41 protein-coding genes (2 of these 41 running past the window's edge) are annotated in these 57,671 nt (G+C 73.8%); 14 read left to right on the forward strand and 27 right to left on the reverse strand.

Annotated features, from left to right (window positions below):
* The 10 genes from ACIBW6_RS08705 to ACIBW6_RS08750 form a co-directional block, all read right to left on the reverse strand.
* Positions 1-102 carry the 5' end (the start) of an HAD-IIIC family phosphatase gene (locus tag ACIBW6_RS08705; protein WP_399058163.1) on the reverse strand. Its footprint begins 969 nt before the window's first position, so 102 of the gene's 1,071 nt are visible here — the first part of the coding sequence; its start codon is at positions 100-102; its stop codon lies beyond the left edge, outside the window.
* The gene (locus ACIBW6_RS08710; protein ID WP_399058165.1) at positions 102-1,088 is read right to left on the reverse strand and encodes a 3-oxoacyl-ACP synthase; all 987 of its coding nucleotides are present in this window, start codon (positions 1,086-1,088) and stop codon (positions 102-104) included. Before ACIBW6_RS08710 ends, ACIBW6_RS08705 begins: the two co-directional genes overlap by 1 nt.
* On the reverse strand, positions 1,085-2,182 hold the full coding sequence (locus ACIBW6_RS08715) for an acyl-CoA dehydrogenase family protein (RefSeq protein ID WP_399058167.1): 1,098 nt from the start codon (positions 2,180-2,182) through the stop codon (positions 1,085-1,087). The genes ACIBW6_RS08710 and ACIBW6_RS08715 overlap by 4 nt, the downstream gene beginning before the upstream one ends.
* Positions 2,175-2,438, reverse strand: coding sequence for an acyl carrier protein (locus ACIBW6_RS08720; protein WP_399058169.1), 264 nt, complete (start codon positions 2,436-2,438; stop codon positions 2,175-2,177). Before ACIBW6_RS08720 ends, ACIBW6_RS08715 begins: the two co-directional genes overlap by 8 nt.
* 2 nt (positions 2,439-2,440) lie before the next feature.
* The gene (locus ACIBW6_RS08725) at positions 2,441-3,301 is read right to left on the reverse strand and encodes a 3-hydroxyacyl-CoA dehydrogenase family protein (protein ID WP_399058171.1); all 861 of its coding nucleotides are present in this window, start codon (positions 3,299-3,301) and stop codon (positions 2,441-2,443) included.
* Entirely contained in the window at positions 3,298-6,636 is a 3,339-nt protein-coding gene (locus ACIBW6_RS08730; protein ID WP_399058173.1) for a thioester reductase domain-containing protein, read from the reverse strand. The genes ACIBW6_RS08725 and ACIBW6_RS08730 overlap by 4 nt, the downstream gene beginning before the upstream one ends.
* Positions 6,633-6,944 (reverse strand): acyl carrier protein, encoded by a 312-nt coding sequence (locus ACIBW6_RS08735; RefSeq protein WP_399058175.1) that lies wholly within the window; start codon positions 6,942-6,944, stop codon positions 6,633-6,635. The genes ACIBW6_RS08730 and ACIBW6_RS08735 overlap by 4 nt, the downstream gene beginning before the upstream one ends.
* A gap of 23 nt (positions 6,945-6,967) precedes the next feature.
* Entirely contained in the window at positions 6,968-9,856 is a 2,889-nt protein-coding gene (locus ACIBW6_RS08740; RefSeq protein ID WP_399058177.1) for a condensation domain-containing protein, read from the reverse strand.
* A complete protein-coding gene (locus ACIBW6_RS08745; protein WP_399058180.1) occupies positions 9,853-11,817 on the reverse strand; it encodes an amino acid adenylation domain-containing protein in 1,965 nt (654 codons plus the stop codon). Before ACIBW6_RS08745 ends, ACIBW6_RS08740 begins: the two co-directional genes overlap by 4 nt.
* Positions 11,818-11,941: 124 nt before the next feature.
* On the reverse strand, positions 11,942-13,819 hold the full coding sequence (locus ACIBW6_RS08750) for a DUF4157 domain-containing protein (RefSeq protein WP_399058182.1): 1,878 nt from the start codon (positions 13,817-13,819) through the stop codon (positions 11,942-11,944).
* 244 nt (positions 13,820-14,063) lie between these two features.
* Here ACIBW6_RS08750 and ACIBW6_RS08755 point away from each other — a divergent pair, with 244 nt between their 5' ends.
* The 4 genes from ACIBW6_RS08755 to ACIBW6_RS08770 all read left to right on the forward strand — a co-directional run bounded on the left by ACIBW6_RS08755 (position 14,064) and on the right by ACIBW6_RS08770 (position 17,559).
* Positions 14,064-14,675: a TetR/AcrR family transcriptional regulator gene (locus ACIBW6_RS08755; protein WP_399058184.1), complete on the forward strand. Its 612-nt coding sequence runs from the start codon at positions 14,064-14,066 to the stop codon at positions 14,673-14,675.
* 177 nt (positions 14,676-14,852) lie between these two features.
* Complete coding sequence (locus tag ACIBW6_RS08760; RefSeq protein WP_399058186.1) at positions 14,853-16,082, forward strand: cytochrome P450; 1,230 nt, start codon at positions 14,853-14,855, stop codon at positions 16,080-16,082.
* Between the two features lie 62 nt (positions 16,083-16,144).
* Positions 16,145-16,339, forward strand: coding sequence for a ferredoxin (locus ACIBW6_RS08765; protein WP_399058188.1), 195 nt, complete (start codon positions 16,145-16,147; stop codon positions 16,337-16,339).
* A gap of 14 nt (positions 16,340-16,353) precedes the next feature.
* Positions 16,354-17,559, forward strand: a complete 1,206-nt coding sequence (locus ACIBW6_RS08770; RefSeq protein ID WP_399058792.1) for an NAD(P)/FAD-dependent oxidoreductase — start codon at positions 16,354-16,356, stop codon at positions 17,557-17,559.
* Between the two features lie 190 nt (positions 17,560-17,749).
* On the opposite strand, the gene ACIBW6_RS08775 is transcribed toward ACIBW6_RS08770, so the two are convergent.
* Positions 17,750-18,928 carry a spore photoproduct lyase family protein gene (locus tag ACIBW6_RS08775; protein ID WP_399058190.1) on the reverse strand — a complete coding sequence of 393 codons (1,179 nt, stop codon included), beginning with the start codon at positions 18,926-18,928 and terminating at the stop codon, positions 17,750-17,752.
* A 324-nt stretch (positions 18,929-19,252) separates the two neighbouring features.
* On the opposite strand from ACIBW6_RS08775, the gene ACIBW6_RS08780 reads away from it, so the two are divergent.
* Positions 19,253-20,347, forward strand: a complete 1,095-nt coding sequence (locus ACIBW6_RS08780) for a hypothetical protein (RefSeq protein ID WP_399058192.1) — start codon at positions 19,253-19,255, stop codon at positions 20,345-20,347.
* A 63-nt stretch (positions 20,348-20,410) separates the two neighbouring features.
* Here ACIBW6_RS08780 and ACIBW6_RS08785 read toward each other — a convergent pair whose 3' ends face one another.
* Positions 20,411-21,292, reverse strand: coding sequence for a serine hydrolase (locus tag ACIBW6_RS08785; protein ID WP_399058194.1), 882 nt, complete (start codon positions 21,290-21,292; stop codon positions 20,411-20,413).
* The gene (locus ACIBW6_RS08790; protein ID WP_399058196.1) at positions 21,289-22,248 is read right to left on the reverse strand and encodes a LysR family transcriptional regulator; all 960 of its coding nucleotides are present in this window, start codon (positions 22,246-22,248) and stop codon (positions 21,289-21,291) included. The genes ACIBW6_RS08785 and ACIBW6_RS08790 overlap by 4 nt, the downstream gene beginning before the upstream one ends.
* A gap of 86 nt (positions 22,249-22,334) precedes the next feature.
* Here ACIBW6_RS08790 and ACIBW6_RS08795 point away from each other — a divergent pair, with 86 nt between their 5' ends.
* Entirely contained in the window at positions 22,335-23,984 is a 1,650-nt protein-coding gene (locus ACIBW6_RS08795) for a penicillin-binding transpeptidase domain-containing protein (RefSeq protein WP_399058198.1), read from the forward strand.
* 52 nt (positions 23,985-24,036) lie between these two features.
* On the opposite strand, the gene crcB (ACIBW6_RS08800) is transcribed toward ACIBW6_RS08795, so the two are convergent.
* The 3 genes from crcB (ACIBW6_RS08800) to ACIBW6_RS08810 all read right to left on the reverse strand — a co-directional run bounded on the left by crcB (ACIBW6_RS08800) (position 24,037) and on the right by ACIBW6_RS08810 (position 26,511).
* Positions 24,037-24,411, reverse strand: a complete 375-nt coding sequence (gene crcB, locus ACIBW6_RS08800; RefSeq protein ID WP_399058200.1) for a fluoride efflux transporter CrcB — start codon at positions 24,409-24,411, stop codon at positions 24,037-24,039.
* On the reverse strand, positions 24,408-24,899 hold the full coding sequence (gene crcB, locus ACIBW6_RS08805) for a fluoride efflux transporter CrcB (protein ID WP_399058202.1): 492 nt from the start codon (positions 24,897-24,899) through the stop codon (positions 24,408-24,410). The genes crcB (ACIBW6_RS08800) and crcB (ACIBW6_RS08805) overlap by 4 nt, the downstream gene beginning before the upstream one ends.
* A gap of 187 nt (positions 24,900-25,086) precedes the next feature.
* Positions 25,087-26,511 carry a hypothetical protein gene (locus tag ACIBW6_RS08810; protein WP_399058204.1) on the reverse strand — a complete coding sequence of 475 codons (1,425 nt, stop codon included), beginning with the start codon at positions 26,509-26,511 and terminating at the stop codon, positions 25,087-25,089.
* A 1,584-nt stretch (positions 26,512-28,095) separates the two neighbouring features.
* On the opposite strand from ACIBW6_RS08810, the gene ACIBW6_RS08815 reads away from it, so the two are divergent.
* Positions 28,096-31,170, forward strand: a complete 3,075-nt coding sequence (locus ACIBW6_RS08815; RefSeq protein WP_399058206.1) for a glycoside hydrolase family 3 protein — start codon at positions 28,096-28,098, stop codon at positions 31,168-31,170.
* A gap of 112 nt (positions 31,171-31,282) precedes the next feature.
* Positions 31,283-31,714, forward strand: a complete 432-nt coding sequence (locus ACIBW6_RS08820; RefSeq protein ID WP_399058208.1) for an SRPBCC family protein — start codon at positions 31,283-31,285, stop codon at positions 31,712-31,714.
* A 30-nt stretch (positions 31,715-31,744) separates the two neighbouring features.
* Here ACIBW6_RS08820 and ACIBW6_RS08825 read toward each other — a convergent pair whose 3' ends face one another.
* From ACIBW6_RS08825 to ACIBW6_RS08850, 6 genes are all read right to left on the reverse strand, one after another.
* Entirely contained in the window at positions 31,745-32,959 is a 1,215-nt protein-coding gene (locus ACIBW6_RS08825) for a glycoside hydrolase family 6 protein (RefSeq protein WP_399058210.1), read from the reverse strand.
* A gap of 736 nt (positions 32,960-33,695) precedes the next feature.
* Positions 33,696-34,844: an XdhC family protein gene (locus tag ACIBW6_RS08830; RefSeq protein WP_399058212.1), complete on the reverse strand. Its 1,149-nt coding sequence runs from the start codon at positions 34,842-34,844 to the stop codon at positions 33,696-33,698.
* Between the two features lie 43 nt (positions 34,845-34,887).
* A complete protein-coding gene (locus ACIBW6_RS08835; protein ID WP_399058214.1) occupies positions 34,888-36,345 on the reverse strand; it encodes an NCS2 family permease in 1,458 nt (485 codons plus the stop codon).
* A gap of 165 nt (positions 36,346-36,510) precedes the next feature.
* Complete coding sequence (locus ACIBW6_RS08840; RefSeq protein WP_399058216.1) at positions 36,511-38,913, reverse strand: xanthine dehydrogenase family protein molybdopterin-binding subunit; 2,403 nt, start codon at positions 38,911-38,913, stop codon at positions 36,511-36,513.
* 4 nt (positions 38,914-38,917) lie between these two features.
* On the reverse strand, positions 38,918-39,493 hold the full coding sequence (locus ACIBW6_RS08845; protein WP_399058218.1) for a (2Fe-2S)-binding protein: 576 nt from the start codon (positions 39,491-39,493) through the stop codon (positions 38,918-38,920).
* Positions 39,493-40,389, reverse strand: coding sequence for an FAD binding domain-containing protein (locus ACIBW6_RS08850; protein ID WP_399058220.1), 897 nt, complete (start codon positions 40,387-40,389; stop codon positions 39,493-39,495). Before ACIBW6_RS08850 ends, ACIBW6_RS08845 begins: the two co-directional genes overlap by 1 nt.
* Before the next feature lie 272 nt (positions 40,390-40,661).
* Between ACIBW6_RS08850 and ACIBW6_RS08855 the strand changes: the two genes are divergently transcribed.
* The gene (locus tag ACIBW6_RS08855; protein ID WP_399058222.1) at positions 40,662-42,338 is read left to right on the forward strand and encodes a PucR family transcriptional regulator; all 1,677 of its coding nucleotides are present in this window, start codon (positions 40,662-40,664) and stop codon (positions 42,336-42,338) included.
* A gap of 139 nt (positions 42,339-42,477) precedes the next feature.
* Complete coding sequence (locus ACIBW6_RS08860; protein ID WP_399058224.1) at positions 42,478-43,254, forward strand: hypothetical protein; 777 nt, start codon at positions 42,478-42,480, stop codon at positions 43,252-43,254.
* Positions 43,255-43,368: 114 nt separating this feature from the next.
* Here the strand turns inward: ACIBW6_RS08860 and ACIBW6_RS08865 are convergent, their stop codons facing one another.
* Complete coding sequence (locus ACIBW6_RS08865; RefSeq protein ID WP_399058226.1) at positions 43,369-44,127, reverse strand: GntR family transcriptional regulator; 759 nt, start codon at positions 44,125-44,127, stop codon at positions 43,369-43,371.
* A 156-nt stretch (positions 44,128-44,283) separates the two neighbouring features.
* Between ACIBW6_RS08865 and ACIBW6_RS08870 the strand changes: the two genes are divergently transcribed.
* Positions 44,284-45,138, forward strand: a complete 855-nt coding sequence (locus ACIBW6_RS08870; protein WP_399058228.1) for a (2Fe-2S)-binding protein — start codon at positions 44,284-44,286, stop codon at positions 45,136-45,138.
* Positions 45,139-45,345: 207 nt separating this feature from the next.
* Positions 45,346-46,440 carry a DUF2637 domain-containing protein gene (locus ACIBW6_RS08875; protein ID WP_399058230.1) on the forward strand — a complete coding sequence of 365 codons (1,095 nt, stop codon included), beginning with the start codon at positions 45,346-45,348 and terminating at the stop codon, positions 46,438-46,440.
* A 48-nt stretch (positions 46,441-46,488) separates the two neighbouring features.
* Here the strand turns inward: ACIBW6_RS08875 and ACIBW6_RS08880 are convergent, their stop codons facing one another.
* Positions 46,489-46,953, reverse strand: a complete 465-nt coding sequence (locus ACIBW6_RS08880; protein WP_399058231.1) for an ATP-binding protein — start codon at positions 46,951-46,953, stop codon at positions 46,489-46,491.
* 255 nt (positions 46,954-47,208) lie between these two features.
* Here ACIBW6_RS08880 and ACIBW6_RS08885 point away from each other — a divergent pair, with 255 nt between their 5' ends.
* Positions 47,209-50,274, forward strand: coding sequence for an alpha-mannosidase (locus ACIBW6_RS08885; protein ID WP_399058233.1), 3,066 nt, complete (start codon positions 47,209-47,211; stop codon positions 50,272-50,274).
* A 44-nt stretch (positions 50,275-50,318) separates the two neighbouring features.
* On the opposite strand, the gene ACIBW6_RS08890 is transcribed toward ACIBW6_RS08885, so the two are convergent.
* The 3 genes from ACIBW6_RS08890 to ACIBW6_RS08900 all read right to left on the reverse strand — a co-directional run bounded on the left by ACIBW6_RS08890 (position 50,319) and on the right by ACIBW6_RS08900 (position 57,373).
* Positions 50,319-52,064: a pyruvate dehydrogenase gene (locus tag ACIBW6_RS08890; RefSeq protein ID WP_399058235.1), complete on the reverse strand. Its 1,746-nt coding sequence runs from the start codon at positions 52,062-52,064 to the stop codon at positions 50,319-50,321.
* A gap of 66 nt (positions 52,065-52,130) precedes the next feature.
* Positions 52,131-53,483, reverse strand: a complete 1,353-nt coding sequence (locus tag ACIBW6_RS08895) for a protein phosphatase 2C domain-containing protein (RefSeq protein ID WP_399058237.1) — start codon at positions 53,481-53,483, stop codon at positions 52,131-52,133.
* 122 nt (positions 53,484-53,605) lie between these two features.
* The gene (locus ACIBW6_RS08900) at positions 53,606-57,373 is read right to left on the reverse strand and encodes a S8 family serine peptidase (RefSeq protein ID WP_399058239.1); all 3,768 of its coding nucleotides are present in this window, start codon (positions 57,371-57,373) and stop codon (positions 53,606-53,608) included.
* 209 nt (positions 57,374-57,582) lie between these two features.
* On the opposite strand from ACIBW6_RS08900, the gene ACIBW6_RS08905 reads away from it, so the two are divergent.
* Positions 57,583-57,671, forward strand: partial view of a helix-turn-helix transcriptional regulator gene (locus ACIBW6_RS08905; RefSeq protein WP_399058241.1) — the 5' end (the start) only. Its footprint extends 892 nt past the window's final position; only the first 89 of its 981 coding nucleotides appear in the window; the start codon lies at positions 57,583-57,585; its stop codon lies off the right edge, out of view.

Raw genomic sequence — 57,671 nt, forward strand, 5'->3', positions numbered from 1 at the left:
GTCCCGGACCCGCGGGTCGAGTGTGACCTGCCCGTCCTCCAGGACGGTCCCCTGCCAGAGCGTGTTGTCCAGGTCCCAGACGAGACACTTGACGGTCTTCATCAAACCTCCCACAGGGTCACTGCCCAGGCGGCGACCGGGCTGTTGTTGAGGACCAGCACCAGGTCGCCCTCGGCAAGCCCGCCGGTGGCCAGCAGCCGGTCGAGATTGAGCACCACGTCCATGGCCCCGAGGTGGCCCAGCGTGGCGAGCTGGTCCCGGCAGACCTGATGGATCGGCAGGTCGAGCAGGGTCTCGTAGAAGGTGAAGGCGCCGGCTGTGACGTTCTGCATCAGCGTCGTCCTCACGTCCGCCCGGGTGGCGCCGGCGTCGGCCAGCGTCTCGTCCACCAGTCGCGCGATCCGCTGCCTGCTGTGCATGGCCAGCTCGAAGCGGTAGCGGTCGGGCGAGGCGCACTCCTCGCGCCACTCGTACCAGGGCACCTGCTTGTAGTCGACGCGGAACAGGTCGTGGAAGGACCCGTCGGTCTCCATCCGGTGCGCACGCAGCACCGGGCGGCCACCGCGCACCAGCGTGGTGGCGTACGCCCCGTCGCCGATGACCGTCACCGGGTACCGGACCCGATCGGCTCCGGTGGGGCGGCTGGCGTGCGCGATCGTCACGCCCCGCCGGGACGGGTCGGCCAGCAGCAGGTCACGGCCGAGCGCCCACGCGGCGCTGGACCCGACGCAACCGACGCCGTCCACGGTGAAGGCGAACGCCGAGGTCAGGCTCGCCTCTTGCTGCACCCGGCAGGCGTCCGAGCCGAGCAGCACGTCCGGCGCGCGCGGCCCGACCAGCAGCAGAACGTCCGCGTCCGGTCCGCCCTCCCGCTGCACTTCCTCGTGCAGCTCGCGAGTGACCCGGGCGGCCAGCTCACCTGAGGTCAGGTCCTCGAACGCGCCGATGGTCTCGATACCGCTCGTGGTGACGAACTCAGCTGCCGCGTGGTCGAGTTCGTCGAACTCCGGCAGTTCCTTGACCGGTACCCGCTTGTCCGGCAGCGCGATGCGGGTGCGGCCCAGGCCGATGGCCCCGTCCGTGTTCACGCCCACACCGCCACCGCGTGGCGCGCCAGCAGCAGCCGGCATATCTCACTGCTCCCCTCGATGATCTCCATGAGCTTGGCGTCCCGGTACACCCGGGCCACCGGCGTCCCGTCGCGGCTGCCCGCCGAGCCGAGCAACTGCACCGCCGTGGCCGCGCCCCGGGCCGCGCTCTCGGCGGCGACCTGCTTGGCGACCACCGCGGCGGTGGGCAGTTCCGCACTGCTCTCGTCCCAGCACCGGCTGGCGTGTTCGCAGCACCGCGTCGCGGCGTGCTCAGCCGTCAGGAGGTCGGCCAGGTGCCCGGCGACGAGCTGGTGTTCGGCCAGCGGACTGCCGAACTGCTCGCGGCGCGCCGTGTGTCCTGTGGTCTCGGTCAGGCAGCAGCGCAGCATGCCCACGCATCCCCAGGCCACGGAGATCCGTCCGTAGGTCAGGACCGACGTGACGAGCCAGTCCAGCGGCAGCCCGGCGCCGCCCAGCAGGTTCCGGCGGGGCAGCCGCACCGCGTCCAGCGTCACGTCGGCGTGCCCGGCCGCCCGGCAGCCCAGTGGATCGGGGACACGCCCGACGGCGACACCGGGTGCGTCGGTGGGGACCAGCACCGCGGCCGCGCCCTTGCCGTACCGGCCGAAGACCACCAGCCGGTCGGCGTAGGCGGCCCCGGTCACCCAGACCTTGGAGCCGGTGACGAGCACGTCGTCGCCGTCCACCTCGATACGGGTCCGCATCGCCGACAGGTCGCTGCCCGCGCCGGACTCGCTGAAGGCGACCCCGGCGACCGAGCCCGACGTCAGTGCCGACAGGTGTTCCACCTTCTGGCCGGTGTCGCCGAACCGCTGGAGGGCCCAGGCGGCCATGCCCTGCGAGGTCATCAGACTGCGCAGGGAGGAGCAGCGGCTGCCGACGTGCGCGGTGAACTCGCCGTTCTCCTGGCTCGTCCAGCCGGATCCGCCGTACTCGGTGGGCACCTGGGCACACAGCAGGCCCTTGACGCCGAGTGCCCGGACCAGGTCACGGGGGAGTTCACCGCTCAGGTCCCAGGCTCCGGCCCGCTCGCCGACCAGCTCGTCCACCCAGTCGGACGCGTCAGTCACTGGTGATCCTGAGGACGAGCGCCGTCATGGTGTCCACCGTGCGGAAGGAGTCCAGCTTCAGCTCCTCGGGCGGCACGGTGACTTTGAAGGCGCCTTCGATGTGGGTCAGCAACTCCATCGCGAACAGTGAGGAGACCAGACCGGTGGCGAACAGGTCGAGATCGTGGGTGACCTCCTGCTTGGTGCGCGCCGCCAGGAACTCGGTCAGGTTCGCGCGGATCGCCTCGTCGGTCAGCGGAGTGGTCGTGGTGTTCATGATCACCTTCCTGCGGTGTCGTAGTCGAAGAATCCGCGGCCGGTCTTGCGGCCGAGGTCGCCCGCCTCGACCTTGGCCAGCAGCAGTCCGCTCGGCAGATATCCGGCGTCGCCGGTCCGTTCGTGCAGCACGCGCAGGGTGTCCACGACGTTGTCCAGACCGATGAGGTCGGCGGTCGCCAGCGGGCCGGTGGGGTGTCCGAGGCAGCCCTGGAAGGCGCCGTCCACCGCCTCCGGTGTCGCGACCCCCTCGGCGACGATGTGCGAGGCCTCGTTGATCGAACGCTGCAGGATCCGGTTGATGACGAACCCGGGGCCGTCACCGACCACCACCTGCGTGATGCCCAGCGCGTCCAGCAGCGCGCCCGCGGCGTCCATGGCGGCCTGTCCGGTGCGCGGTCCCCGGATGGTCTCGGCCGTGCTGATGAGGTACGGCGGGTTCATGAAGTGGACGCCCAGCAGCAGTTCCGGGCGCGCCACGGCGTCGGCCTGCTCATCGATCGGGATCGCCGAGGTGTTGGAGATGAGCACGGCATCCGGCGTGGTCCGGTGTGCCTCGGCGAGCACCTTCGCCTTGGTCTCGGGGATCTCGGTCACCGCCTCCACCACTGCGGTGCAGCAGGCGATGTCGGCCATCGAGGTGGTGGTCGTCAGCGTGCCGGGCTCGGCGCCGCGGGGCAGCGATCCCATCATCTGGGCCAGCCGACGCTGGGTCGGCACCGTCCGTTCGGCTGTGACGAGTGCCTCGGCCGACACGTCCACGAGCACGACCGGGATGCCCCGGCCGGTCGCGAGCGTGGCGATCCCCGTACCCATGCTGCCGGCGCCGAGCACCGCGAGTCGGTGCTGGGGCGTGGTGGTCATCGCTTCTCCGTCTTCTCGACCAGGTCGGGCACCATCTCGGCGATCTCGGGGAGCCGGCCGGCCAGGTACCGCAGCCCCGCCAGCAACTGCTCACCGGTGACGTTCGGGTCGACCTTGTTGCGCCGCAGCCAGGTCCGCCAGTTGCGCGCCTGGACACCGTCCTCGTCGAGATGGAAGGCGTCCTCCTGCTCCCAGAGGGCGGTGGTGGACATGACCTGGTTGCCGCTCTTGATCGCTTCGTCGCCGACGAGTTTCTGCCAGTCGGGCAGCGGCATCGGGCGGGTGGGCCAGCCCACCTCACCGAGCAGCTCGAACATCCTGGGCAGGCTGATCGACTTCTCGTGCACCAGGTGGAAGGCCCGCCCCGCCGAGGCGGGCGAGAGCGCCAGCTCGACCAAGCCGCGCGACAGCACGTCCACGGGCGAGACCGGAATGGCCTGGTCGTCCACCGGATGCGCGCCCACGGCCAGCCCGCTGGCGAGAACGAACCAGATGAGGTCACGGTCGTTGCAGGCCCCGCTCTCGGAGGACGCCATGATCATGCCGGGGCGGAAGACCCTGCACCGCATGCCGTCCTCGTCCGCGCGCTCCAGCAGCCGCTCCCCCACCCACTTGCTGACGCCGTAGCCGCCGAGCATCGGGTTGAGCGGCTGTTCGCGCGTCTCCAGCAGCGTGGACGAGCTCTCGTCCGGTGGTGCGGCGGCGGCGAGCGTCGAGACGTAGCTGAAGTCGCGGATCCCCTTGGACCGGGCCCAGGTCAGCAGCTCCACCAGGGGCAGGACATTGCTGTCGCGCAGCACCCGGTAGGGCTCGGTGAAGACGACCTGAGCGGCGCAGTGCACGATGTGTCCCACGCGCTTGGCCAGTTCACCGTCCCGGTAGAGACGGCAGGCCACGCCGATGTCCTTGAGGTCGGCCGGCACCACGTGCACGCGGCCGGGGTCGGGCTCCGGGAGGCCGAACTTCTCGGCGTTCGCGCGCAGCCGTGCCATACCGGCCGCCTCGTCCTGCGCCCGCACCACGCAGTAGACCCGTCCACCGGAGTGGCGCACGAGGTCGGCCAGCAGGAACGCGCCCAGGTACCCGGTCGCGCCGGTCAGCAGGACGTCGGTGCCGGGGGCTTCCTCGGCGGCCAGCTCGCCGATGGGGAGCTGGAGGTCCTGGTCGACCAGGGCTCCGTCGCCGTCGGCGGCGTCCACGCCGTCCGTCTCGGCCCCGGTCCCCGCCATCAGGCCGCGGACGATGCGGGCGACCTTGCGGACCGTCGCCTCGCTGCCGCCGGCTCGGTGCAGGTTGACCAGCACGCCGTACCGCTGCTGGACCTCCAGCGCCATCTGCACCGACAGAAGCGAGCTGCCGCCCAGGGCGCCGAACTCGTCGTCGGCGGTGATGGACTCGACCCCGAAGAGCTCCTGCCACATCTCGGTGAGCTCGTGCTCCAGCGGGTCGGCCGAGTCGGAACGGGGCGCGGTCTCCGTCGCGGCGGTGGGGGCGTCCGTGCGCAGGACGTCGATGCGGTCGAGCAGCCAGTGGCGCTTGCGCGTGAACGGGTAGGTCGGCAGTTCCACGCGCCTGCCGGTGCCGCCGGAGAAGGCCGCCCAGTCGACCTCGACGCCGTTCAGCCACGCGGTGGTCAGTGCCTTCTCCACCGCGTCGTCGTCCGTGCCGTCCAGGGTGATCTCGTACGCTCCGGCGGTGGCGGCGGTGTGGCCGGGCAGTGCGGCCACCAGTGCCTCGGGCGCGTCGGCGGGCACCACGACGGCGCGCCGCGTCTCGGCGCGCCGGGTGCGGACGGCGGGCGGCCGGGGCAGGCGCAGAGCGGCGGCGAGCTCGTCCGCGGCGGCGGTGACGACGCGGCGCTCCGCGAAGCCCGCGCGCCCGACGCGCAGCGTGTGCGCGACGTCGGCCACCGGCAGGTCGCCGGTGTCCAGCGTGTCGGCGAGACGGCGGCACTGCGCGTCCAGTTCGGCGCGGGTGCGCGCCGAGACGGTCAGCCGGACGATCGGCCGCTCGGGCGCCGGGGCGCGGGTCGGGGCCGGCGGCGCACCCAGCACCACGGAGGCGTTCGTCCCGCCCACGCCCATGGAGTTGACCAGTACGTGCCGGTCGGACCTGGTGGCCTCCCGCGCCTGTGTCGTCACGTAGAACGGGCTGTCCGCCATCACGTCGGGCGTACGCGGCTTGTCGAACATCGGGTGCGGCGGCAGAACGCCCGTCCGGGCGATGTTGACGGCCTTGATGAATCCGGCGATCCCGGCTGCGGGGCCGCTGTGCCCGATGTTGGTCATGGTGGAGCCGAGCGCGCAGTACCCGGTCTCGCGGGTGAAGGCCCGGAACGCGCGGCGCAGCGCGATCAGCTCGATCTCGTCGCCCACGGCCGTTCCGGTGCCGTGCCCCTCGGCGTAGACGAACGATTCGGCCGCAACGTCGGCCACCCGCAGCGCGGAGCCGATGACGTCCGACACCCCGACCGGGCTCGGCGCGACGTACCCGAGCCGGTCGCCGCCGTCGTTGCCGACCGCACTGCCGCGGACGACCGCCAGGACGGGGTCGCCGTCGGCCAGTGCGTCCGACAGTCTCCGCAGCGCCACGACGCCGATGCCGGAGCTGTAGATCGTGCCGGTGGAGGAGGCGTCGTAGGAGCGGCAGAATCCGTCCTCGGACAACACCCCGCCGGGCGCGTGCAGATATCCGAGGAACGGCTCTATGACGGTCGCCCCGCCGGCGAGGGCGATGTCGACCTCGCCGGAGAGCAGGCTGAGCGTCGCGTAGTGCAACGCGTACAGCGATGCCGAGCACCCGGTCTGGATGCTGACGGAGGGGCCTCGCAGGCCGAGCTTGTAGGCGACGCGGGAGGTCAGGAAGTCCGGCTGACTGCCCACGGTCAGGTCGAGGTCGTCGATCGCCGCGCGCAGCCCCCGCCGTCGCGCCTTGTCGTTGAAGACGGCGGCCGAGTAGTGCCCCGCGTAGCTGGCCGCGAAGACCCCGGTCCGGGGTCCGCGGTCGTGCGGCGGGTGGCCGGCGGCCTCCAGCGCCTCCCAGGCGGCTTCCATGAAGATCCGCTGCTGCGGATCGATGGTCTCGGCCTCCTTGGGCGTGTAGCCGAAGAAGTCGGCGGCCCAGTCGGTCACGCCGGGCAGGGTGGTGCCCATCCGCACGAAACCGGGGGCGTCCAGGACGCGGTCGGGCAGGGCGGCGTTCGCGAGCTGCTCCTCGGTCAGCTCGCGCATGGCGACCGAGCCCTGCTCGATGTTGCGCCAGAACTGCTGGGGCGTGTCGGCGTCGGGGTACCGCAACCCGACGCCGATCACGGCGATGTCGGTGGGTCGGGTCATCGGCCGGCACCCCGCAGCCCGAGCAGGTCGCCCCGGCCGGGCCCCTGGGCAGCGACGTCGGCGGCGACGGGTTCGGCCTCACCGGCCAGCAGCCCGGCCTGTGCGCGGACCGTGGAGTGCTGGAAGAGGTCCGAGACGCGCAGCTCGCGGTCGGTCTGCTCGGACAGTTCCTCCCACAGCATGATCAGCAGCAGTGAGGTGCCCCCGGCCTCCAGGAAGTTCGTGTCGAGCGGGACGCCCGCCGGGTCGTCGGTGCCGAGGACCAAGGCCCACGCGTCCCGCACACGATCGAGGAGTTGTTCGTCCACTGGTGTCTCCTTGCTGGGTGCCGTCAGGGCTGGGAATCGGGGTGCTCGGAAAGGTCCGCCGCCGCGGCGACCATGGCGTCCAGCAGGCCCCGCGCCGTGTGCTCGTCGAAGAGCGCCGGCGCATAGGCCAGTTCCAGCTCCAGGTCGTCGCCGCTCTCGATGGCGGTCAGTTCGAGCTCGTACTTGATGAAGAGCGGGTCGGGGGCCAGCTGGCGCACGAAGGGCGCGGGCAGGTCCGGCTCCTTCGCGGACGTCACGTAGAGCGGGGTGAGCGGCGGGCGGCCGAGGTCCCGGGTCGGGTGGAGCGTTTCGACCACCGCGTCATAGGGGGCTGTCGCGTCCCGGTAGGCCGCCTGGGCGTCGTCGCGGACCCGGGCCAGCAGCTCGCGCCAGGTGGGCTCGCCGGTCAGGTCCACCCGCACGACCAGGGTGTTGACGAACATGCCCACGGCGTCGGCCGCGCCGGTCGACTCGCGCCCCGACCAGGGGAAGGCGAGCAGGAAGTCGCGTCCGCCTCCGCGTGCGAGCGCCGCGCCCATGAGCGTGGCGGCGATCACGAACGTGCTGCAGCCCAGCTCGTCCACGGCGACCTGGCGCAGCCGCCGCAGGTGGTCGTCCCCGATCCGGGCGCTGACGGTGGCCGCCCGGGTGGACTGGAGTTCGCCCCGGGGACGGTCGTGGGGCAGCGGAGGGTCCAGGGGAGCGCCCCGCAGGCGCTCCACGACGGCCTGGACACGGTGGGCGTCGACCGGCTCGGCGACCGCCGCCGGGTGAACGGGCTCGGCGAGATCTCCGTCCTGCCGGTAGACGGTCGCGATCTGGTCGAGGAGGATCCCGGCCGACCAGCCGTCCACGACGATGTGGTGCGGAACCAGGGCCAGCAGCGTCCGGTCGTCCAGACACAGGATGTCGGCGCGTACCGGCGCCTCCTCGGCCAGGTCGAACGGGGTGGTGCAGGTCCGGGCGAGGTGCTCCGGCGGATCGTTCGGCGACCGGGTGATCGTCGTGACGGCGGGCGCCCCGTCCGTCCGGTACTGGACCCGGCGTTCCTTTCGGTCGAGGGTGAACCGCGACCGCAGCGCCGGATGCCGTGCGAGCACCGTGTCCACGGCGCGCCGCAGCGCCTCGTGGTCGGTTCCGTCGGCCAACTCGACGACGGTGGGCGAGAGGTAGGCCGGACGCAGCCACGGCATCCGGTCCAGCAGCCAGAAGCGCTGCTGCGCGGAGGTCGCGGGACGCGGCCCGTCATCGACCACGGCCGCCGGGGCGTCGCGCCTGACCTCCGCTGCCGTCAGCGCCTGCGCGAGTCCCGCGACCGTGGGGTCGGCGAGGAAGACACGGGGGGACAGTTCGACGCCGTACCGCCGCTCGGCCTCCGCGAGCATGCTGACCGCCAGCAGCGAGTGCCCGCCGAGGACGAAGAAGTTGGCGTCGGCGGTCAGCTCGTGCGAGCCACCGCCCCCGAAGTGGCGGCCCCCGCCGCTCAGCACGGCGGCGAACAGCTCCGCCGCCCGCCGCTGTTCCTCCGTGAGCGGAGCGTTCTCCCGCTTACGGGGAGCCGGAGCCGGGGCAGCCCCCTGAACCGCGGGAGGCTCGCCCAGGAATTCGGTCAGCGGGCGGTCCGGGTCGCCGACGGCAGCCGTGAGCAACTCGACCAGGGTGCGCCCGAAGCGGTCGCAGGCATCGTCCGAGTAGCGATCGGTGTCGTACTCGATGGTGACGGTCAGGTCGTCCCCGACCTCGTTGATGATCACCATCAGGTCGAACTTGGCGGTCCCGGTGGGCAGTTCGGCAGGAGGATCCCACCGGTGGTGCCCGGTGGGCGGGGCCTGGTGCACGAAGCCGACGTTGATCAGGGCCGACCGGCCGGTGCCGCGTGCCGCGTTCACCGCGGTGGTGAGCTGGTCGAAGGGGAGTTTCTGGTGACTGAGCGAACGGAACGCCTCGGCCCGTGCGTTCCGGCACAGCTCGGCGAACGACCGCTCGGGATCCACCGCGCAGCGCAGCGGGACGGTGTTGGCGAAGAACCCGACGAGCCGTTCCAGCATGGGGTGGCTCCGGTTGGCGGTCACCGCGCCCACCAGGAAGTCCCGCCGCCCCGACCAGCGGTACAGCGTGGCTTGGACGGCGGCGAACCACAACACGAACGGCGTCGCCCGCAGGGACAGGGACAGCTGTCCCACCCGGGCCGACACCTCGGGGGGGACGGGGAAGTCTCGCTGCCGCCCCCGGCGTCCGCCCTCGTCGACGGCCGGGCGCCCGCTGCATCCGTCGAGGAGGAGTTCACCGGACGACTCCAGCAGCTGGCCGGAGCGCTCCTGGAGCGCGCGCTGGATGTCGGGCGTCCGGGCCATGGCGCGGTCCCAGACGGCGAAGTCCGCGTACTGGACGGGTAGTCCGTCCACCGAGGGCCGCTCCCCCCGCAGTGCGGCGTCGTAGGCGACGGCGAGGTCGTCGAGGAGCGGCCCCAGCGACCAGCCGTCCACCGCGATGTGGTGCACCACCAGCAGAAGGGCGTCACCGTCGGGCGACCCACGCCACACGACACAGCGCAGCACCGTGCCCTTGGCCAGGTCGAAGGGCTCGCGTCCGCGCCGCACGGCCTCGGCCCGGACCCTGGCCGTGGACTCCGCTTCGATGACCTCGATCGGCGGTGCCTGCGGATCGCAGACGATCTGCAGCAGCCGGCCGTCGCGCAGCTCGTAGGCCGTGCGCAGGGCTTCGTGTCGTTCGACCACGAACTCCAGCGCCGATTCCAGCGCCACCACGTCGATGCGCTCCCGCCACGTCAGGAACACGGGCACGTTGTAGGTGGCGGTGCCCTGGGACGTCTCCTCGATCAGCCACAGCCGTTCCTGACCGGCCGATGCCACAACGACTCGCTCCCCGCGCCGCAGCAGTTCGGTACTCATGCGGCCACTGCCCCCAATTGCCGCACGTGCTCAGCCAGTTCGGCGAGGGAGTCGAGCAGCAACACCGTGCCCGGCTCCACCGGCACGCCGTACCTCTGGTCGATCCGGGAGACGAGCTGCATGGCCCGCACCGAGTCGCCTCCCAGCTCCAGGAAGTTGTCGCCCGCCGCGACCTCCCCGGCGCCGAGCACCTCGCGCCAGAGCCGGGCCAGCTCGACCAGCAGCGTGTCGTCGCCGCCCGGCTCACCCGGCCGCGCGAGCACCGGGTCATCACCGGCGCCGGCATCGACGTCCAGCAACCGCAACAGCGCGGTGCGGTCGACCTTGCCGGTCGAACCCAGCGGCAGCCGCTCCACCACGACCCACCGGCCGGGAAGCATGTAGGACGGCAGCCGGTCGGCCAGCGCACCGCCGAGGGCTTCGCGGAGGTCGTCCGGCTCGCTCGGCCCCGCCGTGGACGGCAGCGCGAAGCCGACCAGCATCGCCGACGTCCCGGTGCCCACCTTTTCCACGAAAGCGGCGCTCACGAGCCCCGTGGCCGCTGCCGCGCGCTCGATCTCAGGCAACTCGACCCGGAAGCCGCGCAGCTTCACCTGTCGGTCGGCGCGCCCCAGATACTCGATCGTGCCGTCCGGCAGCACGCGGCAGAGGTCGCCGGACCGATAGTGGGTCTCGCCGGTGGCGCCGTCGACGACGAACCGTTCGGCTGTCAGCTCCGGGCGGCCGAGGTAACCGAGGGCGACGCCGGGACCGCCGATGCACAGCTCGCCGACCTCGCCGTGCGCCGCCTCGGACAGGTCGTCGGCGACCACTTTCAGCGTCGTCTGCTGGATCGGGCGTCCGATGGGCACCCGGTCGCGGCCCGCCAGACTGTCGGGCGTGCAATCGAAGGAGGAGGCGAACGTCGTGGCCTCGGTCGGGCCGTAGGCATTGACCAGACGTCCGGGTGCCGCGGCGGCCAGGACATCACGCACGATGCCCAACTCCAGCTGCTCGCCCGCCGTGATGAGGGTGCGCAGTCCACCGAACGTCTCCGGCCGTTCCCGCCCGACGGTGTGGAACAGCGAGGTGGTGAGGAACATCGTGTCGATGCCCTCCGACCGCACCATCCGCGCCCACGCCTCCAGAGACAGGTCGGTCACCACCGAGGGCAGTACGACGAGGGTGGCGCCGGCGGTGAGGGTGTTCCAGATCTCGAACGTGGTGACGTCGAACGCGGGGTTGCACGTGTTGGCGACCCGGTCGCCGGGCCCGATGGTGCAGAAGACCGGATCCCGCACCAGCCGGAGCACACCCCGGTGCGGCACGATCACACCCTTGGGCCGGCCGGTCGATCCGGAGGTGTAGGAGATGTAGGCGGGCGCCTCCGCGTCGGAGGCGACCGGATCCGCGACGACGGCGCCCGGCGCGGCCGTCGTGGGCACCGGGACACGGCGGGTGCCGTCCGGCAGGCTCGCCCACGGCTCGCGGCGCGAGCCGGGGCCGTAGGTGACGACCAGCTCGGCGCCCACCTCGTCGAGGATCCCCCGGAGCCGGGCCTCGGGGGCCATCGCGTCGAGCGGTACGTAAGCCGCGCCCGCGAGCAGGACCCCGAGGAACGCCGGAACGAGTTCGAGCGACCTGTCCACGGCGACCGGAACAGCGTCCCCCGGACCGATCCCGGCGGCGACGAGATCGCCGGCCAACCCCTGCGAGAGGTCCCAGAGCTCCCGGTACGACAGTGATTCGCCGGTGGCCGGAACGCGCACCGCGCACCGCGCCGGACAGCGTTCCACCCATTCGGCAACAAGATCCTGGACCCGCCCGACCGCTCTCACGCCCTGCTCACTCCCCGCCACATCGAGACAGGTGCGTGGACACCTGTCGGACATCACCCGCGAGTCGGCCCGATGGAAACATCGAGCAACACCCAAGAACGATGCATGCGTCACAGAGGCAGGGGCTAGCCCCGAAGGTTGCATGTTTGTGCACGGCCGCACACGGACAGACACCGAGCGCCACTCAAAGTAATCAAGTGATCGCTAAATGCGACCGGAAAAGTCCGGCAACCCGCCATGGCCGTCACGGGACCCCGGTGCGGCCCGCTCAGCGGCGCGAACCCCCCGGCCCGTGGATCTCCTGGTCCCGCGTGTACCCCTGCTGCGCCCAGTTCGCGATCTTGCGCAGCTCCGCCTTCAGCTCGTCCCAGGTCTTGAAGTAGTTGCCGATCGCGCGGATCTCCATCGGGACCACCGTCGAGCCCTCCACCGCGTGCGGCGTGATCTCGCGCATGCCGCCGAAGACCTGTTGCTGCGAGATGACCGGGTTGCCGGTGAGTCCCGAGTACGCGTAGGTCATCAGGGAGACCTTGTCGAGGCCCGGCATCTGGCGGGTGGCCCGGTCGCGGAACTCCAGTGTCTCGCCCTCGGTCTCCGTCGTCTCCTGGAAGGCGGAGAGGCGGTCGACGATGGTCTTCTTGTTCCGCTTCAGGTACCCCTGGATGTCGCTGTCGAGCAGCGCGTACGCCTCGGCGAGCGGCGAGCGGGACAGGAAGATCGTCAGGTTCTTGATCTGGCCGCTGTCCTCGTCCGTGGCGAGGTAGTCGGCCACCGCGGCGACCTGCGTGAAGAAGAGCTGGAGGTAGCCGTCGAGCGAGTCGGTGTCGACGCGGCTGCGCTTCTTGCCGGTGGCGGACGCGTCGAACAGCTCCAGTTCCCTCTGGGCGAACGGCTTCGCCTGGTTCAGCCGGAACATGGCGCGCGGCAGCGCGTTCTGGCCGACGCTGCCGGGGTCGTCCCGGTAGCTGTCGAAGACCGGGGGGATGCCGGCCAGCGGCACGCCGATGGTGTACTGCACGTACAGCCCGTCGCCGCGGCCCGCCTGCCCGGCCTGCTCCGTGTAGCCCTCGCTGCTGAGGGTCACGCCGTCGGCGGCCGGTTGCAGCGTCAGCCGCATGGTGGCGTCGGCCAGCGGTGTCCCCTCGGCGGCGGCGTAGAAGTCATCGCGGACCCGGCGCATCTCGTCGACGATCCGGTCGAGCGCGTCCGGGCCGTCCGTCGCCCGCGTCCCGACGACCTGGACGGCCCCCGAGACGAACTCGACGTTGGAGTACGAGCCGCCGGCGTCGAGGGTCCTGCTGTCCGAGACGACCGTGAAGTCCTCGGTGCGGCTGGTGCCGAGGTCGGTGTCGCCGGGCAGTTTGCCGCCCGCCGCGTCGTTGACCCGCTTGGCCATCTCGGTCTCGAACCCCTCCATGCGCTGGACCGGGCCGGTCAGGCGCTGCACGGGTGCGGAGGTGTCCCGCGGCGCGGAGGGGCCCGTGCCCCGGACCGCGCTGGGGGCGCCGGAGCGCATCCGGGCGGCGTTCGACGCCGCCTCGCGTTCCTCGCTGTCGTGCGGGTGGGTCATGCTGAACCCGCCGCCGGTCGGGTGGCCCACGGAGCGGCGCTGCTGGTTGCGGACCGCGTGCGTGAGTTCGTGGTCCAGCGTGAGGGGGTCCTTGCCGTGCTCGCCGAGCACGATGTCCTGGTCGACGGTGAACGCGCGCGCCTGCACCGCGGCGGCCGCCTGCTCCGCCGCGGTCCCGGTGTGCACCCGTACGCCGGAGAGGTCGGCCTGGAACTGCTCCTCCTTGCGCGTCAGCGTAGCCCGGTCCAGCGGCCGCCCGCCGGTGCCGATGCCGGCCTCCACGTCGGAGCGGGTGACAGCGCCCTCGGGCTCGGCGGCGGAGCGCATGACGGCACCCTGAGGGCCGGGGCCGGAGCGGGCCGGGGCGTCCTCGTGCCCGCACCCCGCCTCGTGCCGGTGCTCCTCCCGCGCCCGTTCGCGGCGCATGATGCTCAGCACCGTCCGGTTGCCGACGCTCCCCTGAAGACCCGTCAGACCGGTGGCCGGGGCGGCCGGGCGCGCCGCTTTGGCCTCGGCGTCCTTCGCGCCCTTCGCGTCCTTCGCGTCCGAGCGGGACCTCTTGTCGTGCGCGTGCATCCGACCTCCCACTCACCGAGAACGACACTGCGAACGTAAGGCCGCGCGGACCGCCCGCGACACCCGCGCCCCGCCGCGCTGGCCACTGCGACCGGGGCTGTGTCCCGCCCGACCTGCGGCCTTGCCTGTCCGGGCAGCGGGCCCCGCACCCAACTCTGCCCGTGGGGGAACCGACCGGGGCCCGGGCCCCCTCTTCCGGCCACACTTGGCGCGGACGCGACGACGTGGCGGGAAGGGGCCGGAGATGGGTGAGACGTTCAGACGGCGGGCGCAGAGTCAGTGGGGCGAGGGCGAGGCGCTGAAGGAGGAGATCCTGCGGGCGGGCGCGCGGTTGCTGGCGCAGAGCGGCCGGGAGGGCGAGCTGTCGCTGCGGGCCGTGGCCCGGGAGGTCGGGATCGCCGCGCCCAGTATCTACCTGCACTTCAAGAGCCGCGCGGAGCTGGTGGAGACGCTGACGCGGCGCGCCTACGGGCGGCTCGCCGCCGCGCTGGCCGAGGCGCGGGCCGAGGGCGGGGAGCCGCGGGCGGCCCTGCACGCGATGGCACAGCGCTACTGCCGGTTCGCGCTCGACAACCCCCGGGTCTACCGGCTCATGTTCGGCATCGAGCGCGTCGAGGTGCCCCGTGAGGAGGTACCGGCGCATCCGCTGTGGCAGGTGCGCGCGGTCTGGGAGGAGGCCGTCCGCGCGTGGCACGCCGGGACCGGCGCCCGGCCGGAGCGGGCGCATCGCGTCGACCTGCTCTGGTTCTCCCTGCACGGGATGGTGGCGATGGCGGTGGCGCTGCCGTTCGCGGTCGACCGGGCGGCGCTGCGGGAGAGGGCCGAGGACCTGGTCGACCTGGTCCTGGCTGGATAGCGCCGGTGACAAGTGCCGCCCGGGCGTGCATCGTTGCCCAGGGCACCTAACGCTGTGAGGCGTCCGGAGCATCTGACGCCGTGTGGCGTCCGGAGCACCTGACGCCGTGCGGTGCCCAGGGCACCTCACGCTGCGCGAGAGGTGCCGCCGCACTCCCTTCCCCCACGGAGGCACACCATGGCCGACACATCCACGGTTCCGGCGGACGCACTCACGTACCACCCCAGTCCCCGGGCGGCGGGCTGCCCGTTCGATCCGCCGCCGGCCCTGCGGGAGCTGACCGGCCGGCCGCTCACCCGGGTGCGGATCTGGGACGGCAGCACGCCGTGGTTCGTCGCCCGCCACGACCAGCTGCGGGCCCTGCTGAGCGACCCGCGGGTCAGCGCCGACCAGGAACGCCCCGGCTTCCCGCACCGCTCGGCCGGTCAGCAGGCCGGCAGCCTGGGGCGGCGCACGTTCCTCACCATGGACGACCCGGACCACGCCCGGCTGCGCCGGATGGTGACCGGCCCGTTCGCGGTGAAGAAGATCGAGGCGCTGCGGCCGCGGGTGCAGCAGATCGTCGACGGCCTGATCGACGAGATGCTCGCCGGACCCACCCCGGCCGACCTGGTGCAGGCGTTCGCCCTGCCGGTCCCCAGCCTGGTCATCTGCGAACTGCTCGGTGTGCCGTACGCGGACCATGACCTCTTCCAGCGCAACACCAGGGTCATCGTGCGGCGCGACGCGACGCCCGAGGAGGTGGCGCGGGCGTCGGCCGCCCTCACCGACTACCTCGACGCGCTGCTCGCCGAGAAGGAACGGCACCCCGCCGACGACCTGCTGTCCATGCTCGCGACCAAGCAGGTGGCGACGGGCGCGATGACCCGGCGCGAGGCCGCCCAGATGGGCGTGCTACTGCTGGGCGCGGGCCACGAGACGACCGCGAACATGATCGCGCTCGGCACCCTGGCCCTGCTCTCCCACCCCGACCAGCTCGCCCGCCTGCGCGCGAGCGAGGACCCGAAGCAGGTCGCCGGGGCCGTCGAGGAACTGCTGCGCTACCTGAACATCACGCACTCGGGGCGGCGGCGCGTGGCGCTCGCGGACATCGAGATCGACGGCGAGGTCATCCGCGCCGGCGACGGCATCATCCTCGGCGGCGAGGTCGCCAACCGCGACCCCGCGGCCTTCCCCGGCAACCCCGACGAACTCGACCTGGATCGCGACGCGCGACGACACGTCGCCTTCGGCTTCGGCGTCCACCAGTGCCTGGGTCAGCCGCTCGCCCGCATGGAGCTCCAGGTCGTCTACAGCACCCTCTACCGGCGCGTCCCCGCCCTCGCCCTCGCCACCGGGATCGACCAACTGGAGTTCAAGCACGACGGTTTCGTCTACGGCGTCTACGCGCTCCCCGTCACCTGGTGACACCCCCCGTCACCCGCGGCCCCCTCCCCCACGCCCCGTCACGACCGGAAACGAGGAGCACCATGCACGTAGAGGTCGACCAGCCCAAGTGCGTCGCGTCGGGCCAGTGCGTCCTGCTGGCACCCAAGGTCTTCGACCAGGACGACGACGGCATCGTCGAGCTGCTGACCGCCGCTCCCGACGCCGAACACCACGAGAACGTACGGGAGTCGGCGGCGGTCTGCCCCGCCGCGGCGATCCGCCTGGCGGACCGGTGAGCGAGCGCTCCCCCCTGCGGCGGATCGTCGTCGTGGGGGCCTCGGCGGCGGGCCTCTCGGCCGCCGAGACGCTGCGCAGGGAGGGGTTCGACGGCACGCTCACCCTCATCGGCGAGGAGCCGCATCCGCCGTACGACCGGCCGCCGTTGTCGAAACAGGTGCTGGCCGGCGCGTGGCCGCCGGAGCGCACGGCTCTGCGCGGCGGCGCGGACCTCGCCGCGCTCGGCCTGGACCTGCGGCTCGGTACGGCCGCGACCGGCCTCGACACGGCCGCACGGACCGTCGCCCTCGCCGACGGCGGCAGCGCCGAGTACGACGGTCTGGTCATCGCCACCGGTGTGCGGCCGAGGCGGCTGCCCGCGTGCGGCACGGACGGCGTGCACGTGCTGCGCGGCCTGGACGACGCGCTCGCCCTGCGCGACCGGTTCGCGGCCGGCCGGCGTCTGGTGGTCGTCGGCGCCGGGTTCCTGGGCTGCGAGGTCGCGTCCTCGGCCCGCGCCCTGGGCCTGGCGGTGACCCTGGTCGAACCCGCCCCGATCCCGCTGGCGCACGCCGTGGGCGAGCTGGTCGGCGCCCATCTCGCGCGGCTCCATCGCGACCGGGGCGTGGATCTGCGCCTCGGCACGAAGGTCACCGGGATCGAGGCGGGGGCCGCCGGGACGCGGGGCGTGCACCTGTCCGACGGCACGGTCGTGGCCGCCGACGACGTGCTGGTGGCCATCGGTGCGCAGCCCAACACGGAGTGGCTCGCCGGCAGCGGCCTGGACACCGCGGACGGGGTGGTGTGCGACCAGTTCAGTGCCGCGGCTTCCGGGGTGTACGCGGCCGGTGACGTGGCCCGCTGGTACCACCCGCTCTTCCGTACCTCCCTGCGCGTCGAGCACCGCACGAACGCCGCCGAGCAGGGCATGGCCGCCGCCCGCAACCTGCTCCGCCCGGAGCGGCCCACGCCGTTCGCGCCGGTCCCGTACTTCTGGTCCGACCAGTACGGGGTCAAGGTGCAGGCGTACGGGCACCTGCGCGGCCACGACGAGGCGCGCGTGGTCGCGGGTGACCCGGCGGACGGCGGCTTCCTCGTCGCCTACCGCACCGCGGGCCTGCTCACCGGCGTGCTGGCGGTCGCCATGCCGCCCCGCGAACTGCGCCGCTGGCGTGCCGCCGTGGCCGCGGGTACGCCGTGGCGGGCGCTCTCCGAGGAGGCGCCGACGGTCGGTGGGTGACCGCGCTGCGCGACAACGCGAGGCTCCGGCCGGCGAGCTGGTGCTGGTGCTGGTGCGGGGCAAGTACGTGGTGGCTGTGGCCGGTTGACCGTGCTGGGGGGATGGTCTGCCGAGGGAGGCCGTGTGCGGGAGCGGGACGGTGATGCGCGGGGCGGTCGGTCGTGGGCGGGCCCGGAGTGCGCGGGGCGGTTCAGAACGCGTACCGGATGTGCAGCCAGGGAGCGTGCCGGAGGAGGAGTTGGCGGAGCCGGGCCAGGGACCGCTGTTTGACGTCGATGGCGTAGCGGACGTTGAGGGCGCCGTTCTGGGAGCGTTTGGTCTCCTGGGCCGCGGGCTGCCACAGCACGTCCTCGGCGCGGGGGTGCCAGCCGAGGTTGACCTCGTGGAGCGGTTCGTTGTGGGTCAGCATGATGATCTCGGCCGCCGCCTGCTCCTTCACGCGCGCGGGCAGGACGTCGTCGAGGTGGATGAGGAGGTCGGCCCAGTCCCGCTGCCAGCCCGGGCGCAGGACGACGGGCGAGAGGTTGAAGTGGACCTCGTACCCGGCGTCGAGGAAGTCGGCGGCCGCGGCGATCCGGTCGGGGACGGGGCTGGTGCGGATGTCCAGCAGCCGGGCGTCCTCGGGCGGCATCACGGAGAAGCGCACCCGGGTCCGGCCCTGCGGGTCGAGGGCGAGCAGGTCCGGGTTGACGAACTTGGTCGCGAAGGACGCCTTGGCCGTCGGCAGGGTGCGGAACGCGGCGATGAGATCCGCGGTGTTGTCGCAGACCAGGGCGTCGACGGAGCAGTCGCCGTTCTCGCCGATGTCGTAGACCCATGCCAGCGGGTCGCACTGGTTCGGCTCCGGCTTGGGGCCCTGGGCGCGTACGTGGCGCCGGACGTGCGCCACGATCGCCTCGATGTTCGTGAAGAGGGTGATGGGGTTGGCGAAGCCCTTGCGGCGGGGGACGTAGCAGTAGGCGCAGGCCATGGCACACCCGTTGGAGGGGCCGGGGGCGATCCAGTCGGCGGACCTGCCGTTGGGGCGGGTCTCCAGGGTGTGCTTGATCCCCAGGACCAGCGTCTCGGTCTTGATGCGGACCCAGCGGCCGATGTTGCCGTCGTTGCCGTGCAGTTCGGGGATGCGCCAGTGGCTGTCGACCTCCGTCACGCGGACGCCGGGCAGCCGCGCCATGATCTGCCGGCCGCGCGGGGTCTCCAGGGCGGCCGGCTCCGCGTACACCTCGCGCACATCGAGCATGCGCCGCGCCTGCGGGCTGTCCCGGAACGTCCCGTGCGGCCGCTCCGCCGTCGCGCCGAGCTCCTGCCAGCCGAACAGGGCCTGCTGCCCGGAGTCCGCAGGGGCGGGCTCGGGCGTCGGCTCGTCCACGTCGTGTGCCTTTCTGTGCGCGGGGCGGGGCGGCGCACCGCGGGGCCGGTCCGTGTCTACCGCCTGATCAAAGCGCACGGCGGCGCCCGCCGCGACCGACCGGCCGCGTGGCCCGGCCGCGATTGCGACGCCGTCGCGGGCGCGCCCCGGATCGTGAGCCACCGCCCGGCCCCGGCCCTGCCACGTCACGTCATCGGTCGGGCCCGGCCGGTCAGGCCCTGCCGCGGGGAACGTCTGTGCGATCATGCTGCGGCGGTGCCCGGCCTGGGGAGGGGCGGGTGCCCGGACGGCATCATCCGCGACGGGGACGGCAGGGAGAGCAGCGTGACTTCGGGTGGGGAGCAGGACGGTTCGGCCGTGTCGGACGAGGAGTGGGAGCGGTTCCTGCGGGAGTCCGAGGAGGGCGTGCCGGACGCCCCCAGGGAGCCGTCGGCGCGGGCCCGGATCGTGACGCGCCGGCTCCGCGAGGAGGCCGGGCCGCCGCAGGGGTGGCGGACGCCGCCGCCCGCCCCGCCGCGCAGGCGGCTGCGGTACGTGGCCGGGCTGCTGGCCGCCGCGGCGCTGGTCTTCGTCGCGCTCGACCCGGGCCGGGTGACCGGCTGGTTCGGCGGCGGCGACCGCGCGGACTCCGCGCCCCTCGCCGCGGAGACGGTCCGGCCCTCCTCCGCGCCGCCCGCCGAAGCGGCCGGCCGCGCCACGCCGGACGAGCCGTTCCGGGGCTCGCCCGCCGCACACTGGGCCGACGGGGAGGCCGGGATCGGCGTGCCCACGGCGCGGGCCACCGGCTGGATGGGGCGGACCGAGGTCGCACGGGCGCTGGAGCGGACCCGGGACTTCCTCGTGGCGTCCAGCCTCGACCCGCGGGTGCTGCGCGGCGCGCGGCCCGACCGGGCCATCGCGTTCCTGAACCCGCTCCAGCCCGGGGAGCGGGAGTTCGTGGACGCCGCGCTCAGTGAGCCGAGCGCGAAGAAGAACCCGCTGGTGCTGTTCAGCCGGTTCGACACCGGCCGGGTGCGGCTGGTCGGGGACGTCGTGAAGACGCGGGGCCGGCTGACGTACCGGGAGGGCGAGCGGGGCGCGCTGGAGGTGACCAGCGACGTGACGTACGTGTACCCCGTGGTGCGCGCGGTGCCCGGCAGCGACGAGGTGGTCCGTGTCATCGTGCGCCGCGAGGTGGTGGTGGACTGGGACGACCCCGCGAAGGTCAGGACGCGGGAGGGCACGTTCTCCGTCGTGCGCAACAGCCTGGACACGACGAACGCCGGGTGCCGGGCCTACACCGGCTATCTCACGCCCGACTTCGACGGCGCCGCACGCCAGGACGGCCCGACCGCCGACCCGTACGACCGCAGCCGCCCGGTCCGCGACACCGCCGGTGCGGGCGAGGACGCGCGGTGCGGGACCGCCACGCGGTCGTGACTCTCCGGGCGCACCGCGCCCGAGTCCCGGCCACCCCGAGTCCCGGCGCACCCTTGTCCCGCCTCACCCGGCCCGCAACGCGTCGACCGCGATCCGGGCCGTCGTGCCGATGACCGCGTCGGCGGCGGGCAGGGTGGCGGCCGTCTGGGCGGTGCGGGTGAAGACAGCCACGGCGTACCGGCCGCCGTCCGGGTACTCGACGACCCCGGCCTCCGCGCGCAGCGTCGGCAGCGATCCGGTCTTGCCCGCGACGTGCACGTCGTCGAACGGGAAGCCGGACGCCAGCCGGTGCGGCCACACCTGAAGCCCCATCAGGCGCCGTATCGCGGCCCCGTGTTCGGGCGTGCAGGCGTCGTCGCGCCAGACCGCGGCGAGCAGCCGGGCGAGGTCGCGCGGTGTGCTGCGGTTGGAGCGGGCCGGGTCCAGGGCGCGCAGCCGGGCGATGACGTGCGGGTCGGCGAGCGCCCGGGCGCCCGCCGGGCCCGCGTCCTCCTTGATGGCGGCCATCGAGGCGCCGAAGGTGTGCACGGCGTACGTCGCGTCGAGGCCGAGGCGGGCCGTCGTGCCGTTGACGGCGTCCAGGCCGACCCGGGCCAGGAGCAGGTCGGCCGCGGCGTTGTCGCTGACCGTCATCATCAGGAAGGCAAGGTCGCGCAGGGAGAGCCGGGCCGCGTCGAGCATCGCGGCGAGCCCGGTGGGCCCCGGGGTGCGGCCGGCCGGCGGGATCTCGACCTGCTCGGTGAGGTCGAGCCGGCCGGCCGCCGCCTGCGCGTGCAGGGCGACCAGCAGCGGCAGCTTGTGCACGCTCGCCGTGCACACCAGGTGGTCGGCGTCGACGCCGATCCCCGCGCCCGAGTCGACGTCGAGGGCGGCCAGCCGCCCGGTGACCCCGGCGTCGGCGAAGGCCGCGCGGATGCGGTCGGGGGTGTCGGTACGGTTCGTCACAGCCAGTACTCCGCTGCCGGGCGCAGGTGCATGGGGCGCGTGGGGGTGTCGGGGAGGGCGCCCGCCGTGGTGCGCAGGGCGTGCGTGGCCGCGTCGGCGAAGGCCCGGACGGCGGCGTCGCCGTGTCCGCGCGGCCATGCGACGGAGTGCCGCCAGGCCAGCGGGGCTCCGGCCAGCGGCCGCCAGACGAGGTCGGCGTCGTCCGCGCCGGGGCCCGCGTCGCGCGGGCCGAGGGCGACGGCGCCGGCCGAGAGGACGAGTCCGCGGACGAAGCTCGCCCCCTGCCCGTGCCGGACGGCGGCCGGGGTGTAGCCGCCGCGGGCGCAGCCGGTCAGCAGGTCGTCGTAGAGCGCGGGGGCGCCGGAGCGCGGGAAGAGGATGAGGTCGTGGCCGGTGAGCGCGGCGAGCGGCACCTCGGGGTGCGCGGCCGCCGGGGCGGTGCGCGGCAGCAGCACGCCGAGTTCGCGCCGCAGGACGGGGCCGAGTTCGAGGCCGGTCACGTCGCAGGGGTGGTGGATGAGCCCGACGTCGAGTTCGTGGGCGGCGAAGCGGGCGAGCTGCTCGCTGGTGGACAGCTCGTGCAGCTCCAACTCAAGTCCTGGGTTCAGCTCCTGAAAGATCGTCAGGACCGCGGCGACGGTCGCCCCGGCGATGTCCGGGGGGAGCGCGGCCCGCAGCAGCCCGCTCTCGCCGTCCCGGATGCGGCGCGCGGCGGCCCGCAGCACCTCGGCGCGGGCGAGCAGCTCGCGCGCCTCGGGGAGCAGCAGCATTCCGGCCTTGGTGATGGTCACCTGGCGGCTGGTGCGGTCGAACAGGCGCACCTGCAGTTCGCGCTCCAGCCGCTGGACGCGCTGCGACAGAGGGGGCTGGGCCATGCCGAGACGGGCGGCGGCACGGCCGAAGTGTGACTCTTCTGCAACAGCCACGAAGCACTCCAGGTGCCGGATCAGGTCCACGATCAGCAATCATATGCGAATTTGATCGATCCTCCATCGATACGGGACTTGGACAGGAGCGGGGCCGGGTTGCTCTGCTCACCCGCATGACGCACCTTTCCTCCACGCATGGTCCGGGGCTCGGCCCGGCCCCCTCGTACCGCCGGCGGCCGCCGCGCCGTACCGGCCGCAAGGCCGCCGTCGCCGTGACCGTGGTGCTCGCGGCCCTGGCGGGTGGCGCGTACGCCGCCGGGATCGGCCCGTTCGGGCAGGACGACGAGCCCCTGGACCCGGCGGCGGCCGCGCAGGCCCGCGCGTTCCTCGCGGACTGGGCGGGCGACCGCTTCGACGGGGCCGCCGCGCGCACCACGAGCCCGGTCACGGCGCGGCAGGTGCTGCGCAGCTTCACCTCGGGGCTCGACATCAGCAGGCCGCGGCTGACGGCGGCGCGGGCGGCGCGGACCGGGGACGGCGCGGTCCGGGTCCCGTTCACCGCCAAGATGCCGGTGTCGGGTCTCGGCACCTGGACCTACACCTCCCAACTCCCCTTGCGCAAGCAGGAGAACGGGGGCTGGAAGGTCGACTGGAAACTGTCGCTCGTCCACCCTCATCTGAGCGAGAGCGCCAAGTTCCGGCTCGAACGGGAGGACACGTCGGCCCCGAAGGTCACCGACCGCGCCGGCACCTCACTGACCGGCGACGCCTACCCGTCCTTGCAGGCGGTACTGGCGCAGTTCGCCGGGGGCGGCGGCGGGCCGCGCGGCGCGATCCGTCTCGTCGACCGGGTGACCGGCGACGTCGAGGGGACGGAGGCCCGCTTCGGCGGCAAGGGGGCGGGGAGCGACAAGCCCGTCACGACCACGCTCGACGCCTCCTGGCAGGCCGCGGCCGAGAAGGCGATGGCCCGGGCCGACGGCAAGAACGCCTCGCTGGTCGCCCTGCGCGTCGACAACGGCGAGGTGCTCGCCATGGCCAACTCCCCCGCCACCGGCTTCAACCGCGCCGTCTCCGGCACCTACGCGCCCGGCTCCACCTGGAAGATCGTCACGAGCAGTGCGCTGCTGCTCAAGGGCGCGGTCACCCAGGACACCGTCGTGGACTGCCCCAAACACCTCGTCGTGGGCAAGGAGTTCCACAACGTGGAGACGTCCGAGTTCCCCGGCGCGACCTTCCGCAAGGACTTCACCGAGTCCTGCAACACGGCCTTCATCAGCCTGCGCGGCAAGCTCGGCGGCTCCGAACTCGGGGACGTGGCACGCACGTACTTCGGGGTCGGCCAGGAGTGGCACGTGGGAGTGCCGTCGTACGACGGGTCGGTGCCGGTGCCGAAGGACGAGACGGAGAAGGCGGCGTCGATGATCGGCCAGGGCCGGGTCCAGGCCAACCCGCTGATCATGGCGTCGGTCACGGCCACGGCCGCGTCCGGCACCTTCCACCAGCCGGTGATCGTGCGCGGCGCCGAGAACACGACGCAAACCAGGCCGCTGCCCGGCTCCGTCGTCACGCAGCTGCGCTCGATGATGCGGGCCACCGTCACCGAGGGGACCGCGCGCGTGCTGGCCGACCTGCCCGGCGAGATAGGGGCGAAGACCGGTACGGCGGAGGTCTCCGAGGGCGAGCCGAACAACGGCTGGCTCGTCGCCCGGCGCGGCAACGTCGCCGTCGCCTGCGTCGTGGAACAGGGCGTCACCGGCGGCGGGTCGGCAGGGCCGGTCCTGCACAGCCTGCTCTCCGCCGTGCCGGGCGACCCGTCGTAGCCGTGCGGGAGCTGCCCGGAGGCCGTACGGGCACGGTGGGGGCGTGTCCGGATCAGGCCCAGAACGCCTGGGCGAGCGCCGCCCCGGTGAACGCCGCGCCGAGGCCCGCGGCGACGCTGCCCACGACGTTGACCGCCGCGAGGAAGCGGGCTCCGGTCCCGGCCAGCCGCAGGGTCTCGTACGAGAACGTGGAGTACGTCGTCAGGGCGCCGCACAGGCCGGTGCCGAGCAGCAGCTGGAGCCGGCCGGAGGCGGCCCCCGCGGCAGCCGCGCCGGTGACCAGGCCGAGGACGAGGGAGCCCGCGACGTTCACCAGGAACGTGCCCCAGGGAAAGACCGTGCCGTGCCGGGACTGCACCAGGCGGTCGGTGGCGTAGCGCAGGGGGGCGCCGACCATGGCGCCCACGATGACCAGCAGCCAGTTCACGCGGGCCTCCGCGGGACGACGCGGTGCGCGAGCCAGGTCCCGGCCCACACGGCCGCGAGCGCGGCGCCCGCGGTCAGGGCGAGGTAGCCGAGCGCGGTGCGGGCCTCTCCGAGGTCGGCCAGGCGCCGGACGTCCACCGCGTAGGTGGAGAACGTGGTGAAGCCGCCGAGGACGCCCGTGCCGAAGAACGGGCGCGCCAGGCGGCGGGCCGCCCAGTACTCGCCGAGCACGACCATGAAGACGCCCATGACGGCGCAGCCGACCACGTTGACCAGCAGGGTCGTCCAGGGGAAGGCGCCGGTCGCCGTCGGCCACAGGAGCGCCGCGCCGTACCGGGCCGAGGCGCCGAGGGCGCCGCCGAGCGCGACGGCGGCGAGCACGGGTGCCTGGCCCTGCCAGAGCGCGGGGCGGGGCTCGGGGGCGGGCTCTCCGGTCGCGCCGGGGGCGGGCTCGGGTTCGTCTCGCCTGCGTGCGCGGGCCTCTTCCACGGGTGCCTCTCCTGTCCGCCGGGCGTCCGCGCCACCGGCGGCGCGGACGCACATCGTCGCAAGGAGGGACCGTCAGCGGCGTGCAGGCGGCGGCCGGGTGCGGCGGGGCGCGCCGCCGCGGACCGGCCACCGGCCGGGCGCGGCCAGTCTACGTGTACCGCGCACGCGTCCCGGGCCCGGGCGCGGCTCAGAGATCCGCGCCGAACCCGCCGCCCACCACCACGTAACTGCACTGCGTGTACGTGTACCCGGGCTGGATGCTGCCGCCCGCCGCGCGGCTGCGGGCGCTGGCCCGGGTGCCGCCCGGCTTGTGCAGGAAGTGGTACGTCCCCGCGGGCAGCCGGAGCGTCTTCTTCGGGTAGCTGCGGCCGCTCGCCTTGCAGGCCTTGCTGCTGCCCACGGCCTCGCTGGCGTACGTCGAGCAGGAGGCGCAGCCCCCGATGGTGACGCGTCCGGTGATGGGCCCGGTGTAGAGGATCTCGACCGGGTCGGGGCCGTCGTTGCTGATCACCATCTGCATCCGGGCGCCGCCGGGGGCCCGCCGTGGCGGCAACTGGACGCCTGCCGCGGGGCGTTGCTCGGCGATCTCGGCGGCGATGGCGACCTGCCGGGCGCGGCTGCCGCGCTTGTCGCCCTTGTACGTGCGCGCGAAGCCCGCCAGCGTGGCGCCGGCCTGCGCGAACTCGTGGTCCGCGAACTGGTCGAGCCCGCAGGCGTAGACGCCGTCGCGCACGGTCCGGTCGATGGTGCCGCGCAGTTGGGCGGGGGCGGGTTCGGGCAGGTCCCTGGCGGTGTCGCCGATGTGACGCACGGCGTCGGTGGCGCGGCACGGGTCGGCGCCGGACAGGTCGTCCGCGCGCGCGGCGACGGCGGCGCGCACGGCCGGGGTCACCTCCGCCGCCTGCTCGGACTTGGGGAACGTGCGCAGGAGTTGACCGAGTTCGCCGCCGTGGCCGTCGCTCTCGGCGGTGCCGAGGCGGCCGGTGCCGCACTTCAGGAGGGAGACCGCGAGGGGGGTGTCGGGCCACGTCGCGAGGGTCCCGAGGACGTCCTCGCCGATCGACTTCGGCACGTCGCGGAGGTAGGCGAGCGGGGCGACGGCGCCGCAGTGGTCGGCCTCGGTGTACGGCGCGGCGACCGCTTTGTAGAACCGGTCCAGGCTGCCGTGGACGCGGTGCGCGGCGCGGGAACCCGGGTGGTCCTCGGTGAGGGACCGGTAGCGAGTCAGGGCCGTGCGGTACTCCGGGCGGGCCTGGGCGAAGTCCTGGTCGGCGGCCCGGGCGACGAGGGCGTCGGCCGCGGCGAGCCGGTCGAGCAGCATCTCCTCGACGGCGTCGTCACGCAGTCCGCCGTACGCGATCGCTCCCCCGGCGGGCACGGCCAGCAGCGCGACCGCGAGGGCGACGACCAGGACGGGCCGGGTCCGTACGAGGGTGGCGCGGGCCCGCAGCCCCCGCCGCGCCGCGTCCGCCGCCGCGACCAGCAGCAGCACCAGATATCCGACCAGGACCCGCCCCGGCACCCCGTCCGGCTTGGCGGGCAGGGCTACGACGAGCAGCGCGCCGGTCGCGACGACGCACAACGCGGCGAGCACCCACCGCCGCAGGAACACGTACCCCAGCCCGAGCCCACACAGATTGAGCAGCCCAGCAGCCAGAGCCCGCCCGGCATCGGCCGGCGCCCGCGCCCCATCCGGCGCCCGCGCCGGCCTGGGCGGAACACCGGACACCCCGCCGGGCCCCGGCGGGGCGGCGCCGAGCGCGCCGCTGGGGATGGGTCGCGGGGCGGCGCCGAGTGCGCCGCTGGGGATGGGTCGCGGGGCGGCGCCGAGTGCGCCGCTGGGGATGGGTCGCGGGGCGGCGCCAGACGCGCCGCCGGGCCCCGGCGGGGGAACGGCGCCCGGCGCCCCGGCCTGTGCCGACGGCGGGACGGCGCCTGGCGCGCTGCCGGGCGCCGATGCGGGAGCGGCACCCGGCGGGCTGCCCGGCATCGGTAGCGGAACAGCAGCCGACTCCCCTGCGGGCCCCGGCGGGGCAACGGCTCCCGGCGCCCCGGCCTGTGTCGGCGGCGGGGCGGCGTCCGGCGCCGATGCGGGAGCCGCACCCGGCGGGCTGCCAGGCATCGGTGGCCGGGCAGCGCCCGGCGCGCCACCGGACATCGCCGGGGCAACGGCGCCCGGCGCCCCGGCTTGTGTCGGCGACGGGGCAGCGCCCGGCGTCGATGCGGGAGCCGCACCCGGCAGGCTGCCCGGCATCGGTGGCGGAACAGCAGCCGACTCCCCTGCGGGCCCCGGCGGGGGAACGGCGCCCGGCGCCACGGCCTGTGCCGACGGCGGGACGGCGCCTGGCGCGCTGCCCGGCGTCGATGCGGGAGCCGCTCCCGGCGGGCCGCCCGGCATCGGTGCGGGAGCCGCACCCGGCGGGCCGCCCGGCATCGGTGCCGACACCCCTGCGGGCCCCGGCGGGGGAACGGCGCCCGGCGCCAAGGCCTGTGTCGGCGGCGGGGCGGCGCCTGGCGCGCTGCCCGGCGTCGATGCGGGAGCCGCTCCCGGCGGGCCGCCCGGCGCCGATGCAGAAGCCGCACCCGGCGGGCCGCCCGGCATCGGTGCCGACACCCCTGCGGGCCCCGGCGGGGGAACGGCGCCCGGCGCCCACGCGGGCATCGGTGGCGGGGCACCCCCTGACGCCCCACCCGGCACCGGCGACCCCTCGCCCGGAGCCCCGGCACGCATCGGCGCAGTGGCGCCACCCGACACCCCACCCGGCTCCGGAGACGGACCCGTGCCCGCCCCCGGCGGCGCGGCCTGGTCCATACCCCCGGCAGGCCCCGTCGGCGCGGCGTCAGCTGATGCCCCGCCCGACACCGGCGGCACCGCGTCCTCCGGACCCCCGCCCGAGCCCGGTCCCGGCCCCGCCCCCGGCGGCACCGGCCCCCCGGCCCCCTCCGCTTGCCCCCCGCGCCCCGCGCGCTCCTCGTCCCCCGGCCGTCCCATCGCGGTCCCCCAACCGTCCGATGTCATCACCCGGTGCACACGATCCGGGGCCGGGACGGGGCTGTCAATCGGGCGCAGGGCGGCAACTGCCTTTACGTTCCGAACACTTGACGGCCTCCTCGCGCCCCCTTTGACTCAAGCCGTGAATTAAGCACCGCCGCGCCGCACCACCATCGCCCCGCAACGGGAACATCGGGAGGAAAGTTGCGCCACACCGCTCACACCCCCGCCCCGGGCCGGAGAAGACGGGCCGCCCTGCTCGCCGTCACCGCCCTCGCCGCCGGACTGCTCCCCCTCACCACCGCCGCGACCGCCTCCGCGGACGACCCAGCCCCCGTCCCCGTCGACCGTTTCGAGGGCGAGGTGCCGTTCGCCTCGCAGCCCGCCGAGGGCCTCTTCACCTGGGGCGGCGACACGGACGACCCGCCGCGGCTGGAGCTGAAGGAGCGCGCGGACGCGCCCGAGGGCGCCCGCGTCCTCGAAGGCTCGTACGACATCAGCGGCTACGGCGGCTTCACGCACGACTACGCCGCCGACCAGCCGGCCCACGACTGGTCGGCGTCGAAGGGCATCCGTTTCTGGTGGTACGGGCAGAACACGGCGCCGCTGCCGCCCGGTTCGGGCAAGAAGATCAGCTTCGAGATCAAGGACGGCGGGGCGCACGGCGAGGCGTCCGAGCTGTGGACCACGTCGTTCACCGACGACTGGGAGGGCTGGCACCAGGTCGAGATCCCGTTCACGCAGTTCGAGTACCGCACCGACTACCAGCCCGTCGGCGGCATCGACCACGTCCTCGGACTCGACAAGATGTGGGGGTACGCCCTCACCCTGCCGACCGGCGCGCCGGGTAAATTCGCCCTGGACGACGTGGAGTTGTACGGCAAGGCCGACCAGGCGCTGCGCGCGCAGGTGTCGACGGACGCCGGGGTGTACCCGGTGAAGGAGGGCGGCACGGCCGAGGTCAGGCTCTCGGTGACGACGACCGGGAACGTGCCGGTCGAGGACGACGTCACCGTCACCTACGCGACCGGCACCGGCACCGCCGAACCCGGCACGGACTACACCCCGGTCAGCGGCACGGTCACCTTCCCCGCGGGCACCGCGTCCGGCGCCTCGAAGACGGTCAAGATCCGCACGGCGAAGGACCGGACCCGGGCCGAGAGCGCCGAGACCGTCCCGCTCACGCTGACGGTCACCGGCGCCAAGCCCCCCGCCGAGAACCCGCAGGCCGTCATCGACGCCCACGGCCTGCCGTACCTCGACGCCAAACTCCCGGTGAAGAAGCGCGTCGCGGACCTCGTCTCCCGGATGTCGCTCGACGAGAAGATCGGCCAGATGACGCAGGCCGAGCGCAACGCCCTCAAGTCCCCCGCGGACATCGCCGGTCACGCCCTGGGCTCCCTGCTCTCCGGCGGCGGCTCGGTCCCCACCCCGAACACGCCCGAGGCCTGGGCGAAGATGATCGACGGCTACCAACTGCGCGCCCAGGCGACCCGGTTCCAGATCCCGCTGATCTACGGTGTGGACGCGGTGCACGGCCACAACAACGTCGTCGGCGCCACGATCATGCCGCACAACATCGGCATCGGCGCCACCCGCGACCCGCAACTCGCCGAGAAGACAGGCGCGGTGACCGCCTCCGAGGTGCGCGCTACCGGCGTGCCGTGGGACTTCGCGCCGTGCCTGTGCGTGACCCGTGACGAACGCTGGGGCCGCTCCTACGAGTCGTTCGGCGAGGACCCGGCGCTGGTGAAGTCCATGGAGACGATGGTCCAGGGCTTCCAGGGCCGTGCCGACGGCAGCGACCTCGACCGGGACGACAAGGTGCTGGCCACCGCCAAGCACTTCGTCGGTGACGGCGGCACCGCCTACGGCTCCTCCACCACGGGCTCGTACACCATCGACCAGGGCGTCACGAAGGTGACGCGGCAGGAACTGGAGGCGGTGCACCTCGCCCCGTTCGGCGAGGCCGTCAAGCGCGGCGTCGGCTCGGTCATGCCCTCGTACTCCTCGCTCGACATCATCGGCGACGACGAGGGCCCGGTGAAGATGCACGCGAACGCGGCGATGATCAACGGGGAGTTGAAGGTAAAGCTCGGCTTCGACGGCTTCGTCATCAGCGACTACGCGGGCATCGACCAGATCCCCGGCGACTACGCCTCCGACGTCCGTACGTCCATCAACGCGGGCCTCGACATGATCATGGTGCCGACGGCCTACGCGGACTTCGAGTCGGCGCTGCGCGGCGAGGTCACGGCGGGCCGGGTGAGCAGGGCCCGCGTGGACGACGCCGTCTCCCGCATCCTCACCCAGAAGTTCAGGCTGGGCCTCTTCGAGAAGCCGTACGCGGACACCTCGCACCTCGCGGAGATCGGCGGCACCGCACACCGCGCCGTGGCCCGGCAGGCCGCCGCCGAGTCGCAGGTGCTGCTGAAGAACGCCGGGGGCGTGCTGCCCCTGAAGAAGTCCCAGAAGGTGTACGTCGCCGGGTCGAACGCCGACGACCTGGGCAACCAGACCGGCGGCTGGACCATCTCCTGGCAGGGGCAGTCGGGGCGGAACACCGACGGCACGACGATCCTCCAGGCGATGCGCAAGGCCTCCCCGGGCGCCGCGATCGACTACTCCAAGGACGCCTCGGCGCCGACGGCCGGGTACGACGTAGGGGTGGTCGTCGTCGGCGAGACCCCGTACGCGGAAGGCGTCGGCGACGTCGGTAACGGCAACGACCTGGCGCTGACCGCCGCCGACCAGGCAGCGGTGGACCGGGTCTGCGGCGCCATGAAGTGCGTCGTGCTCGTGGTCTCCGGCCGTCCCCAGCTGATCGGGGACCGGCTCGGGCAGATCGACGGGCTCGTCGCCTCCTGGCTGCCCGGCACCGAGGGCGACGGCGTCGCCGACGTCCTCTACGGCAAGAAGGCGTTCACCGGCCGGCTGCCGGTCACCTGGCCGAAGTCGGAGGCCCAACTCCCGATCAACGTGGGCGACGTGGCCTACGACCCGCAGTTCCCGTACGGGTACGGCCTCACGACGTCCGTCAAGGCGCCGACCGGTGGGGAGCCGGCCCTGCGCTCGCTCGGCGCCGCGGCCCGGCACGTGCACGACGCGAGCGCCGGGCGCGCCCTCGTCGACCAGGCGCGGCTGATCGTCCAGCGCAAGGCGGGCGACAAGGTGGCGGCGGGCTGGGCGAAGCCGTTCGCCGAGGCGGAACACCTCTCCCTGACGGGCGACTACGCCGGAGCGCTGGCCAAGCTCCTGACCGCCTACCTGAAGGCCTGACCGCCTAGGTGGCCACGACCGCAGGGGAGAGGGTCCCGGCTCCGGCCGGGCCCTCTCCCCTGCGGCGGCGCGGCGCACCCCGGGCCGCCCGTCGACGGCCTACGCTCGCGGCGTGGCCCACGTCCGTATCGTCCGAGAGTCCCCGCTGCCCGCCGCCGAGGCCTGGCGGCGCCTGACCGACTGGGAGCGGCACGGCGACGTCGTGCCGCTCACCCATGTCACCGTCACCACGCCGCCGCCGACGGCCGCGGGCACGGTGTTCGTGGCGCGCACCCGGATCGGCTGCCGGCTCGGCTTCGACGATCCGATGGAGGTCGTCGCGTGGCAGCCGCCGCGCCACTGCCGGCTGGTCAAGCGGGGCCGGTTCGTGACCGGCTGGGCCGAGTTCGACGTACGGGCGCTCGGCCCCGGGCGGACCCGGGTGGAGTGGCGCGAGGAGATCCGGGTGCGCGGGGTGCCGGCCTCCCTGGACCCGGTGCTCGCGGCGGCCGGGCGGCTGATGTTCAGCCGCGCGATGAAAGGCTTGTTGCGGGACGGGAGTTGAGGAGACCGGCGGCGGCTCGGCGGCCGCGGGTCACAGCAGCGGCGGGGTGGCGTAGCGCGCCAGTTCCAGCGCCTGCTGCGGGAACCACGCTCCCGCCTTCGGGTCGACGGTGCCGCGCTCGGGGTCCTCGGGGCCCGCGGTCCCGCGCAGGCACAGCCCGTCGGACTCCCCCGGCGTCTTGATCCACAGGCGCGCGTCCTGCAGCGGGTCGCCGGTGCGCAGCGTGGGGCGGGCGCCGAGGCCGCGCCCGGGCGGGTTGCACCAGTCCTGCGGGTCGGTGTACTTGCCCGCGGGCGGGGCCCAGGGGCCGCGTCCGTTGCGGCTGGAGTCGGTCACGAAGTGGGCCATCCGGGAAGCCGGCACCTTCACGTGCGCGTCGATCCAGGCCTGGGCCTCGGCGCGCGGCGCGGTCCGCTGCGGGCAGTCGGCGGCGGCCCCGCCCCCTTGCACGTAGGCGATGCAGGACGCAATCAGCTTGCCGTACCAGGAGTTGGCGTCGTCGGTCTGGTAGTTCGAGGCGTTGGTGTAGAAGCCGGAGGCGCGGGTGACTCCGCCCTTGATGAGTCGCGGCACGATGGAGTCGACGGTGTGCCAGGCGGGGTGGCCGGTGTCGAGGTAGACCCGGGTGCCGCGCAGCGGCTCCAGGGTGTCGACGGCGTAGTTCACCTCGGCGTACCGGGCGGCGGTCCTGGTGCCCTCCGCGTCGTCCTGTCCGCAGTCCGCGGGCAGCAGGGCGAGCGCGTCGGGCTCCAGGACGACCATCGCGTCCCGGGCGCCGATGCCGCGGGCGACGGCGTCGATCCAGGCCTGGTACTCGGCGGTGTTCGCGGCGCCGCCCGCCGAGTAGTTGGCGCAGTCGCGGCCGGGGATGTTGTAGAGGGCGAGGACGGGCACGGCGTGGGCCCGGGCGGCGTCCTGCACGACGTCCCGGGCGAGCGTCTCGACCTGGGCGGGGCTCTGGTCGCCGAACCAGACGGCCTGCGGGGTGGCGATCATGGCGCCGACGCGGGCGGCGTCCCGGTACTGCCCGTCCCGGACGAGGCCGAGGATCTGGCGCAGGGCGTCGGGGTTGGGCTCGGGCGTGTAGAGCCGGGCGGCCGCCGCACCCCGCCCGCCGGGCCCGTCCGCCGCGGCGGCGCCGGGGGCGCCCACCGCCAGCGCGGAGACGCCCAGGGCCAGGGCGGCCAGGGCGGTCGCCGCGCGGCGCGGGCGGCGGGCACGGGAATGTCTGAGGGGACCTCGCACGGGTTCACTCCTGGGGTCGCAAGACGGGTTGGGAGCGCTCCCAAGCGAGGGTCGGGGTTCGGGGTGCGGGGCGTCAAGGGTTTGGCGGATCCTTTGGGCCTTGTGGCTGCCGCCTGGTGGGGTGGGTCGCGTCGGCGGGGCGCTGTGGCGTGTGCGGCCGCGACGGGGTCGTGGCTGGTCTCGCGGTTCTCCGCGTCGGCGATTGGCGGCCCCGGCTCAGGTGGGGGCCGGTCGCGCAGTGCCCCGCGCCCCTGAAAGGCGCACTGCGTGCGCCCCCACTTCCGGCCGCAGCCCGGAGGGGCTTCTCGCGCCGTTCCCCGCGCCCCTAAAAGGCGCACTCCGTGCGCCCCCGCTTTCGGCCGCGGCCCGGTGGGGCTCCTCGCGCCGTTCCCCGCGCCCCTAAAAGGCGCACTACGTGCGCCCCCGCTTTCGGCCGCGGCCCGGAGGGGCTTCTCGCGCCGTTCCCCGCGCCCCTGGAGGCTTGCGGCTTCGCCGCTGCCTCAGGGGCCGATGAGATGGCGCACGCAGTGCGCATCTCAGGGGCGCGGGGAACTGCGCGAGAAGCCCCACCGGCCGGACAGCCGAAGAACTGCCGATAAGGGGCGCGGGGAACTGCGCGAGCAACCACGACGGCGAGTCAGCCGAAGAGCGGCCTTCGAGGAGCGCGGGGAGCTACCCGACCTGCCACGACGGCGCCGCACCTGACCCGGCGGGCGAACCGCCCAGGACAGAACAGCTAGGCCACAGACCCGATCCTCCGCGCGGCAGCGCTCTCGTGGTGGATCGGCGTATGCGCCCCCGTCAGCGACACCCCGCTCCCGCCCCGCCGGTGCGCCACGATCTCGGAGGCGATGGAGACCGCCACCTCCTCCGGCGTGCGCGCCCCCAGGTCGAGGCCGATCGGGGAGCGCAGGCGGGCCAGTTCCAGTTCGGTGACGCCGACCTCGCGCAGGCGCTCGTTGCGGTCGAGGTGGGTGCGGCGGGAGCCCATCGCGCCGACGTACGCGACCGGCAGGCGCAGCGCGAGCCGGAGCAGCGGGACGTCGAACTTGGCGTCGTGGGTGAGGACGCACAGCACCGTGCGGGCGTCCACCTCGGTCCGCTCCAGGTACCGGTGCGGCCATTCGACGACGATCTCGTCCGCGTCCGGGAAGCGGGCCGCCGTCGCGAAGACGGGGCGCGCGTCGCAGACCGTGACGCGGTAGCCGAGGAAGCGGCCCATCCGCACCAGCGCCGACGCGAAGTCGATCGCGCCGAAGACGATCATCCGGGGCGGCGGGACGGAGGACTCGACGAGCAGCGTGAGCGGTGCTCCGCACCGTGACCCCTGCTCACCGATGTCGAGGGTGCCGGTGCGGCCCGCGTCGAGGAAGGCGCGGGCCTCGCCGGCGACCGTGCGGTCCAGCTCCGGGTGGGCGCCGAAGCCGCCCTGCGCCGAGCCGTCGGCGCGGACCAGCAGGGCCCGCCCCATCAGCGCGGCGGGGCCGGCGACGACCCGGGCGAGCGCCGCCGCCTCCCCCGTGGCCGCGGCGCCGAGCGCGGCCGCCAGGACGCCGCGCAGGGCCTCGTCCGCGGCGCGGACCGGCGTGACGAGGATGTCGATGACGCCGCCGCAGGTGAGCCCCACGGCGAAGGCGTCGTCGTCGCTGTACCCGAAGCGCTCCAGGACGGGTTCGCCGCTCTCGAGCGCCTCGCGGCACAGTTCGTAGACCGCTCCTTCCACGCAGCCGCCGGAGACCGACCCGATCGCGGTGCCCTCGCTGTCGACGGCGAGCGCCGCGCCCGGCTGGCGGGGCGCGCTGCCGCCGACGGCCACCACGGTGGCCACGGCGAAGTCGCGTCCCTGCCCGACCCACCGGTCGAGCTCTTCGGCGATGTCCAGCATGCGTCGGTCTCCTTAGCGGTTACGGGGACGAGAGGGGGCCGCGTCAGTGGACGCCGAGCCAGCTCTCGATCGGGTTGAGGGCGAAGTACACCAGGAAGATCACGGTCAGGCCCCACATGAAGGCCCCGATCTCCCGCGCCTTGCCCTGGGCGATCTTGATGGCGACCCAGGAGATCACGCCCGCGGCGACACCGGTGGTGATGGTGTACGTGAAGGGCATCAGGACCACGGTCAGGAAGACCGGGATCGCGGTGGCGCGGTCGGCCCAGTCGACGTGCCGGGCGTTCATCATCATCATGGCGCCGATGACGACGAGCGCGGCGGACGCGACCTCCTGCGGGACGATCGCGGTGACCGGGGTGAAGAAGAGGCAGGCCGCGAAGAACAGGCCGGTCACGGCGGAGGCGAGGCCGGTGCGGGCGCCTTCGCCGACGCCGGTCGCCGACTCGACGAAGACGGTCTGGCCGGAGCCGCCGGCGACGCCGCCGATCGCGCCGCCCGCGCCGTCGATGAACAGCGCCTTGGACAGGCCCGGCATGCGGCCCTTGTCGTCGGCGAGGTTGGCCTCGGTGCCGACGCCGATGATGGTGGCCATCGCGTCGAAGAAGCCGGCGAGCACGAGCGTGAAGACGATCATGCCGACGGTCATCGCGCCGACCTCGCCCCAGCCGCCGAACTCGACGTGGCCGAAGAGCGAGAAGTCCGGGGTGGAGACGGCGCTGCCGTGCAGTTCGGGGGCGCCGTTGGCCCACTGCTTGGGGTCGATCACGTCGAGCGCGTTGAGGATCATCGCGACGACGGTGCCGGTGATGATGCCGATCAGGATCGCGCCGGGGGTGTTGCGCGCCTGGAGCATGAAGATCAGCAGCAGGGTGCCCGCGAAGAGCAGCACCGGCCAGCCGGCGAGTTCGCCCGCCGGGCCGAGCGAGAGCGGGGTGGCCTTGCCCATGTGCACGAAGCCCGACTTGTAGAGGCCGATCAGCGCGATGAACAGGCCGATGCCCATGGTGATGCCGTGCTTGAGGGCGAGCGGGATCGCGTTCATGATCATCTCGCGCAGCCCGGTGACGACGAGCAGCATGATCACGACGCCGTACATCACGCACATGCCCATGGCCTGCGGCCAGGTCATCTGGGGCGCGACCTGCGAGGAGATCACCCCGGAGACGGAGAGTCCGGCAGCAAGGGCGAGCGGGACCTTGCCGACGAAGCCCATCAGGAGCGTGGTGAACGCGGCGGCGAAGGCGGTCGCGGTGATCAGGGCCTTCTGGCCCAGCGTGTCACCGGCGGCGTCCTTGCCGGACAGGATCAGGGGGTTGAGCAGGAGGATGTACGCCATGGCCATGAAGGTCGTGACGCCACCGCGCACTTCGCGCGCGACGGTGGATCCCCGGACGGATATGTGGAAGTACCGGTCGAGCCAGGATCTGCCGGCGGGCTGGCGCGAACCCGCGCCCGCGTCGTCGGCGGCGGTCCTGGGCTCCACGGACTGCTGGGTCATGGTGCCTCGTTTCCCAAGGTTCAAAGGGGCACCCGCGAACTGCCGTTGCGTGTGCGGGATTTGGGATGGCTGCACGACCCGGGGGACGGCCCGAGACGGACGGCGGTGAAGAGCCGGGGGGACGGCGCCTGGACGGCGTCCCCCCGGGTGGTGCGCAAGCGACGGCTACGCGGAGGCGGCCGTGCCCGTGAGGTGCTCGGGCCGCACGGGCGTACGGTCGAGCGCCAGGCCCGTCGCGTTCCGGATCGCCGCGAGGACGGCCGGGGTCGACGACAGGGTGGGGGCCTCGCCGATGCCGCGCAGCCCGTACGGGGCGTGCTCGTCGGCAAGTTCGAGCACGTCGACCGGGATGGTCGGCGTGTCGAGGATGGTGGGGAGGAGGTAGTCGGTGAAGGAGGGGTTCCTGACCTTCGCCGTCTTCGGGTCGACGACGATCTCCTCCATCACGGCGATCCCCATGCCCTGGATGGTGCCGCCCTGGATCTGGCCGATCACCGAGAGCGGGTTGAGCGCCTTGCCGACGTCCTGGGCGCAGGCCAGTTCGATGACCTTGACCAGGCCGAGTTCGGTGTCAACCTCGACGACGGCGCGGTGCGCGGCGAACGAGTACTGCACGTGTCCGTCGCCCTGGCCGGTGACCAGGTCGAAGGGGACGGTGGGCCGGTGGCGCCACTCCTCCTCCAGCTCCACGGTCTCGTCCTCCAGGACGTCGACCAGGTCGGCGAGGACCTCGCCGCCGTCGGTCACGACCTTGCCGCCTTCGAGCAGCAGCTCGGCCGTGGCCCACGCCGGGTGGTAGGTGCCCATCTTGCGGCGCCCGATCTCCAGGACCTTCTCGCGCACCAGCTCGCAGGCGTTCTTCACGGCGCCGCCGGTCACGTACGTCTGGCGCGACGCGGAGGTCGAGCCGGCCGAGCCCACCTGGGTGTCGGCGGGGGCGATGGTGACCTGGGTGACGCCCAGCTCGGTACGGGCGATCTGGGCGTGGACGGTGATGCCGCCCTGGCCGACCTCCGCCATCGCGGTGTGCACGGTGGCGACGGCCTCGCCGTTGATGACCTCCATGCGCACCTTGGCGGTGGAGTAGTCGTCGAAGCCCTCGGAGAAGCCGACGTTCTTGATGCCGACCGCGTAGCCGACGCCGCGCACGACACCCTCGCCGTGCGTGGTGTTGGAGAGGCCGCCGGGCAGCTGGCGTACGTCGGAGCCCTCGCTGGACTCCCACTGGCGCTCGGGCGGCAGCGGCATCGCCTTGATGCGGCGCAGCAGCTCGGCGACCGGGGCCGGCGAGTCGACCCGCTGCCCGGTCGGCATGAGCGTGCCCTGCTCCATGGCGTTGAGCTGGCGGAATTCGACCCGGTCCATGCCGAGCTTGTCGGCAAGCTTGTCCATCTGCGCCTCGTAGGCGAAGCACGCCTGGACCGCGCCGAAGCCGCGCATGGCGCCGCAGGGCGGGTTGTTCGAGTAGAGCGCGATGGCCTCGATGTCGACGTCGTCGATGACGTACGGGCCGACCGAGAGGGACGAGGCGTTGCCGACGACGGCCGGGGAGGCGGAGGCGTAGGCACCGCCGTCGAGCACGATCCGGCACTTCATGTGCGTGATCTTGCCGTCCTTGGTCGCCCCGTGCTCGTAGTGGAGCTTGGCGGGGTGGCGGTGGACGTGGCCGAAGAACGACTCGAACCGGTTGTAGACGATCTTGACGGGCTTGTCGGTGCGCAGGGCGAGCAGGCAGGCGTGGATCTGCATCGACAGATCCTCGCGGCCGCCGAACGCGCCGCCGACGCCGGAGAGCGTCATCCGCACCTTGTCCTCGGGCAGGCCGAGGACGGGGGCGATCTGCTTGAGGTCCGAGTGCAGCCACTGGGTGGCGACGTACAGGTCGACGCCGCCGTCCTCGGCCGGGACCGCGAGGCCCGACTCGGGGCCGAGGAACGCCTGGTCCTGCATGCCGAAGTAGTAGTCGCCCTCGACGATGACGTCGGCGCGCTTGGCGGCCTCGTCGGCGTCGCCGCGCACGATCGGCTGGCGGTGCACGATGTTGGGGTGCGGGACGTGGCCGATGTGGTGGTCGTCGCGGCCCTCGTGGACGAGGATCGCGTCCGGCGCGGTGGCGGAGGCCTCGTCGGTGATGACCGGCAGCTCCCGGTACTCGACCTTGATCTTGGCGGCGGCGCGGCGCGCGGTCTCCGGGTGGTCCGCGGCGACGAGCGCGACCGGCTCGCCGTGGTGGCGGACCTTGCCGTGGGCGAGGACCGGGGTGTCCTGGATCTCCAGGCCGTAGTTCTTCACGTCGGTCGGCAGGTCCTCGTAGGTGAGGACCGCGTAGACGCCCGGGGTGGCGAGCGCCTCGCCGGTGTCGATGGAGACGATCTCGGCGTGGGCGACCGGGGAGCGCAGGATCTGGCCCCACAGCATGTCCTCGTGCCACATGTCGGAGGAGTACGCGAACTCGCCGGTGACCTTGAGGGTGCCGTCCGGGCGGAGGGTGGACTCGCCGATGCCGCCCTTGGTCGGGGCGCCCTGCGTCACGTTGAAGGGGATGCCTGTGGTGCGGGTGTCAGCCATGGACTCAGACCTCCTCGGACTGGCGCGCGGCGGCGAGCCGGACCGCGTCCATGATCTTCTCGTAGCCCGTGCAGCGGCACAGGTTGCCGGAGAGCGCCTCGCGGATGTCCGCGTCGGACGGGTTCGGGGTGCGCTCCAGCATCTCGTCGGCGGCGACCAGCAGCCCGGGCGTGCAGAAGCCGCACTGGACCGCGCCGGCGTCGATGAACGCCTGCTGGATCGGGGCGAGTTCACTGCCCTCGCCGGTCTGCGAGTCGGTGCCCTCGGCGGCCTGCCAGCCCTGGGCGTCCTGGAGGGTCGTGCCGTGCTCGTGGCCGCCGCAGGCGCGGTTCTTCGCGAAGTCGGCGAGGCCCTCGACGGTGACGACCTCGCGGCCCTCGACCTGACCGGCGGCCACCAGGCACGAACAGACCGGCACGCCGTCGAGCCGGACGGTGCAGGAGCCGCACTCGCCCTGCTCGCAGGCGTTCTTGGAGCCGGGCAGGCCCATCCGCTCGCGCAGGACGTAGAGCAGGGACTCGCCCTCCCAGACGTCGTCGGCTTCCTGCGGACGGCCGTTGACCGTGAAATTGACGCGCATTACGCGACTCCCTCCGTACGGGTGGTGTCGCGGTACGACTCCCAGGCCCAGGTGAGCGTGCGGCGGGCCATGATGCCGACCGCGTGGCGGCGGTAGGAGGCGGTGCCGCGGACATCGTCGATCGGGTTGCAGGCGGCGGAGCACAGGTCCGCGAACTGCTTGGCGACCGACGGGGTGATGATCTTGCCGTTGTCCCAGAAGCCGCCCTCGTCGAGCGCCGCGTTCAGGAACTGCTCGGCCTCCTTGGCGCGGATCGGGGTCGGCGCGGCCGAGCCGATGCCGGTGCGCACGGTGCGGGTCTCGGGGTGGACGGCGAGGCCGAAGGCGCACACGGCGATCACCATGGCGTTGCGGGTGCCGACCTTCGAGTACTGCTGCGGCCCGTCGGCCTTCTTGATGTGCACGGCGCGGATCAGCTCGTCCGGCGCGAGCGCGTTGCGCTTCACGCCGGTGTAGAACTCGTCGATCGGGATGCGCCGGGTGCCGCGTACCGACTCGGCCTCGACCTCGCAGTCGGCGGCGAGCAGCGCCGGGTGGGCGTCGCCGGCCGGGGAGGCGGTGCCGAGGTTGCCGCCGACGCCGCCGCGGTTGCGGATCTGCGGGGAGGCGACGGTGTGCGAGGCGAGCGCCAGGCCCGGCAGCTCGGTGCGGAGGTGCTCCATGATCGCGCTGTACGGGACGGAGGCGCCGAGCCGGACAGTGCCCTCGGGGCCCTCGCCCGCCTCCCACTCGCTCAGCTCGCCGATGCGGTTGAGGTCGAGGAGGTACTCGGGCCGGCGGTGGTCGAAGTTGATCTCGACCATGACATCGGTGCCACCCGCAATCGGCACAGCTGTGGGGTGCTCGGCCTTGGCGGCGAGCGCCTCCTCCCAGCTGGCGGGGCGAAGGAAGTCCATGAGCGGCTCTCTTCTTCGTCGTTCGTGGTTCGTTCGATCGGATCGAGCCACGGATGTGCGGATCGCGGGGGCTCGTTCATGTGCTGTTAACGCGGAGTGGGCTCAGTACACCGCCCGGTGCTCCACCAGGGTCAGTCACGGAAACCATGAAGGAGTTGGCTGACCAACACGGGTGTCTTGTAGATTCGTATGAACGGAGAACATCAGTAACCTCTTCGTTTTCCTGCTGACACCCAGGAAACAGTTCGAGACAGATCGGCGGCGACGACGACATGCGGCTGCGCGCATTGCTGGACACGGACGCGCTGGGCCTCAGGCTCCTCGGCGGCGAGGACGAGCTGGACCGCACCGTCCGTGGCGTGATGACCACGGACCTGCGGGACCCCAGCCGGTACCTGTCCGGGGGCGAGCTGGTCCTCACGGGCCTCGCCTGGCGCCGGGACGCCGCCGACTCCGAGCCGTTCGTGCGCATCCTGTCCGGGGCGGGCGTGGCGGGCCTCGCGGCCGGCGAGGCCGAGCTGGGGGCGATCCCCGAGGACCTGGTGGAGGCCTGCGCCCGGCACCGGCTGCCGCTCTTCGCGGTGAACGAGTCGGTGGCCTTCGCGACGATCACCGAGCACGTGGTGCGCCAGGTCTCGGGCGAGCGGGCCGGCGACCTGGCGGCGGTCGTCGACCGGCACCGGCGCCTGATGACGTCCGGCCCGGCCGGCGGCGGCCCCGACGTCGTGCTCGACCTGCTCGGCAGCGACCTCGACCTGCGGGCCTGGGTGCTCTCCCCGGCCGGCCGCGCCATCGCGGGCTCCACCGCGAGCGGCCCCGACCTGCCCGCCGCGGTCTGCGCGCGGCTCGCCGCCGAGCACCTGGCGGCGGCCCGGGCCGGGCGCCGGGCGCCGCACCGGGTGACGATCGACGCCACGACGTACTCGGTGTTCCCGATCGGCTCGGGCGGCCGCAACGCGGTGCTCGCCTCCCGGGACGTGCGCGAGAGCGTCCTGTCGGACTGGCTGCTGGCCGTCGAGGCGGACGCGAGCGACTGGCCCGAGGAGCGGCTCGACCTGCTCCAGGGCGTGACCCAGCTGATCTCGGTGGAGCGGGACCGCCGCGACGCGGCCCGCACGGTGCGCCGCCGGCTCGCCCAGGAGGTCCTGGAGCTGGTCCAGACGGGCGCCGCGCCCGCCGAGATCGCCGCCCGGCTGCGCGTGACGGCCCCGGTGCTGCTGCCGGGCCTGGGCGCGGCCCCGCACTGGCAGGTCGTGGTGGCCCGCGTCGAGTGGGAGGGCGGCGAGATCGAGGGCGGCCCGGTGGCGCAGTCGCTCCTGGAGGAGATCCTGGTCGACCCGCTCTCCTCGGGCGCCGAGCCGTCCGACCGGATCGCCGTGGCGCACACCGGTGACGAGGCCGTCGCGCTGGTCCCGCTGCCCGCGGTCGCCGCCGAGCACGACGGGTCGGAGCAGGGCCTCATCGCGGACTCGCTGCTCGCCGCCGTACGGGACCCGCTGGCCGCGGGGCTCGCCGACGACGGGCGCCTGACGATCGGCGTGAGCGCCGCCGTGCACTCGGCGGAGGGGCTGCGCGGCGCCCTGGAGGAGGCCCGGCACGCCCGCCGCGTCGCCGCCGCCCGCACCGGCCGGGTCTGCGCCGCCGGCCACCAGGAGCTGGCCTCGCACGTGCTGCTGCTGCCGTTCGTCCCGGACGACGTGCGCCGCGCGTTCACCGCACGGCTCCTGGACCCGCTGCGCGAGTACGACCGCAAGCACCGCGCGGAGCTGATCCCGACCCTGGAGGCGTTCCTCGACTGCGACGGCTCCTGGACCCGCTGCGCGGCCCGGCTCCACCTGCACGTCAACACCCTGCGCTACCGCGTCGGGCGGATCGAGCAGCTGACCAACCGTGACCTCGCGCGCCTGGAGGACAAGTTGGACTTCTTCCTGGCCCTGCGCATGAGCTGACGCTCCGGCGGCGGCGGTCCCGGGCCGCCGCCCCCCGCCCTTTGTGAAATTTTTCACCCATCCCCTTGGCCGGGTGCCGCGATCCGTGCTGAGATGCCCCACGACAACTCGGCTCGATGGCGTGCTCGGGGAGGGCAACGTGGCGCATACCGCCATGTCTGGTACGGGAACGAACGCAGGGGACGATCCACTCCAGACCGCGGTATGGCGGCTGCGCTCGCGCGGCTGCTGGGCCGACGCGGCCGCACTGCTCGACCCGCATGCGCCGACCAGTCCCGCGGCCGCGCTCCAGCGCGCGGCGCTGCTCGGCGAGCGATGCCTCTACACGGAGCAGGGCTGGGCCGAGGCGGAGGACGCGCTGCGCGCCGCGGAGGCCGTCGCCCACACCGACGGCGAGCGCGGCGCGGCGGCCTGCGAGCGCGGTCAGCTCGCTTATGCCTCTACGTTGTTGAGGGTGCGGGACCGGGTCGACGAGGCCCGTTCCGCGTTCGGCCGGGCGGCGGCGCTCATCGCGCCCGGGGCGGCGGCCCGGGCCCTGCTCGACTTCCGCCGCGGTCTGATGGCGGAAAACCTCGCCGATTCGCCGCAGGCGGCGCGGGCCGCGTACCGCAGGGCGCATGCCGGGGCGACGGCGCACGGCGATCCGCTGCTGCTCTCCTTCACCTGGCGGCAGCTGGCCGGACTCGCGCTGCGCGACGGGGAGTTGACGGAGGCGCGGCACGGGTTCGCGGAGTCGCTGCGGCTGCGGGAGGAGCTGGGGTTCCTGGTGGGGACGGCTCCGGCGCTGGTGTCCCTGGCGGAGGCGGAGGCCGAGCCGGAGGTGTCCGCGCGGTTGCTCTCCGAGGCGGGGCGGTTGTTCCGGTTGCTCGGGGGTGTGCCGACGTGGCTGGCGGGGGCGTTGCCTGCGGCCGCTTGAGGGGGCCCGGCGCGCTTGCCGTGGGGCTGCTCGATCTGGCGCCCTGCGACCGTGCGCGGCTCACGGGGCTCCGCCCCGGACCCCGCTCCTCAAACGCCGGAGGGGCTGGACGTGTCAGCCGAAATGCTGGTGGATCGCCGCGTTCACCGCTGTGACGTCCTGCGCCTCCAGCGCGTCCAGCAGCGCCACGTGCTGCGCCGCGTCCGCGCGCAGGTCGCAGCCCGACCAGACGATCCGGCGCCGCAGGTCGTCGGCGACGCGCACCAGTTGGTCGTTGCCCGCCAGGGAGAGCAGGGCCCGGTGGAAGGCACGGTCGGCCTCCGCGTACCGCGGGAGGTCGCCGCGGGCCGCGGCGGCGACGGTCTCCTGGGCGGCGGGCCGCAGCGCCGCCCAGCGGTTCGCGGGCAGGGTGCGGGCGAGGCGCAGCACGATCGGGGTCTCGACGAGGCCGCGCACCTCGGCCAGCTCGGCCCGCTCCCGGGCGGTCCGCAGGGCGACCCGGAAGCCCCGGTTCGGCACCACCTCGACGGCGCCCTCGCGGGCCAGCTGCTGCATCGCCTCGCGCACGGGCGTCGCCGAGACGCCGAACCGCTCGCCGAGGGCGGGCGCCGAGTAGACCTCGCCGGGCACGAGGTCGCCGGAGACCAGCGCGGCGCGCAGCGCGTCGAGGACCTGCCCGCGCACCGAACTGCGCTCGACCTTCCCGCGCCCCGCGAGTCGCGGCGCGGGCGGCTCGCTGTGGGTGTGCTCACCGCGCCCCCGCCCGGCCGGCTGCGCCGGGGGCCACGCGGAGGCGGACCGCTGCTCGGGGACCCCGAAGGCCGCCGAACCACCTGCCGGACGCGGTCCGGCCTGCTCTCCGGCCTGCTTCACCCGGTCATCCCCTTCACTGCCGTTCCCGGCCGATTACCTGCCGTTTGTACCGGACTCAACCGAGAACGATAGGCGCCCGGGGTGACAGTTCAAACCCCGCGCCCGTCGGGTAAGGTAAGGCTTACCTGCAAACGCTCGTGATTCGGTGGTCACTGCATGCCCCTCGTCACCACGGCGCCCGCCGCGGCCCAGAGCGCGGTCTCGGCCGCCTACGCGCGCCTCACCGAGGTGTTCCCGAGTCTGCACATCGACGAGTTCGGTCCGGACCGGGCGCTGCCCGAGGAGGCCGGGTGGGTCGGGGCCCGGCAGCTCGCCGAGGGCGGGCCCGCGCTCGACGCCTTCCTGGCCTGGGACAACGCGCAGGTCCTCAAGGACTACGGCCGGCAGGCCCGGCCCGACGTCGTCGCCAGCTTCGGTCTGCACCGCTACGCGTGGCCGGCCTGCCTGCTCATCACGGTCCCCTGGTTCCTGCACCGCCGGGTGCCCCGCTTCCCCGCCGCGCACGTCTCGCTCCAGCGGGCACTGGGCCGGATGGCGGTACGCGTCACCGATTTCGCGTGTCTGCCCGGCGACCCGGCGGCGGCCCTGCCCGGCGCGCACGTCGTGCCGGACGAGGAGGCGCTGCGGGCCGAGCTGCGCGCGGCCGTCGCCGAGCACCTGGAGCCGGTCCTGCGCGGCTTCGGACCCCGGATGCGGCGGGGCCCGCGCGCCCTGTGGGGCATGGCCACGGACGAGATCGTCGAGGGCCTCTGGTACATCGGCCACCTGCTCGGCGAGGAGCGGCGCGCGATGGCCGAGCTGGAGGAGCTGCTGCCCGGCACCACGAAGCCGTACGTCGGCAAGGCCGCCTTCCGCGAGCTGACGGGCCCCGACGGGGAGCCGCTGCCGACCCGGGACCGCGCGAGCTGCTGCCTCTTCTACACGCTGCGCCCGGAGGACACCTGCGTGACCTGCCCGCGCACCTGCGACGCGGACCGCATCGCCCGCCTCTCGGCCACCGCCACGGCCTGAACACCCCCGCACCCGGCCGAACCACCCGTCCGGGTGACGTAAATCGAACCCGATTTCCCTTTGCCTGGCGGGAGTTCGAGCGTACGACCGCTTTGCGCGCCCCCTCGCACTCCGATGGCGTGCTCTTGTCCCGAAACCCCCCTGCGGGCCCGGGCGGCTGGTCCACTATGGCGCCCGACGCCCTATCGCTAGGCAAGGGACCCCCTGATGAGACTGACCGACATATCGCTGGACTGGCTGCTTCCGGGCGCCGTGCTGCTCCTGGGCATGCTGGCGGCGGTGGCGGTGCTCGCGCGCGGCAAGCGCACCGGGGACGCCGGGAAGAAGGGCGCGTCGTCGTCCGACGAGTCGTGGGAGCGCAGCGAGGAGCGCCGCAGGCGCAAGGAGGCCGTCTACGGCTCCGCCTCGTACGTGCTGCTGTTCTGCTGCGCCGCGGTCGCCGCCGCCCTCTCCTTCCACGGCCTGGTCGGCTTCGGCCGGCAGAACCTGAACCTCTCCGGGGGCTGGGAGTACCTCGTCCCGTTCGGCCTCGACGGCGCCGCGATGTTCTGCTCGGTGCTCGCCGTGCGCGAGGCCAGCCACGGCGACGCCGCACTCGGCTCGCGCATACTCGTGTGGACCTTCGCGGGCGCCGCCGCCTGGTTCAACTGGGTGCACGCGCCGCGCGGGCTCGACCACGCGGGCGCCCCGCACTTCTTCGCGGGGATGTCGCTGTCGGCGGCGGTCCTCTTCGACCGCGCCCTGAAGCAGACGCGCCGAGCGGCGCTGCGCGAACAGGGCCTGGTGCCGCGGCCGTTGCCGCAGATCCGGATGGTGCGGTGGCTGCGCGCGCCGCGGGAGACGTTCAGCGCCTGGTCGCTGATGCTCCTGGAAGGCGTACGGACGCTGGACGAGGCCGTCGACGAGGTGCGTGAGGACAAGCGGCTCAAGACGCAGGACCGGATGCGGCGGCGCGAGCACGGGAAGCTGGAGCGGGCGCAGTTGCGAGCGCTCAGCCGCGGGCACCGCTCGTTCTCCGGGCGCGGCGGACGCCAGGTGGAGGTGCCGGCCGTGACGGGCTCGGCGGGCTCCGCGCAAGGCGGCGCGGAGCCTGCCATATCGCCCGGGACGACGCCTACGGAACTCTCGCAGGACCAGCTTCCGCTGCGCGCCCGGCCCTCGCTCCAGGCCGTCCGGAGTGGGACTGACGCGCCGTCGCCGCCCGCCCCCGTCGATCTGACGGCGGAGGACGACACCCAGGCGCTGCCCCGGCTCGACACGCTGGAGCGCAAGCTCAAGGACCTGGAACAGCAGTTCGGCTGAGGCCCGGCCGGGCGGACGAGCTGGACAGCGGCGCCGCGTGACACCGCGTCACGCGGCGCCGCTGTCCAGTTCGAACCACACCACCTTCCCGCTCCGGCCGGCGCCGGCCACCGCGACGCCCCAGGCGTCCGCGAGGGACTGCACCAGGAGCAGGCCCCTGCCGTTCGTACCGTCGTCGGCGATCGGTACGCGCAGGGTCGGTTGCCGCTCCGCGCCGTCCCGGACCTCGACCCGCAGGCCGTGGGGGCCGAGCGTCGCCGTGAGTTCGGCGTCGCGGTCCGTGTGGACCAGGGCGTTGGTGACGAGCTCGCTCATCAGCAGCTCGGCCGTCTCCGACTTCCCCGGGCCGCCCCAGTGGCGCAGCAGTTCCCGCAGGGCCCGCCGGGTCTCCGGTACGGCCCGCAGGTCCGCCCGGCCCAGCAGCCGGGTGAACTGCCCGGTCGCCGCCGTGCCCGCCGCCGTCTCGCTCCGTCTGTCGTCCGCGCCGTCTCCGTCGTCCGCACGCTGTCTCATGGGGAGCCCGGCCTCCGCCGGTCCGCCCCCTGGTACCTGCCGTCCCATGACCCCCGCCCACACGCCGATCCCGATGCCTCTCTCGCTCTGGACTCGTGCTGCCCGGCCTGTCCGTCGAACGCGTACACGGGGATGCATGCCCAGTGGGCATGTCGGCACTCTTGTTTATTCGTCCGCCACCCACGGGTGTCCAGCTCCCGCGCGGGGAAGGAAGCGTGGGATTCCCGCAGGACGAGGAGCGAACAAGGAGCCGCCGTGCACGACGACCGACACCTCGTGGAGAGCCGACTCGACCGGGCGATGCGCCAGTTCGTCCGGCCCGCGCAGTACGCGGAGCGGACGCCGCTCTCGCTGAGCGTCTGGCACGCGCCGGGCGAGCCGGTGCCCGTGGCCGAGGCGCTGGCAGGGACGTACGAACCCTTCGAGACCGGCACCGCGTGGGGAAAGCCCTGGTCGACCAGTTGGTTCCGGCTCACGGGGCAGGTGCCGCAGGAGTGGGCGGGGCGGCACGTGGAGGTGGTGGTCGACCCCGGGTTCTCCGGTGACGGGCCCGGTTTCCAGGCGGAGGGGCTGCTGTACGACGCGGCCGGCATCCCGCTGAAGGGCATCCATCCCCGCAACCGGCACCTGACCGTCGCGGCGCCCGCCGCCGGAGGGGAACCGGTTCAGCTGCTGCTGGAGGCGGCGGCCAACCCGGCGGTGCTGCGTGACTTCGAACCCACCACGCTCGGTGACGTGCTGACCGCAGGGGATCGCCCCATCTACCGATTCCGCTCTGCCGACCTGGCCGTACTCGACGAGGACGTCTGGCACCTGGTGCTCGACGTCGAGGTGCTCGCGGAGCTGATGGCGGAGCTGGACCCGGAGCGGGCCGCGCGCCACGACATCCTGCGGGCGCTGGAGCGGATGCTGGACGCGCTGGACCTGCACGACGTGGCGGGCACGGCCGCCGCGGCCCGCGCCGAACTCGCCGACGTCCTCGCCCGCCCGGCCCACACCAGCGCGCACCGGATCTCGGCGGCCGGGCACGCGCACATCGACTCGGCGTGGCTGTGGCCGCTGCGCGAGACGGTCCGCAAGGCGTCGCGCACCTTCGCCAACGTCACGGCGCTCGCCCGGGACTACCCGGAGCTGGTCTTCGCGTGCTCGCAGGCCCAGCAGTACGCGTGGGTGAAGGAGCACCAGCCGCACATCTGGGACCGCATCAAGAAGGCGGTCGCGGACGGCAACTGGGCGCCGGTCGGCTCGATGTGGGTGGAGTCGGACGCGAACATGCCGGGCGGTGAGGCGCTGGCGCGGCAACTGGTGCACGGCAAACGGTTCTTCCGGGACGAGCTGGGCGTGGAGACGGAGGAGATCTGGCTGCCCGACTCCTTCGGATACACCGCCGCCTTCCCGCAGCTGGCGAAGCTGGCGGGCGCCCGCTGGTTCCTGACGCAGAAGCTCAGCTGGAACCAGACCAACAAGATGCCGCACCACACCTTCTGGTGGGAGGGGATCGACGGCACCCGCGTCTTCACGCACTTCCCGCCGGTGGACACCTACAACGCGCAGTTCCACGCCCGCGAACTGGCCCACGCCGAGCGGAACTTCGCCGAGAAGGGCGGCGCCTCGCGCTCCCTCGTCCCCTTCGGCTGGGGCGACGGCGGCGGCGGTCCGACGCGGGAGATGCTGGAGAAGGCGCGCCGGCTGCGCTCCCTGGAGGGCTCGCCGCGCGTGGAGATCGAGAAGCCGTCGGCGTTCTTCCGGGCCGCGTACGAGGAGTACGGCGCGAAGGCGCCCGTCTGGTCCGGCGAGCTCTACCTGGAGATGCACCGCGCGACGTACACCACGCAGGCCAAGACGAAGCAGGGCAACCGGCGCTCCGAACACGCTCTGCGCGAGGCCGAGTTGTGGTGCACGACAGCCGCCCTGCACGACCCGTCGTACGCCTACCCCCACGACGCCCTCGACCGCCTGTGGAAGACGGTCCTGCTCCACCAGTTCCACGACATCCTGCCCGGCTCGTCGATCGCCTGGGTGCACCGGGAGGCCCGCGACACGTACGCCCGCGTGCTCGCCGAGCTGGACGGGATCACCGCCGACGCGGTGCGCCGCCTCGGCTCCGGCGAGCCGACGGTGCTGAACTCCTCGCCGTACCCGCGCAGCGAGGTCGTCGCTCACGACGGCGAGTTCGTCCACGTGAGCGTCGACGCCCTCGGGACCCGCGGTCTCGCCGACGCCGCCGCCGGCCGGCTGCCGGGCCCCGGCGCGCACGCCGCGGCCACCCGCGAGGCGGACGCCATCGTGCTCGCCAACGAGCATCTGACCGTCACCGTCGACGGGGACGGGCTGCTCAGCTCCGTACGGGACCTGGGCGACGGCGGCCGGGAGGTGCTGGCCCCGGGGACCCGCGGCAACCTGCTGCAACTCCACCCCGACCACCCCACCCAGTACGACGCCTGGGACCTGGACGCGCACTACCGTCACACCCGCACCGACCTCACGGACGCCGAGTCGGTGGAGCTGGTCGAGGACGGGCCGCTGCGGGTCGCCGTCCGCGTCACCCGCGCCTTCGGCGCCTCCCGCGTGACACAGGAGTACCGGCTCGCCGCGGGCAGCCGCCGCCTCGACGTCGTCACCGACATCGACTGGCAGGAGTCCGAGAAGGTGCTGAAGGCGGCGTTCCCGCTGGACGTGCACGCCGAGCGGTCGGCGGCCGAGATCCAGTTCGGGCACGTGCACCGGCCGACGCACGCCAACACCGGCTGGGACGCGGCCCGTTACGAGATCTGCGCACACCGCTGGCTGCGGGTGGCCGAGGAGTCGTACGGCGTCGCCCTGCTCAACGACTCGACGTACGGCCACGACGTGACGCGCACCCCGCACGAGGCGGGGCTCGGCACCACGGTCCGCCTCACGCTGCTGCGCGCCCCGCACAGCCCGGACCCGGAGACGGACCTCGGCACGCACCGCTTCACGTACGCACTGCTGCCGGGGGCCACGACGGGCGACGCGGTGGCCGGGGGGCTCGCGCTGAACCTGCCGCTGCGGGTCGCGGCGGCGGGCACCGTGCCGCCGCTGGTCACGGTGGACGATCCCGCGGTGACGGTCGAGTCGGTGAAGCTCGCGGAGGACCGCAGCGGGGACGTGGTGGTGCGGCTCTACGAGTCGCGGGGCGGGCGCGCGACGGCGACGCTCACCGCGTCGTTCCCGGTCGCGGGCGCCGACGAGACGGATCTGCTGGAGCGGCCGCTGCGGCCCGCGGACACCTCGGCCGCGGGGCTCGCCCTGTCCCTGCGCCCGTTCCAGATCCTGACGCTGCGGCTGCGCCCGGTGTGATCCGCGGGGCCGCCGCCCGGCCGGGCCGGGCGGCGGCCCGCCCGTCAGGGGCGCGGCACGTTGCGCAGGTTGGAGCGGGCCATCTGGACCATGCGGCCCACGCCGCCGTCGAGCACGATCTTCGACGCGGAGAGCGCGAAGCCGGTCACCATGTCGGCGCTGATCTTCGGCGGGATGGACAGGGCGTTCGGGTCGGTGACGATGTCGATGAGGGCGGGCCCCTTGTGCCGGAAGGCGTCCTTGAGGGCGCCGGCGAGCTGCTTGGGCTTCTCGACGCGGACCCCGTAGGCGCCCGCGGCCCGGGCGACGGCGGCGAAGTCGGGGTTCTTGTTCGTGGTCCCGTACGAGGGCAGCCCGCCGACCAGCATCTCCAGCTCGACCATGCCGAGGGCGGAGTTGTTGAACAGTACGACCTTCACCGGCAGGTCGTACTGGACCAGGGTGAGGAAGTCGCCCATCAGCATCGAGAAGCCGCCGTCGCCCGACATGGAGACGACCTGGCGGCCGCGGTCGACGAACTGGGCGCCGATCGCCATCGGCAGCGCGTTCGCCATGGAGCCGTGGGAGAAGGAACCGATGACGCGGCGCCGCCCGTTGGGTGAGATGTAGCGCGCCGCCCACACGTTGCACATGCCGGTGTCGACGGTGAAGACGGCGTCCTCGGCGGCGAGGTCGTCGAGGACGGAGGCGACGTACTCGGGGTGGATCGGGACGTGCTTGTCGACCTTGCGCGTGTACGCCTTGACGACGCCTTCGAGGGCGTCGGCGTGCTTCTTCAGCATCTTGTCGAGGAAGCGCCGGTTCGTCTTCGCCTTCACCCGCGGGGTCAGGCAGCGCAGCGTCTCGCGGACGTCGCCCCACACCGCGAGGTCCAGCTTCGAGCGGCGGCCCAGGTGTTCGGGGCGGACGTCGACCTGGACGATCTTCACGTCCTTCTGCGGCAGGAACGCGTTGTACGGGAAGTCGGTGCCGAGCAGGATCAGCAGGTCGCACTCGTGGGTGGCCTCGTACGCGGCGCCGTAGCCGAGCAGGCCGCTCATGCCGACGTCGAAGGGGTTGTCGTACTGGATCCACTCCTTGCCGCGCAGCGCGTGCCCGACCGGTGACTTGATCCGCTCGGCCAGCTCCATCACCTCGGCGTGCGCCTCGGCGGTGCCGCTGCCGCAGAACAGGGTGACCTTGCCGGCCTTGTCGATCAGCTCGACCAGCTTGTCGATCTCGGCCTCGCCGGGGCGGATGCCGGGCCGCGACGTGACGAGGGCGGTCTCGACGGCCTGGTCTGGGGCCTGCTGGTCGGCGATGTCGCCGGGGAGCGTGACGACGCTGACGCCGGAGCGGCCCACCGCGTTCTGGATGGCGGTCTGCAGGACACGCGGCATCTGCTGGGGCGTGGAGATCATCTCGCAGTAGTGCGAGCACTCCTGGAAGAGCCGGTCGGGGTGGGTCTCCTGGAAGAAGCCGAGCCCGATCTCGCTGGAGGGGATGTGGGAGGCGAGGGCGAGGACCGGGGCCATCGAACGGTGGGCGTCGTAGAGGCCGTTGATCAGGTGCAGGTTGCCGGGGCCGCAGGAGCCGGCGCAGGCGGTCAACTGCCCGGTGATCTGCGCCTCGGCGCCCGCGGCGAAGGCGGCGGTCTCCTCGTGGCGGACGTGCACCCAGTCGATGGAGCTGTTGCGGCGGATCGCGTCGACGACGGGGTTCAGGCTGTCGCCGACGACGCCGTACATACGCTGCACGCCCGCGCGGACGAGGATGTCGACGAACTGCTCGGCGACGTTCTGCTTGGCCATGGTCACGCGCCCCTTCACCACCGGTCGCTGCTGCTTACCGGTTCCATGAATTCACACGGGGCGCCGTTACGCCTCCCAAACGGCGGCGGCCGTCCGGTCGTCCGCGTACCCCTTGACCCGGGCCTGGGCGTCCGCGAGGAACGCGGCGAGCCCCGGCGGCTCGGGCTCGGCCCAGCGGCGCGCGAGGTGGCGGCCGAGGCCGGGCTCGCCGCGCAGCGGTTCCGCCAGGCCCGCCGTGCAGAGCAGGAGCGTGTCACCCGGTCGGGCGACGGAGGCCCGGAAGCGGAACGGGTCGCGGGGCGGTTCGGCGGCCGGTTCGTACGGGCTGGGCGGCGTGGTGATGCCGAGGTCCATCGTGAGCCGGTCGCCGTCCGGCGTCTCGGCCGCGGGCAGCGAGCCGTACCCCACGACCGGGGCGCCGCCCTGGTCGCCGACGCCGGGTTCGAGGTCCTGCCAGGCGCCGTCGCGCAGCCGGAACAGGCCGCCGTCGCCGACCCCGAAGAAGACCCGGGTCCGGCACGCGGGGTCGGCGGGCACCAACAGGCAGCGCAGTCCGGCGGCGTACTCCGCCGGGTCCAGGCCCTGCTCGGCCGCGTTCGCCCGGAGCCTGCCGAGGCTGCGGTCGGTGAGCCGGTGCAGCCCCGACTTGAGGTCGCCGCGGCGGCCCGCGCGGATGTCCTCGGCCAGCCGGGCGTGGCTGAGCCCCACGGCGCGGCCGATCCAGTCACAGGCCTCGGCGGCGGCGCGGTGGGCGCCCGGCGTCGCGCGGGCGCCGGTGGCCATCGCGACGAGGACGAGCGCGCCGGGGCCGCTGCCGAACCGGGCGGTCAGCAGGCTGTCACGGCGCGGCTCGCCCCGGTACCGCGCGGAGTCGCCCCGCATGGACGCGGCGCGCAGGGTGCAGCTGCCGTACCGCGCCCCGTCCAGGACGGTGTCGGCGACGAGATCCTCCAGCTCGTCCGGATCGGCGACGGGCAACGCGGTGGGCTCCGCCTCATAGGTGGGCGGACCTTCACCGACATAAACGACAGAGACCGGCGGGGGCGCGTCCGCGCGGGGGGCGGGTCCGGGGGGCCCGGGGGCGGTGGTCCGGGGCTGGACCATCCCGGGCGGCTCCGGGGGTGCCGTGTCCGGCTGGGTCGCCCCGGGTGGCTCCTGGGCCGCCGTGCCGGGGCCGGTCGGGGGTTCCGTAGGGCGGGACGCGTCGGTCGGGGGGCGGGGCGGGGTGGCCGGGGATCGGGGTGGTGGGATCGTGTCCGGTGGAGCCGCCACCGCTCCGGCCGAGGCGAAACGGTCGTCCAGGGTGTCCGCGGTCGCGGCCGGCCCGGTGTCGCCGGCGGCCGCGTCTTCGTACAGCTGACCCCACCAGTCGTCCTCTTGGGCCGGGCGACGGGTGGGCTTCTCCCCCTGCTGGCTCATGCCCTCATTGTCCACAGCACGGGCCCCACGAAAACGGGGCATCGGGAAAATCAGCCGCGCAAAGATCCGCCGGGCGGCCCCACCCCCCACGGGAAGGACGCCCGGCGGACCGGTTCAGGTGATCAGTCGAACTGGCGCACGTCGTAGGCCCGTGTGACGGTCTGGGTCACCGCGTTGCCCCGGGAGTCGGTCAGCCGGACCTTCAGCGTGACCTGCCGGCCCCCGGCACCGGCATGGCCCACGGTCGCGCTCCACGCGCCGCCGTGCCGCGCGGTCCGCGCCTCGGTCCAGGTCTCGCCGCCGTCGTACGAGTAGGACAGCGCGACCTTCGTCAGCGCCCCGGGCCGGTACCCCGCGTGCCCCGTCGCGGCGATGCCGATCCGCCGGCCGTCCGCGGCGGCGAGGGTCTTGAGCCCGTCCTCCGGCAGCGTCAGCCGCGGGAAGAGCAGCGGCAGACCCTGCGAGTACACGTCCTCGTCGCGGTGCGAGCGGAACGACCAGGTGGTCTGCGTCCCGGTCGAACGGTTCCAGACCTTCGAGCCGATCTTCGCGGTGCGCAGGGTCAGTTCGTACGCCGCGTCCTGCGCGGGCACCTCGAAGACGCCGTACGGCCAGCCCGTGTCACCGACGACCTCGCCGTCCCTGGTGAGCGTCAGCCCGCCGACGTCGCCGAACCCGCCCTGGACGCCCAGGTGCCGGCCGTCCCCCCAGAACCCGGGGGCCACGCCGATGACGTCGCCCTGGCGCTCCGCCGCGAGGGCAGGCGCGCCGGAGTCGTCGAGCGGGGCCGTCGGGGCGAGGACGCCGCCGTACCACTCCTCGGTGCGCCGCTCTCCCTTCCGGTACGTCCGCACCGGGTCGATCATGAACTCGCCCCAGGGGAAGGCGCTGGAGACCCGGTGGCCCCAGCCGGTGGTGCCCGCCGAGTAGTACTCGGTGCGCCGCGACGGCGCGGCGACGCTCTCGATGTCCGCGAAGGAGGCGGCGAGCCCGGAGGGCCGGGTGGCCGCGGGCAGGTCGACGTAGTCGGCGGCGGTGCCCATCGCCCGGTACGTCGCCCGGTCGGCGGCGAGGTCGCGGTCGCGGACGCGGTAGGTGCGGGCCGCGCCGACGGGACCGGTCTCGGGGAAGGCGAGGTTGTACATGAACGGGCTGTTCGCGGTCGCCTTCCACCGCAGGGTGGTGGCCCCGGCCGCGATCCGCGCGGCGAGCGCCTTCCCCTCGGCCGTCGCCACGCCGATCATCGGCAGCGGGCCCCCGGCGAGTCCGGCGGACGGGTACCAGCGCCCGGCGGCGGCACGGTAGATGACGACGCCCTCGGCCCCGGCCGCCTTCGCCGCGGTGGCGACGGCGCCCGCGCCGGCGCCCTCGGGGAGTTCGACGAGGGCGAGCCTGCCCTCGACCCCGGCGGCGGCCAGCTCCTGCGCCGTGCCGGACCCCGCGTCGACGATCCGCGCGCTGCCGGTGCCGTCGAGGTTGGCGGAGCCGGTGGAGCCGGTCCACGGGTGCAGCGACGGTCCGCCCGCGACGGCGAACTCGGTGAACTGCGGTGCGGCGGCCCGCCAGAAGCTGTCGAACTCGAACGTGCCGTCGCTCGCCCGGCCGGTCACTCCGGCGTAGTAGGAGCGGATCGTGCGGCTGCCCGCGGCGGTCCCCGCGTGCAGCCACGTCCCGTCCCAGCTGCGGGCGAACCCGAGGGTCGCACCGCGTACTTCGGACCGCTTGTCGGTCGTGACGCTCAGCTTGTGGGCGGTACGTGCGTCGAGCACGACCGTGGTGTCCTCGCGCAGGTCGAGCTGGGGCCGGGCCAGGTAGGTGAGGGAGTCGAGGAGCGTACCGGCCTGCTCCGGGGTGCCGATGAAGGCGGAGAGGAAGTAGGCGCCGGGGCGCAGGCGGTAGGTCTGGTCGGTGGCTCCCTCGTTCGGACGGCGCTCGCCGGTTGCGGTGTCGGTCCCGATGACGTCGAGGGAGGAGGGGCCGTCGGCCGGCTTCCCCTGACGGTCGGTCAACTTCACGCGGAGCGTGACCGTCTCGGGCTCGACGTACAGCGAGAACGGGGTGGAGACGTGCACGCCGCCCGGCCCGGTGGCGAGCACGCGCCCGGTGACGTCCCCGTACTGGGCCGCCTTGAGGGATGCCGTGGGGTCGAGCCGCAGCGGGACCTCCGCGGTGCCGCCGGCCGGGACGGTGACGGTCCGCGCGCCGGGCCTCGCCACGGGAGAGCGGACGGCCGAGCCGTCGTTGCCGGTGACACCGGCCACGGACAGCGCCAACGTCACTGATGTGGCTGTGGTGTTGGTGTACGGGACGGTGACCGTGGTGCGGTCGCTGGGGTCCTGCGGCCAGGAGAAGGTGCCGCCCTGGACGGCGCCCGCGCCGAGCACCGTCGCGTCGACGGCGGCCCCGGCGTCCAGCCGCCCGCCGCCGGTCTCGCGGACGTCGCCGGGGATGCCGGTGTCGGCGGAGGAGACGAGGGCCGACTTGACCTGCCCCGCGCTCCAGTCGGGGTGGCGCTGCCGCACGAGGGCGGCGGCGCCCGCGACGTGCGGCGCCGCCATCGACGTACCGCTCATGGACCGGTACGCGTACACGCCACGGCCGCCCGCGGAGGCTGCGGTGATGTCGACGCCCGGGGCGGCTATCTCGGGCTTGAGGGTGTGGGTGCGCCGCACCGGGCTGCGGCTGGAGAAGCTCGCGGTGGCGTCGGAGCCGTCGACGGCGCCGACGGTGAGCACCTCGGGGACGCAGCCGGGCGAGGAGACCGAGTTGAGGCTCGGGCCCGCGTTGCCCGCGGCGATCACGAAGAGGGTGTGCGGCGCCGAACGGGCCAGTTCCTGGGTGGCCTGGGCCATCGGGTCGGAGCAGTCCAGCTCCTCGGGGTTGCCGAGGCTCATGGAGACGACGTCGGCGCCCTTGGCGACGGCCCACTGCATACCGGCGATGATCCAGGACGTGGCGCCGGAGCCGCTGTCGTCGAGGACCTTGCCGTTGAGCAGGGTGGCGGCGGGCGCGACGCCCTTCTCCTTGCCGCCGCCGGCCGCACCGGTGCCGCCGACCGTGGAAGTGGTGTGCGTGCCGTGGCCCTGGTGGTCGCCGGTGTCGGCGGCGTCGGTGAAGTTCTCGGAGTCGGCGACGCGGCCCTTGAGGTCCGGGTGGTCGGTGTCGACCCCGGTGTCCAGGACGGCCACCGTGGTGCCCTTGCCGTCGTAACCGGCGGCCCAGGCGCGGTCGGCGTGGATCTGCCGCGTCGACCGGTCCAGCAGGGCCCGCGCCTTGGCGTCGAGCCAGACCTTCTTCAGGTCGCCCGCCGCGCGGGAGCGGCGCGTGGTGACGTCGGCCCAGAAGTCGGCGGCCCGCTTCTTGTCGGCCTTCAGGGCGACGCCGTCGACGGGGTCGAGGACGAGCCCGCGGCGGGCGCCGCGCGGCGCGGCGGGCACGGCGCGCGCGACGTCGACCGAGGTGTCGTACGTGGCGATGAGCGGCAGGGTCGCGCTGTGCGCGTCGTCGTATCCCTGCCGGATCAGGCCGGTGACGTTGAAGAGCTGCTCGTCGACGCGGCCCGCGGCGATCGCCTGCAACGCGCCGTCCGGGTAGACGTACAGGTCCTTGCCGGACTGCCGGGTCTGCACCACCGGGGCGCCGCCGGGGCCGGTCGGCAGCGCGGTGGCGGTGCTGCGGCCCGCGGCGTCGGTGGTGACGACGACCCGGTCGCCGGTCACCAGGGTGACCGTCGCGGTGCTCCCGCCGGCCGCCGCGGCGGCGGCGCTGCCGGTCAGAGGGCGGCCGCCGGCCGGGGCACTCCCCTCTCGTGCCCCGGCCGGAGCGGCCGCGGTAGCGGCGAGCGTGGCGGCGAGCGCCGCGCCCAGGACCGTGCGCGCTGTCCGGCGCATGGCTCTCCCCCTGTGAAAAAGCGCAGGTGAATACGGAACGAACGCCGTATTCCCGGCGGGTGTCGGTGCGTGCGGTGGCGCCACATTGGCAGAGTGACGGGCGGTACAGGGAAGATGGGCGCGGCGGGTTTGTGCCGTGGCCGGTTCCCGCCAGGGACGGCGACGGGAGGGACGGAGCCGTACCGACGGGACGGGAGGGGCAGCGCGGCATGCTGGGTGCGATAGGTCTGGACGAGGTGCACGAGTCGGCGTACCGCGCCCTGGTGGCGGTGGGCGCGGCCGATGTCTCCGATCTGGC

Origin of the sequence: Streptomyces sp. NPDC049813 (assembly GCF_044465085.1) — a bacterium.
In the GTDB taxonomy this organism is placed as follows: Bacteria; Actinomycetota; Actinomycetes; order Streptomycetales; family Streptomycetaceae; genus Streptomyces.

Bases quoted from the DNA above. Each gene is read 5' to 3' on its own strand.
- ACIBW6_RS08720 (WP_399058169.1), bottom strand. From the start codon at position 2,438: ATGAACACCACGACCACTCCGCTGACCGACGAGGCGATCCGCGCGAAC.
- ACIBW6_RS08725 (WP_399058171.1), bottom strand. From the start codon at position 3,301: ATGACCACCACGCCCCAGCACCGACTCGCGGTGCTCGGCGCCGGCAGC.
- ACIBW6_RS08730 (WP_399058173.1), bottom strand. From the start codon at position 6,636: ATGACCCGACCCACCGACATCGCCGTGATCGGCGTCGGGTTGCGGTAC.
- ACIBW6_RS08740 (WP_399058177.1), bottom strand. From the start codon at position 9,856: ATGAGTACCGAACTGCTGCGGCGCGGGGAGCGAGTCGTTGTGGCATCG.
- ACIBW6_RS08745 (WP_399058180.1), bottom strand. From the start codon at position 11,817: ATGCAACCTTCGGGGCTAGCCCCTGCCTCTGTGACGCATGCATCGTTC.
- ACIBW6_RS08750 (WP_399058182.1), bottom strand. From the start codon at position 13,819: ATGCACGCGCACGACAAGAGGTCCCGCTCGGACGCGAAGGACGCGAAG.
- ACIBW6_RS08755 (WP_399058184.1), top strand. From the start codon at position 14,064: ATGGGTGAGACGTTCAGACGGCGGGCGCAGAGTCAGTGGGGCGAGGGC.
- ACIBW6_RS08760 (WP_399058186.1), top strand. From the start codon at position 14,853: ATGGCCGACACATCCACGGTTCCGGCGGACGCACTCACGTACCACCCC.
- ACIBW6_RS08765 (WP_399058188.1), top strand. From the start codon at position 16,145: ATGCACGTAGAGGTCGACCAGCCCAAGTGCGTCGCGTCGGGCCAGTGC.
- ACIBW6_RS08795 (WP_399058198.1), top strand. From the start codon at position 22,335: ATGACGCACCTTTCCTCCACGCATGGTCCGGGGCTCGGCCCGGCCCCC.
- ACIBW6_RS08830 (WP_399058212.1), bottom strand. From the start codon at position 34,844: ATGCTGGACATCGCCGAAGAGCTCGACCGGTGGGTCGGGCAGGGACGC.
- ACIBW6_RS08835 (WP_399058214.1), bottom strand. From the start codon at position 36,345: ATGACCCAGCAGTCCGTGGAGCCCAGGACCGCCGCCGACGACGCGGGC.
- ACIBW6_RS08840 (WP_399058216.1), bottom strand. From the start codon at position 38,913: ATGGCTGACACCCGCACCACAGGCATCCCCTTCAACGTGACGCAGGGC.
- ACIBW6_RS08845 (WP_399058218.1), bottom strand. From the start codon at position 39,493: ATGCGCGTCAATTTCACGGTCAACGGCCGTCCGCAGGAAGCCGACGAC.
- ACIBW6_RS08850 (WP_399058220.1), bottom strand. From the start codon at position 40,389: ATGGACTTCCTTCGCCCCGCCAGCTGGGAGGAGGCGCTCGCCGCCAAG.
- ACIBW6_RS08855 (WP_399058222.1), top strand. From the start codon at position 40,662: ATGCGGCTGCGCGCATTGCTGGACACGGACGCGCTGGGCCTCAGGCTC.
- ACIBW6_RS08870 (WP_399058228.1), top strand. From the start codon at position 44,284: ATGCCCCTCGTCACCACGGCGCCCGCCGCGGCCCAGAGCGCGGTCTCG.
- ACIBW6_RS08875 (WP_399058230.1), top strand. From the start codon at position 45,346: ATGAGACTGACCGACATATCGCTGGACTGGCTGCTTCCGGGCGCCGTG.
- ACIBW6_RS08880 (WP_399058231.1), bottom strand. From the start codon at position 46,953: ATGAGACAGCGTGCGGACGACGGAGACGGCGCGGACGACAGACGGAGC.
- ACIBW6_RS08890 (WP_399058235.1), bottom strand. From the start codon at position 52,064: ATGGCCAAGCAGAACGTCGCCGAGCAGTTCGTCGACATCCTCGTCCGC.
- ACIBW6_RS08895 (WP_399058237.1), bottom strand. From the start codon at position 53,483: ATGAGCCAGCAGGGGGAGAAGCCCACCCGTCGCCCGGCCCAAGAGGAC.
- ACIBW6_RS08900 (WP_399058239.1), bottom strand. From the start codon at position 57,373: ATGCGCCGGACAGCGCGCACGGTCCTGGGCGCGGCGCTCGCCGCCACG.